Source organism: Pararhizobium sp. (assembly GCF_035497515.1).
Classification (GTDB): Bacteria; Pseudomonadota; Alphaproteobacteria; order Rhizobiales; family Rhizobiaceae; genus Pararhizobium.
In genome coordinates this window covers 1-57,088 of record NZ_DATJDJ010000213.1, presented here as the reverse complement: position 1 = coordinate 57,088, position 57,088 = coordinate 1, and the positions used below count along the sequence as shown (strand labels likewise).

The following is a 57,088-nucleotide window of genomic DNA, read 5'->3' as shown; positions in this document are numbered from 1 at the left end:
GGACCGTTCGGTGACGGCCGCGCTGAAATCGGCGAAAAACTGTTGTGCCAGCTTCTTGGCGCTGGATCCGACCAGTCGGGAGCCGAGCTGCGCCAGCTTGCCGCCGATCTCGGCCTTCGCGTCATAAGCAAGAATCGTCTCGTCGCCGTCTTCCGTCAGGACGACGTCCGCGCCGCCCTTGGCAAAGCCGGCGATGCCGCCCTTGCCCTCGCCTGAAATGGTGTAGCTCTCCGGCGCATTGATGTTGGACAGGATGACATTGCCCGAGAAGGACGCGGAAACCGGACCGATCTTGATCTTGACGCTGGCGGTGAGTTCGGTCGGCGACGTCATCTCCAGCGACTGACAGCCGGGAATGCATTGACGGAGGATATCCGGGTCGTTCAGGGCCGCCCACACGACATCACGAGGGGCCGCGATGCGTTCTTCGCCGTTCATATCCATGATGATCCTCCCTGATTACACCGTTTCCAATGTATCGCAGATCGGAAACAGCTTTGCCAAGAGAAAGAGCGGTGCTATTTGCAGCCTTCAAGCACACGAAGATGACGGACGAAACGGCGTGAAAGACAAAGATCGACGGCCCAAGGGCAAAGCCGGACCGGCCACGTCATCGCGCGGCGTGCAGGGCCGCGCCGTTCAACCGGCAAGGACGCGGCCGCCGCAGGGAACCCCGCAGGCCAGCCGTGGCGGCGAGGGTCGTGCTACGCAGAAACCCGTGCCCAAGAAGGTCTTGCTTGAAAAGGCCGTGCCGGAAAAGGCCGATGCCGTCGCACCGCGCGCCGAAGTCCGCATCCGCACCGGCGAAAAGCCGACTGAGCGCGTGCCGATCATCCTCGAGACAAAGGGCGCGCGCGACTACCATCTGATCGACAGCGGCGATGGCCTGAAGCTCGAGCAATACGGGCCTTACCGGATCGTTCGCCCGGAAGCGCAGGCGCTCTGGCCGAAGACGCTGCCTTCGCATGTCTGGGACAATGCGGACTCGATTTTCACCGGTGATACCGACGAGGACGGCATGGGCCGCTGGCGCTTTCCGCGTCAGGCGCTGGGCGAAACCTGGCCGATGCAGATCCTCGACGCGGAATTTTATGGCCGTTTCACCGCTTTCCGCCATGTCGGGGTGTTCCCCGAGCAGCTGGCGCACTGGAGCTGGATGAAGGAACGAATCGAGACGGCGGGCCGTCCGCTGAAGGTCTTGAATCTGTTCGGCTATACCGGCGTCGCCTCGCTGATCGCGGCAAAAGCCGGCGCCGAGGTCACCCATGTCGATGCCTCCAAGAAGGCGATCGGCTGGGCGCGGGAAAACCAGGCGCTTGGCCGGGCTGAGCATTTGCCGATCCGCTGGATTTGCGAGGATGCGATGAAGTTCATCCAGCGTGAGGAACGCCGCGGCAGCCGTTACGACATCATCCTCACCGACCCGCCGAAATTCGGCCGCGGACCCAATGGCGAGGTCTGGCAACTGTTCGACCATCTCGCGCTGATGCTGGACATCTGCCGCGAGATCCTGTCGCCGGATGCCAAGGGCCTGGTGCTCACGGCCTATTCGATCCGCGCCAGCTTCTACTCGATCCACGAATTGATGCGCGAAACGATGCGCGGACGCGGCGGTGCGGTCGAATCCGGCGAGCTCATCCTGCGCGAGGGCGGCCTTGACGGCAACGAGCCGGGCCGCGCGCTTTCCACTTCACTCTTCAGCCGCTGGGTGCCGAAATGAACGACGACTACAGGGATCACGGCCCCCGCCGCGTGGGCCAAGTGAAGGAAGTCACCAGCCTTTCCAATCCGATCATCAAGGACATCAAGGCGCTGTCCAGCAAGAAGGAGCGTGACGAAAGCTGCACCTTCATCGCCGAAGGCCTGAAGCTGGTCATCGATGCGCTCGAACTGGGCTGGACGATCAGGACGCTGGTCTACGCGAAGGCGGCCAAGGGCAAGGCGCAGGTCGAGCAGGTTGCGCTCAAGACCGTCGCCACCGGTGGCCTGGTGCTCGAAGTCAGCGAAAAGGTCCTGTCGTCGATCACCCGCCGCGACAATCCGCAGATGGTGATCGGTGTGTTCGAGCAACGCTACGCAAACCTGCGCGACATCAAGCCGGCCCTGGGCGAAACCTATGTGGCGCTGGACCGCGTTCGTGATCCCGGCAATCTCGGCACCATCATCCGCACGGCCGATGCGTCCGGCGCATCCGGCGTCATCCTGGTCGGCGAAACCACCGATCCCTTTTCGCTGGAAACCGTGCGCGCCACGATGGGCTCGGTCTTCGCGATGCCGGTGATCCGCGCCAGTGTCGCCGAATTCATCAAATGGCAGAAGGCGGCGGGTGTTCAGGTCGTCGCCACGCATCTGGCCGGCGCCGTCGATTATCGCACCATCGATTATAGCAAGAAGCCCGTCGTGCTCCTCATGGGCAACGAACAGGCCGGTCTGCCGGATGAGCTTGCCAGGGAAGCAACCGCACTTGCCCGCATTCCGCAGCAGGGCAGGGCCGACTCGCTCAACCTGGCGATTGCCACCGGCATCATGCTGTTTGAGGTGCGCCGCCATCTCCTGACGCTGGACGGCAAGGCATGACCGAAAAGACGGCCCTTTTCTCGCGGCCCATGCCGATCGCCATCTTCATCATCGTCGCCATCCTGCTTGATCAGGCGATCAAGGTCGCGGTCGAGCTCTGGCTGCCGTTCGAGCAGATGGTGCCGGTCGTGCCGATGCTGGCGCTGTACCGCACCTATAACTATGGCGTCGCCTTTTCCATGCTGTCGGGCATGGAGGGCTGGTTCATCGTCACAATGCGCCTCGTGGTCGTCGCCTTCGTGCTCTGGCTGTGGCGCCGCACGCCGAAGGATCGCTTCTTCGCGCATCTGGGCTATGCGATGATCATCGCCGGCGCGCTCGGCAATCTCATCGACCGGCTGATCTTCGGCTATGTCATCGACTATATCCTGTTCCACACGCCGACCTGGTCGTTCGCCGTGTTCAATCTCGCCGACAGTTTCATCACGCTTGGCGCCGGTTGCATCATCCTGGACGAACTGCTGCAGATGAAAAAGCGGGATCGCTAAAATTTTACGGACCGGTTGAAGTCATTCAAAACGCTTGCCGTGCTAGGGCTTGCGGCATGAGCGACCTGTCAAGCCTTCGAGAACGGATTGCATCTGAGTTCAACGCGCCCAAGCGCACATTGAACCATCGGTCCGTGTCCGACGCTTCCCTGGCTGACGATCCGCATTCACTGGAGTCGGAAGACGGCTTCGACGGTTCGAAGGAGCGATATCCGGCCCTGAAGCCGGCTCTGGCGGGAGCAGGGCTTCTCTGTTCTGCCGCGATCCTTGGAACCGGCATCGACGCGGGCTTACACCTCCTGTCCGGCGGACTTGCCGTGGCAGGGGTTACGGGTGCGGGCCTGCTTCTTCGGGATTGGTACCGGACAAGCGTCAAGCCTGTCGCTGGCCATGGCCGCGTTCGTGAGGAACGCTTGAACGACAGCCGCTGGGAGCGCAGCGAAACCTCGCAGCTTCTCTCGACCATCCATGACGCGCTCGGTGACATCGCCATCATTCGTGAGCCGGGCGGCAAGATCGTCCAGGCCAATGCTGTCTTCTGCCGCCTCACGGGTTGGCTGAAGCCGGAGGGCATGACCTGCGAGGCGCTCGGCATCGAGTTCGAACCGGCAAACGGCGCCAATCATTACAGGGTTCGTATCGCCACCGATGCGGGCGCTAAAATCTTCGATTGGCATGACGTGATCGCCCGCGAGCCGGCAAGCGGCGTCTTCATGCTGCACAGCATCGCCCGGGATGTTACCGAGGAAAGCCGGATTGCCCGCGAAAGCGAGGAGGCGCGCCGCCGGGCCGAGCAGGCGAGCCAGGCGAAGTCACGGCTTCTGGCGACTGTCAGCCACGAAATCCGCACGCCGCTGTCAGGCATTCTCGGCATGAGCCACCTGATCAGCCAGACCCGGCTGACCAGCGAGCAGAAGAACTATCTTGCCGGCATGCGCCAGTCGGGCCATGCACTGGTGCAACTCGTCGACGACCTCCTCGACTTCTCCTCGATCGAGGCCGGCCGGTTCCAGTTGCGCCCCTCACAGGAACCGTTGCGTGAAACGATCGAAAGCGTCGTCGAGATGCTGTCGCACCGCGCCCATGAAAAGGGCATCGAGATCGGCGCGACGGTGACGGCGGATGTTCCCGGCCTGATGGATTTCGATGCGGCCCGCCTGCGCCAGGTCCTGTTCAATGTCGTCGGCAACGCCGTCAAGTTCACCCATGCGGGCGGCGTGCTGGTCAGCGCCTGCGTCGAGCAGCAGGAAATCGTCCTGCGCATCGAGGATACCGGCCCGGGCATGAATGCGCAGGAACAGGCCCGTGTGTTCGATGAGTTCGAGCAGGCCGGCGGCAATGCCCAGCGCACCGGCGGCTCCGGCCTCGGTCTTGCGATCTCGCGGCGCATCATGGAAGAGGGCAATGGCTCGCTGACGGTTTCCAGCATTCCCGGCAAGGGCAGCACGTTCGAAATTCGTTTCCCTGCCCTTGGCTGCGATCTGGCCGCTGCATCGCGCACCCGGCGCGGCGTCCTGTCCGGTTCCCGCGTGCTGGTCATGGCGCCGGAAGGTCCTGCCTCGTGGGCGCTGTCGGCGACGATCCGCACGCTCGGCGGCGTGTGCGAATGCGCCGAAACACTGGAAGACGCCCAGACCATGGCGGTTCGCGCGCTGTCGACAGCACCGCTGACCGACATCATCGTCGATCACCGCCACGCCGCGCAGTTCCGCCGGCTGCTGGTCCAGATGCCGGCACTTGAACGCCAGAAACTGCGCAAGACCTATCTCGTCAATCCGGAAGAGCGCAACGGTCGCCAGATCAACCAGATGGACGGCTATCATGCCTGGCTGATCCGCCCGCTGCGTGAAAAGTCGCTGGTGGAAGTGCTGCGCGGCCGCATGAAGGGAATGGAAGTGCGTGACGCGATCAATGACAACCGACCGATGCTGCGCGAGGTTCCGGCCCTGCGCGACAAGCCGCAGCAGGGTGGCGTACTCTTGGCCGAAGACGATCCGATCAACGCCCTGATGGTGCGCTCCGTCCTGGAGAAAGCCGGCCATTCGGTTCGTGTCGTCGGCGATTTCGAAGCGCTTGCCGTCGCCCTTTTCGACGCGCCGACTGCCATCCGCATCGCGCCGGAACTGATCGTCAGCGATCTCAACATGCCGGGCGGCGATGGGCTTTCGATGCTGAAGCGCATCCGCGCCGACGAGCAGCAGGCGGGCGGAAAGCCTGTCCCGGTCATTGTTCTCACCTCCGACACCCAGGCCGAGACGCGTCAGCGGCTGCTGGCCGCCGGTGCAAGCGCCGTCCTGTCGAAACCTGCCGATCCGAAAGCGCTGACGGCGGAGATCGATCGCTTGCTCGAACGTTGAACTGGTGGTTTTCTTGTAGCCCCAATGTCACTATCCTGTCGCAGAAACATGGTTTAAGCCGCGAAAGGATCAAGCGACTAGGATGACGCGCGATGACAATCGAACCTTTGGATCTGGTCGTGGTGGCTGAACAGCCGCAGGCCCGCGTCCGGAGCGTCAATGCCCCGGTGCATGACATACTCGGCCGTATCGGCAATCTGGAGACGCGCCTTGCCCGGACCGCGTCCGAGATCGATGCTGCGCAGGCCGTGCGCTACAAGGTCTTCGTCGAGGAGATGAAGGCGCAGATTCCCCAGGATGCCGAGCGGCGCAAGCGGGACGCCGATGCCTGGGATCTGGTCTGTGACCATCTGCTCGTGCTCGACACGGCCATCGAAGGCGATCCGGAAGACCAGATCGTCGGCACCTACCGCCTGCTGCGCCAGGATATTGCCATGCGCACCGGCGGTTTCTACTCGGCCTCCGAGTTCTCGGTCGGTTCCCTGCTGGAGCGCCATCCGGACAAGACGTTCATGGAGCTCGGCCGCTCCTGCGTCCTGCCGCAATATCGCACCAAGCGCACGGTCGAACTGCTGTGGCAGGGCAACTGGGCCTATGCGCTGAAATACGGCATCGACGCCATGTTCGGCTGCGGGTCGTTCCCCGGCGTCATTCCGGAGGAGCATGCGCTGGCGCTTTCCTTCCTGCATCACAACATGGTCGTTCGCGACGAATGGGATGTCTCGGCCCGTCCGGAACTGTTCCGCACCATGGACCTGATGCCGTCGGAGGCGATCAACATGCGCAAGGCGCTCGCGGCCCTGCCGCCGCTGATCAAGGGTTACATGCGCCTCGGCGCCATGGTCGGCAAAGGTGCGGTCGTCGATCACGCCTTCCGCACTACCGATGTCCTGATCGTCCTGCCGATTACCAATATTTCCGGCCGTTATCTCAACTATTACGGTGCGGATGCTGGCCGGTTCGCCAGCTGACGGTTAAAATATTTTTGCACTGCAAAATTTACTGATGCATTGCAGCATTTTTCTGGTACGCTTTAGGTGTGAATGGGAATTTTCGATCAGTCTATATATTGCGTAACAAGTATTCGTTCCGAGTATTTTTGATCAAGATCGACATATCGCATGAAAAGGCCCGCTCCGGTCCCCCGGGCGGGCCTTTTTCGCTTCAGTGGCCTGTCGTTCTCACATGCCTGCATTGTGCGCGGCGAGTGCTGCCATGTTGACGATGTCCGAATCCTTGGCCGACATCGAGACGATCTGCACGGATTTATCAAGGCCGACGAGAAGCGGGCCGATCACGGTCGAGCCTCCGAGTTCCTGCAGCATCTTCGTCGAGATCGAGGCCGAATGGAACGCCGGCATGACGAGGACATTGGCGGTGCCCGACAGGCGGCAGAACGGATATTGCTCCATCACCTTGGGATTAAGGGCGACGTCGGCGGCCATTTCGCCATCATATTCAAAATCGACGCGGCGTTTGTCGAGAATGTTGACCGCCTCGCGCACCCGCTCCGACCGTTCGCCGGACGGATGGCCGAAGGTGGAATAGGCAAGCATCGCCACGCGCGGCAGGTAGCCGAGGCGGCGGGCAAGGCCGGCCGCTTCCTCGGCGATATCGGCCAGTTCTTCCGAGGTTGGCATGTCATGAACCGCGGTATCGGCCACCAGCACGGTGCGGCCGCGGCAGAGCGCCAGCGACACACCGATCACCCGATGACCCGGTTTCGCATCGATGCAGCGGCGCACATCTTCCAGTGCGGTCGAATAGTTGCGGGTAATACCCGTCACCATGCCGTCCGCGTCACCCATCGCCACCATGCAGGCGGCAAAGTGGTTGCGGTCGTTGTTGATCAGCCGCTGGGCATCGCGGAAGAGATAACCCTGCCGTTGCAGCCGCGCATAAAGGTAATCGGTATAGGCACCGGTGCGCTTGGAAATGCGGGCGTTGACCAGCTGGATGCCGGGGCGGTCGAGATCGATACCCTCGCGTTCCGCCGTCTCGCGCATCCGGTCCTCGCGGCCGAGCAAAAGCGCCGTCCCCAGTTCCTGGTTGGCGTAGGCGAGCGCCGAGCGCATCATCTGCACCTCTTCGCCCTCGGCAAAGACGATCCGCTTCGGTTGGCGGCGGACACGTTCATAGATGCGCTGCAGGGTCGAGGCGATCGGATCGCGCCGCGCCGACAACTGCCGGCCGTAGGCGGCAAGATCCGGCAATTGCTTGCGCGCGACGCCGCTCTCCATGGCTGCCTTGGCGACCGCGACCGGAATGGCCGAGATCAGACGCGGATCGAAGGGAACCGGAATGATATATTGCGGGCCGAAGCGCGGTCGGTTGCCCTGATAGGCGGCGGCGACATCGTCGGGAACATCTTCCTTGGCAAGGCTGGCAAGCGCCTGCGCTGCAGCGATCTTCATCTCTTCGTTGATCGTCGAGGCCTGCACGTCGAGCGCGCCACGGAAGATATAGGGGAAGCCGAGGACGTTGTTGACCTGGTTGGGATAGTCGGACCGCCCGGTCGCCATGATGGCGTCGTCGCGGATGCGGGAAACTTCTTCCGGGGTGATTTCCGGATCGGGATTGGCCATGGCGAAGATGATCGGCCGATCCGCCATCGAGCGGATCATCTCTTCCGAGAAAGCGCCCTTCTGCGACAACCCGAAGACCACGTCGGCACCGTCCATGGCTTCCGTCAGCGTCCTGAGCTCGGTCTTGACCGCATGCGCCGATTTCCACTGGTTCATGCCCTCGGTGCGGCCCTGGAAGATGACCCCCTTGGTGTCGCAGAGAATGATGTTGGCCGGGTTGAAGCCCATCGACTTGATCAGCTCGATACAGGCAATGGCTGCGGCACCCGCGCCGTTGCAGACAAGCCTGGTCGTCTTGAAGTCGCGGCCCGTCAGCGTCAGCGCATTGATGAGACCGGCTGCGGCGATGATGGCGGTGCCGTGCTGGTCGTCGTGAAAGACCGGAATGTCCATGATTTCGCGCAGTTTCTGCTCGATGATGAAACATTCCGGCGCCTTGATGTCCTCGAGATTGATGCCGCCGAAGGAGGGGCCGAGGAAGCGCACGCAGTTAATGAACTCGTCGACATTTTCGGTATCGACTTCCAGGTCGATGGAATCGACGTCGGCAAAGCGCTTGAACAGCACCGACTTGCCCTCCATCACCGGCTTGGAGGCCAGCGCGCCAAGATTGCCGAGGCCGAGGATGGCCGTGCCGTTGGAGATGACGGCGACCATGTTGCCGCGTGTGGTGTAGTCATAGGCCTTGGATGGATCGGCGGCGATCGCCTTGACTGGCACGGCAACGCCCGGCGAATAGGCCAGCGACAGGTCGCGCTGCGTCGCCATCGGCTTGGTAGGGGATATTTCCAGTTTTCCCGGACGCCCTTGCGAATGAAAATCCAGCGCTTCCTGATCCGTCACGCTGGTCGAGCTGCGACCGGGCTTGTCATTTTCGGGCATGGGTCCTCCAACCTTTTGTGGGCGACGGCTCTCCTCAGCCGCTTTGTTGTTGTCTTCTATAAACGCGCATGGATAGTGTGGCACCACTTTTCTGGGACCAGTATGACTTTTGTGACCGAGCCGATCATCCGCAACACCGAGGTTCTGACCGCCGTCCAGCTGGCGACGGAGGAGAGCCGCGCCACGGCCACGCCGATGATGGAGCAGTTCATCGAGATCAAGGCGAACAATCCGGATTCGCTGCTGTTCTACCGGATGGGCGACTTCTACGAGCTGTTCTTCCAGGATGCGGTCGAAGCCTCACGGGCGCTCGGCATCACGCTGACGCGGCGCGGCCAGCATCTCGGCCAGGATATTCCGATGTGCGGCGTGCCGGTTCATGCCGCCGACGACTATCTGCAGAAACTGATCGGCCTCGGCTTCCGCGTCGCCGTCTGCGAGCAGGTCGAGGATCCGGCGGAAGCCAGGAAGCGCGGTGGCAAGTCCGTCGTCAAGCGCGATGTCGTCCGGCTGGTGACGCCGGGCACGATCACCGAAGACAAACTGCTGTCGCCGTCGGAATCCAACTACCTGATGGCGCTCGCCCGCATTCGCGGCGGCAGCGAGCCGGCCATCGCGCTTGCCTGGATCGACATTTCCACCGGCGTCTTCCGGCTGGCCGAGACCACCGAGACACGGCTCTTGTCCGACATCCTGCGTATCGAGCCACGCGAACTCATCCTTGCCGATACAGTCTTCCATGACCCGGAAATGCGTCCGGTCATCGACGTGCTCGGCCGCGTCGCTGTTCCGCAACCGGCGGTGCTGTTCGATAGCGCCACGGCGGAAAACCGCGTCACGCGCTATTATGGCGTCAAGACGCTCGATGGTTTTGGAAGTTTTTCGCGGGCGGAACTCGCAGCCGCGTCTGCCGCTATTTCCTATGTCGAAAAGACCCAGCTTGCGGAGCGGCCGCCGCTGGGCGCACCCGAGCGCGAAAGTGCTGCCTCGACGCTGTTCATCGACCCGGCCACCCGCACCAATCTCGAATTGGTGAAGACCCAGTCCGGCGATCGCAACGGCACACTGCTCAAGGCGCTGGATCGCACCGTCACCGGCGGCGGGGCGCGGCTTCTTGCCGAGCGGCTGATGTCCCCGCTCACGGACCCGCAGCGCATCAATGCCCGGCTCGATTCCATCACCGCGCTTGCCGACCAGCCGTCGTTCTGCAGTGACCTGCGCTCGGCGTTGAAGCATGTACCCGACATGCCGCGCGCCTTGTCACGCCTGTCGCTCGGCCGTGGCGGCCCGCGTGATCTCGGCAGCATCCTGGCCGGATGCCAGGCGGCGATCGAGGTCGCTGGCCTGCTCGGACGTGGAAACCTGTCGGAGGAACTCGGCGAAGCGCTTCAGGCTATCCGCGCACTGCCACGCGAGATGATTGAGCAGCTTGCCAGCATCCTCGGAGACGACCTGCCGCTCCTGAAGCGCGACGGCGGTTTCCTGCGGGATGGGGCGAGTGCCGAACTTGACGAGATGCGAGCGCTGCGCGACCAGTCGCGTCGCGTCATCGCCGGCCTGCAGCTGAACTATGCCGAGGAAACCGGCATCAAGTCGCTGAAGATCAAGTACAACAACGTACTCGGCTATTTCATCGAGGTGACGCAGGGCAATGCCGGGCCGATGACGGACGGTCCGGAGGCGAAGGCCCGCTTCATCCATCGCCAGACCATGGCCAATGCCATGCGCTTCACCACGACCGAACTTTCCGATCTCGAAACCAGGATCGCCAACGCCGCCGACCGGGCGCTGACCATCGAGCTCGAAGCCTTCGATCGTCTGTCTATCGCGGTTGTCGCGGAAGCAGAGGCCATCAAGGCGGCGGCTCTGGCGCTTGCGATCGTCGATGTTTCGGCCGGCCTCGCGACGCTTGCCGAGGAACAGGCCTATTGCCGGCCGCTGGTCGACCAGTCGAAGATGTTCGCCATCGACGGTGGCCGCCATCCGGTCGTCGAGCAGGCGCTGCGCCGTCAGTCAGGCACGGCGTTCGTCGCCAATGCCTGCGATCTTTCGCCCCATGACGGCGAGGGTGATGGCGCCATCTGGCTGCTGACCGGTCCCAACATGGGCGGTAAATCGACCTTCCTGCGGCAGAACGCGCTGATCGCCATCATGGCGCAGATGGGCTCCTTCGTCCCGGCCGACACCGCCCATATCGGCATCGTTGATCGGCTGTTCTCCCGCGTCGGTGCTTCCGACGACCTGGCGCGTGGACGCTCCACCTTCATGGTCGAGATGGTCGAGACCGCCGCGATCCTCAACCAGGCAACGGACCGCTCGCTTGTCATTCTCGACGAGATCGGGCGCGGCACTGCCACTTTCGACGGCTTGTCGATCGCCTGGGCCGCCGTCGAGCACCTGCACGAGGGCAATCGCTGTCGCGGCCTGTTCGCCACCCATTTCCATGAATTGACGGTGCTGTCGGAGAAGCTGCTTCGCCTGTCTAACGCCACGATGCGGGTCAAGGAATGGGACGGCGACGTCATCTTCCTGCACGAGGTTGGTCCGGGTGCCGCCGATCGCTCCTACGGCATCCAGGTCGCCCGCCTCGCAGGCCTGCCGGCATCGGTCGTCGCCCGCGCCAAGGATGTGCTGGCCAAGCTCGAGGACGCCGACCGCAAGAACCCGGCCAGCCAGCTGATCGACGACCTGCCGCTGTTCCAGGTCGCCATCCGCCGCGAGGAGCGCGTCAAGGCCGGCCCCTCCAAGATTGAGGAGGCGTTGAAAAGCCTCAACCCGGATGACATGACACCGCGCGAAGCGATGGATGCGCTTTACGCGTTGAAAAAGCAGCTTGCGGGTTGACGTCCTAAACAGCTTCCAAGCGACGGACGAACGCCTTTGAAAAGCACCTGTCCCGGTGATAATACGCTCGCTTAAGCGCCGCTCCACGCTTTGTGCGCTGCGGCAACGACTTGGCAATTGTTGATCGCTACAGTCTTGTCCATTCTCGGGCAAAGGGTCTATAGCGCATGCACAGGAAGCGGCTCGAAGAGCACGCCGGACAGGAAGACGATCGGCATTTGATGGCCAGACACGAAACGTCATTTCCCGATATCCTCAATGTCGATGCGCTGAGAGCCAAGTGCAGTTTCATCGCCTCGGCCCATGCGGAGCAGCGCGACCTGATGCGGCAGGCGCTTCTGGTTGCCTTCAAGCAGGCCAATCTCTCAGGCCGCGCAAAAGCCCGCGAACTGCTGGTCGAGGATGGCAGCGGCCTGAAATGCGCCGAGCGGATTTCCTGGCTGCAGGACCAGTTGATTACCGTGCTGCACGATTTCGTCCTCAACGAGGTGTTCAACGCCGCCAATGCACAACCCTGGACCCGGATCGCCGTCACCGCCGTCGGCGGTTATGGTCGCGGCACGCTGGCGCCGGGATCCGATATCGACCTTCTCTATATCCTGCCGGTCAAGAAGGCGGTCTGGGCAGAGCCGGCCATCGAATTCATGCTCTATATCCTGTGGGATCTGGGCTTCAAGGTCGGCCATGCGACGCGAACGGTCGAGGAATGTATCCGCCTGTCGCGCGAGGATATGACGATCCGCACGGCAATCCTCGAAACCCGTTTCATCTGCGGCTCGCGGGAACTGGCGAACGAGCTGGAAGCGCGCTTCGACAACGAGATCGTCAAGAATACCGGCCCCGATTTCATCGCCGCCAAGCTCGCCGAACGTGACGAACGCCACCGCAAGGCCGGCGACACGCGTTATCTGGTCGAGCCCAATGTCAAGGAAGGCAAGGGCGGCCTGCGCGACATCCACACGCTGTTCTGGATCGCCAAATATTATTACCGCGTCAAGGATTCCGCCGATCTCATCAAGCTCGGGGTTCTCTCCCGGCAGGAATATACGCTGTTCCAGAAGGCCGACGATTTTCTCTGGGCGGTGCGCTGCCACATGCATTTCCTGACCGGCAAGGCGGAGGAGCGGCTGTCCTTCGACATCCAGCGCGAGATCGCCGAAGCGCTCGGCTATCATGATCACCCCGGCCTGACGGCCGTCGAGCGCTTCATGAAGCACTATTTCCTGGTGGCGAAGAATGTCGGCGATCTCACCCGCATCTTCTGCGCGGCGCTGGAGGACCAGCAGGCCAAGCGCCTGCCGGGCATCACCGCCGTCATCAGCCGTTTCACGCACCGCATCCGCAAGATCCCCGGCACGCTGGAATTTGTCGATGACGGCGGGCGCATCGCCTTGGCGAGCCCGGACATCTTCAAACGCGATCCGGTCAATCTCATTCGCATCTTCCATGTCGCCGATATCAACAAGCTGGAATTCCACCCGGCGGCGCTGAAGCAGGTGACGCGGTCGCTGAACCTGATCACGCCGGCCCTGCGCGACAACGAGGAGGCCAACCGCCTCTTCCTCTCGATCCTGACCTCGCGCCGAGATCCCGAGCTGATCCTGCGCCGGATGAACGAGGCGGGCGTTCTCGGCCGTTTCATCCCGGAATTCGGCAAGATCGTTTCGCTGATGCAGTTCAACATGTATCACCACTATACGGTGGACGAGCATCTGCTGCGGGCCGTCGATGTCCTCTCCCGCATCGACCAGGGCAAGGACGAGGAACTGCATCCGCTCGCCTTCAAGGTGATGCCGACGATCGACGATCGCACGGCCCTGTTCGTCGCCGTCTTCCTGCACGATGTCGCCAAGGGCCGCCCGGAGGATCATTCCATCGCCGGCGCCAAGGTGGCGCGCAAGCTCTGCCCACGCTTCGGCCTGACGCCGAAACAGACGGAAACGGTCGCCTGGCTGATCGAGGAACACCTGACCATGTCGATGGTCGCGCAGACGCGCGATCTCAACGACCGCAAGACGATCATCGACTTCACCGAAAAAGTGCAGTCGCTCGACCGGCTGAAGATGCTGATGATCCTGACGATCGCCGATATCCGCGCTGTCGGCCCCGGCGTGTGGAACGGCTGGAAGGGCCAGCTCTTGCGCACGCTCTACTACGAGACCGAACTGCTCCTTTCCGGCGGCTTTTCCGAAATGCCGCGCAAGGAGCGCGCAGTCCATGCGGCCGATGTCCTCTTCAACGCGCTCGACGACTGGAGCCAGAAGGACCGCAAGACCTATACCAAGCTGCACTACCAGCCCTATCTGCTCTCGGTGCCGCTCGAGGACCAGTTGCGCCATGCGCGCTTCATCCGCGAGGCCGACAAGACGGGGCGGGCGCTGGCGACGATGGTGCGCACGCACCAGTTCCACGCGATCACCGAAATCACCGTCCTGTCGCCCGACCATCCGCGTCTCCTGGCCGTCATCGCCGGAGCCTGCGCCGCGGCCGGGGCCAACATCGTCGACGCGCAGATCTTCACCACCTCGGATGGCCGCGCGCTCGATACGATCCTGATCAACCGCGAATTCTCCGTCGATGACGACGAAATGCGCCGCGCGGCCAATATCGGCAAGATGATCGAGAACGTACTCTCGGGTGCGAAGCGTCTGCCGGAGGTGATCGCCAGCCGCACCAAGCACCGCAAGCGCAACAAGGCTTTTACAGTGCCGCCGGCCGTCATCATCAACAACGGCCTGTCGAACAAGTTCACCGTCATCGAGATCGAATGCCTCGACCGGACGGGCCTGCTGTCCGAAGTCACCGCCGTCCTGTCCGATCTCTCGCTCGACATTGCCTCGGCGCATATCACCACCTTTGGCGAGAAGGTCATCGATACATTCTACGTCACCGATCTCGTCGGCCAGAAGATCACCAACGAGGCAAGGCACGGCAATATCATCGCGCGGCTGAAGGCCGTCATGTCGGACGAGGCGGACGAAATGCGTGACCGCATGCCGTCCGGCATGATCGCCCCGCAGAATACCCGATCGGTGGCCGGCGCAAGGAAGGCCAAGGCAGAATCATGAGCCTCGTCAGGAAATTCATGACCGTCGGCGGCGCCACGCTCGGCAGCCGCATCTTCGGCTTCGCCCGCGAAACGCTGATGGCGGCAGCGCTTGGCACTGGCCCGATGGCCGACGTCTTCTATGCCGCCTTCCGGTTCCCGAACCTGTTTCGGCGGCTGTTTGCCGAGGGCGCGTTCAACGCCGCTTTCGTGCCGCTGTTTTCCAAGGAAATCGAGGCAAATGGCACCGATGGCGCCAAGCGCTTTTCCGAGGAAGTGTTCGGTGTTCTCTTCACTGTCCTGCTGCTGATCACCATTGCCATGGAACTCTCCATGCCGCTTCTGGTGCGGTTCGTCATCGCGCCGGGCTTTGCCGACGATGCGGCGAAATCGAGCCTGACGGTCAGCATGGCCATGGTCATGTTCCCCTATCTCATGTGCATGTCGCTGACGGCCATGATGAGCGGCATGCTCAATTCGCTGCACCATTTCTTCGCCGCCGCCGTCGCGCCGATCTTCCTCAATATCGTGATGATCGGCGCGTTGTGCTATGCGCTGTACAATGGCGCCGATCCGCTGACGACCGCCTGGTATCTGTCCTGGGGCGTGCTGGTCGCGGGTATCCTGCAGCTTGCCGTCGTCTATTTCGGTGTGCTCCATGCCGGCATGAGCATCCGGCTCAAGTTTCCTCGCTTCACGCCGAACGTCAAACGGCTCTTGATCCTCGCCGTGCCAGCCGCCATCACCGGCGGCATCACGCAGATCAACCAGTTGATCGGCCAGGCCATCGCGTCCGCCCAGGACGGCGCTATCGCGGCCCTGCAATATGCCGATCGCATCTACCAGCTGCCGCTCGGCGTCGTCGGCATCGCCGTCGGCGTCGTGCTGTTGCCGGAGCTTTCGCGGGCGCTGAAGGGCGGTCTTCTGCGCGAGGCGGGTAACCTGCAGAACCGCTCGATCGAATTCGTTCTTTTCCTGACCATCCCTGCCGCCTTTGCGCTCTGGATCCTCTCCGACGAGATCATCCGCGTGCTCTACGAGCGCGGCGCCTTCCATGCCGAAAATACCGCCGTCGTCGGCTCGATCCTTGCCATCTATGGCATCGGCCTGCCGGCCTTCGTGCTGATCAAGGCGCTGCAGCCGGGATTCTACGCCCGCGAGGATACCAGGACGCCGATGCGCTTTTCGGCCGTTGCCGTTGCCGCCAACTGCGCGCTGGCCATCACCCTGTTTCCGCGTCTCGGTGCGCCCGGTATCGCCATTGCCGAGGCGACGGCCGGCTGGATCAGCACCATTCTTTTGTTCGTGACGCTGTTGCGCCGCGGCCATCTGGCGTGGGAATGGTCGCTGTTGCGCCGCACGGTGTTGCTGGTCGTTTCAGCGGCGGTGATGGGTGGCGTGCTCATCTATCTGCGCGGTGTCTTTGCGGTGTCGCTTGCCTCCGGTTCGCCGCTGTTGACGAAGCTTGGGGCGCTGGGCGTGCTGATCGCCGTTGCCATGGTCGTCTACTTCGCCGTCGCCTTCCTGATCGGCGGTGCCGATATCGGCATGATCCGGCGCAACATGAAGCGCAAGGCGCCGGTGGCGCCTCCCGTCGATCCTCAAGGTGGCGAATGAAACAGATCATTGCCCGCTTGCTCCTCGTTCCGGCGACGATGTCGCCATCGCCTCCCCGTCACCACGCTTCAGATATGGCGTGCGGAGCTGTAACGCTTGAATGCGCTGCGTAATCCGATCTGCCGGAAGGCATCGATCCTGGCGACGGTGACTGCCGGTCTTGCCGCGTCAGGCCCGCTTTCCCGCCCGGCGTCTGGCATTCAGGATGCCACCCCCCTTCCTTCGGCAATGGGCCCATTGACGTTTCGGGCCGGTATCGACATGGACGATGCCGTTGCAGTAGCGGCCGACGCCGCCGATGCCCGGGGCGGTCCTTGCCGCGGCGATGATGCCTCTGTCGGATAGGCCGGGAACGCGGATATCAGCTGCCTGACAAAGCCTGTGGAGCGAGCCGGTTCGGTGGGCGCGGGGGCGATGGCCGGATGTCACCAGCGGCCGCCGGCCGGTCTTGGCCGCGATATGCGCCAGGATGGCCCGCAGCCGCGGTGAGAAACAGCCGGTTTTCACGGAAGCGGTCTGGACGGCATAGGCGACCGACAGGCTGTGAACGGGCAGCCTGACCTTGCGCGGCTTGCCATCCCTGGTCTGGGCGGGCGTGGAAAAGGACAGCGTCAGAAGACAGGCAAGAGCAATCGAAAAGACAGTATGCATAGCAATCCCCCTTGGCAAATGCCTTGCGGCACGTTGATTTCGGATGTGGCATGCAAACGACGATGCGCCGCCGGGCGTCTTCAGCGTCCCGGCGGTTGAAGGAGGCCCGTCAAAAACCGGGCCGCACCGAGAGTATGGTAAATTTGTCTAAAATAAAGCATTTTCTCGAAAAGGTGTGCTGGATGATGGGCGGGAGACGTCATCCTGTGCGGGATTTTTCATTGAAGCATGATTTAATTTAGAGCAAAAAATTCTAATTGGCGTGGAGAATCGCCGCCTTGATTGCCGACTGGGTGTCGCAGGACGGCATCGTCCGGCCGCTGGGCTGCCGCCGCCAACGCCAAACTCCCTAGCCGCCTCTTGATCGCCGTCGCGCCTGTGTGCATAAGCCCGACAACAGCAACAGAGGCCGGGCCCTCCACCAGCCCGAATGAGGACACGATGTCAGACTTCAAGCCGCTCGTCTTTTCCGGCGTCCAGCCGACCGGGAATCTCCATCTGGGCAATTATCTCGGCGCGATCCGCAAATTCGTGGCGCTGCAGGAAAACAACGACTGCATCTATTGCGTCGTCGATCTGCATGCGATCACCGCGCAGCTCGTGCATGACGACATGCCCGGCCAGATCCGTTCGATCGCCGCCGCCTTCATCGCCTCGGGCATCGATCCGAAGAAGCACATCGTCTTCAACCAGTCCGCCGTGCCGCAGCATGCCGAGCTTGCCTGGATCTTCAACTGTGTCGCCCGCATCGGCTGGATGGAGCGCATGACCCAGTTCAAGGACAAGTCCGGCGGCAAGAATGCCGAGCAGATGTCGCTTGGCCTACTTGCCTATCCGAGCCTGATGGCAGCCGACATCCTCGTCTACCGTGCCACGCATGTTCCGGTCGGAGACGACCAGAAGCAGCATCTGGAACTGGCGCGCGATATCGCCCAGAAGTTCAACATCGATTTCGGTGGCCATATCCGCAAGACCGACTACGGCGTCGACATCAAGGTCGGCGAAGAACCGGTGCATGCCTTTTTCCCGATGGTCGAGCCGTTGATCGGTGGCGCTGCCCCGCGCGTCATGTCGCTGCGCGACGGCACCAAGAAGATGTCGAAGTCGGATGCCTCCGATCTCTCCCGCATCAACCTGATGGATGATGCCGAGACGATCTCGAAAAAAATCCGCAAGGCCAAGACCGATCCGGATGCGCTGCCGAGCGAAGTCGATGGACTGAAGGGGCGGCCGGAAGCCGACAACCTCGTCGGCATCTACGCGGCCCTGTCCGACAGGACCAAGCAGGACGTGCTGTCGGAATTCGGTGGCCAGCAGTTCTCGGTCTTCAAGCCGGCTCTGGTCGATCTGTCGGTCAACGTGCTCGCGCCGATTTCGGGTGAAATGCGCCGGCTGATGGACGACACGACGCATATCGACGGCATCCTGCGTGACGGCGGCGAGCGGGCTCGGGCGCGGGCGGAAGTGACGATGAAACAGGTCCGCGAGATCGTCGGCTTTCTGCAATAAATTGCCGCAAAAGAGTCCTTGCAGCCAAAAGTATCGGGTGTAAGAGTCCCGCCATGGTTTCAACACGACTCTCGAGAATGGAAGGTCACCGCCGTAAATTCATGGCGGTGATCGACGACACCCCGGAATGCGGCCGCGCCGTGCATTATGCCGGAATGCGGGCCAGGAATTCCAGCGGCGGCCTTGTCCTGCTCTATGTCATCGCCGATGCCGACTTCCAGCAATGGCTGGGCGTCGAGGGCATCATGCGCGCGGAAGCCCGCGCCGAGGCAGAGGCCACGCTCGCCAAGATCGCCCAGACGGTTCGCGAAACCATCGGCATTGAGCCGGAAATGGTGATCCGCGAGGGCAGTGCCACCGAGCAGATCTACGGGCTGATCGAGGAGGACCGGGACATCGCCATCCTGGTACTGGCCGCCGGTTCCGCCAAGGAAGGGCCGGGGCCGCTGGTCTCGTCGATCGCCGGCAAGACTGCGGCGTTCCCGATCCCGGTGACGGTCATTCCTGATCTCCTGACGGACGAGGAAATCGACGCGCTCAGCTAAGTCCGGGACTGATGGCAGGATCAACGGATTTCATCGCCGCGTGATGCAAACGGTTTCCCGGACATCTTGAAGCCGCTGTTCAAACAGCTTATATTCTTTTGAATAATTCTAAACAGGCTGGTTGAACCCGATCCCGGCCGACGCGGAGAAAGTCATGTTCATCCAGACCGAAGCCACACCGAACCCTGCAACGCTCAAATTCCTGCCCGGCAAGGTGGTCATGGAGAACGGCACGGCGGAATTCCGGGACGAGGAAGAGGCTGCTGCCGGCTCTGCTCTCGCGTCGCGCCTCTTCGCCATCCCCGGCGTGACTGGCGTCTATTTCGGCTATGACTTCATCACCGTGACCAAGGAAGCCCAGGAATGGCAGCACTTGAAGCCTGCCATCCTCGGTTCGATCATGGAGCATTTCATGTCCGGCCAGCCGGTGATGGCGGTGCACACCCGCGCCGAGGAAAGCGATCAGGACGGCGAATTCTTCGAGGCTGGTGACGAAACCATCGTCGCAACCATCAAGGAACTGCTCGAAAGCCGCGTTCGCCCGGCCGTGGCGCAGGATGGTGGCGACATCACCTTCAAGGGCTTCAGAGACGGCACCGTGTTCCTCAACATGAAGGGTGCATGCTCCGGTTGCCCGTCCTCGACGGCGACGTTGAAGCATGGCGTGCAGAACCTGCTGCACCATTTCATCCCCGAAGTGCAGGCGGTCGAGGCCGTCTGAGCGAGCGTCCGATCGTGCCTCGACTATTCCTTATCCAGATTGAAAATCCATGATCGTCCTGGCCATCGATACGGCCGGGACGGGGTGTTTCGCGGCTGTTTATGACAGCGGCGACGATCGCGTGCTGGCATCGGCGGGCGCCGATATCGGCCGTGGCCATGCCGAGCAACTGATGGCCTTCATCGATCAGGCTCTGGCCGGGAGTGGCCGCATGCTTGCCGATATCGACCGCATCGCCGTCACCATCGGCCCGGGTTCCTTCACCGGTATCCGCGTCGGCGTTGCAGCAGCGCGGGGCTTTGCGTTGGCGCTCGGCGTGCCGGCTGTCGGTGTCTCCGTGCTTGCCGCTCTTGCCGCCTCCGCCCGTCAGGTGCATCCGGCACAAGCGGTTCTTGCCGCCATGGATGCCAAGCGGGACGAACTCTATTGCCAGGTCTTCGAAGCAGACGGCACCCCGCGCACCGAAGCGCGGATCGTCGAGCTTTCCGATGCGCCGAGCCTGCTGACTGGTTTTGACGGCATCATCTGCGGCTCCGCGACGCATCATTTGACCTCGGAACCGGTGCCTGGCGTTTCGCAAGCCGATGCCTGTGACATCGCTGTCATCGCCCGCCTTGGAGCAATGGCCGATCCTGCGCTGGGCAAGCCGAGCCCGCTTTACCTGCGCGGACCGGACGTCAAGTCCCAGGCCGGTTTCGCGGTGGCGCGAGCGTAAGATGGCGCTGACCGATTATTTTGCTCGCAAGCCGGAATTCGACATCTTCCCCCTCGAAGCAGCAGATCTGCCGCAGGCCGCGGCCATTCACGAATTGCGCTTCACACCCTGCTGGAGCGATGGCGAGCTTCATGCTCTTCTTGTTCAGGACACGGTCTTCGGTTTCATCGCCCGCCAGAGCAATGCGCTGACGCGTCCGATCACCGGCGGCTTTGTCCTGGCGCGTGTCGCTGCCGGCGAAGCGGAAATCCTGACGATCGGTGTCGATCCGAAATTTGCCCGGCTTGGTCTCGGCTGGCGGTTGATGCGGGCGGCAATCCGCGAGGCGAGGGACCAGGCGGCTGAAACGGTGTTCCTGGAGGTCGACGAGACCAATATAGCCGCCGTTGGGCTCTACCGTAAACTGGGTTTCGCCAAGGTCGGAGAAAGACGCGCCTATTATCAGGGCGTTAACGGCGCGAAAACCGCCGCCCTTGTCATGCGGCTCGATCTTGGCTAGGCCGAGTGCCTGAACGAGGAATAGCCTTGCTGCGCCACGCCGACGAAACATGCACGGATATCGACAGGCGCGATGCAGCCCGGCTGCCATCGGCGTCCCATGCCGTCATGGGATGTGCCGCGTGATCAACTGGCTGCGCGTCACGCTCTGCATGATGCTTCTGGTCGCCGTGACAGCGGTTCTGGCGCCGGTACAGATCGCTCTCCTCTGGCTGGATACGCCGCAACGGCGGACATTGCCACGTCTCTGGCATCGTTTGGCCTGTCGCCTGGTCGGCATCCGGGTGCGTGTCCACGGCAAGCCTGATCCCCAACGGCCCTTGATGCTGGTGGCCAACCATGCCAGCTGGAAGGATATCCTCGTCCTCGGTTCGATCCTCGACGTGGTGTTCATCGCCAAATCTGACGTCAAGGCTTGGCCGGTTTTCGGCCTTCTGGCGCGGCTGCAGAAAACCATCTTCATCGATCGCGAGCACAAACGCACGACCGGCAATCAGGTTAACGAAATCGGCAAAAGACTGGCCGATGGCGAGATTGTCGTGCTGTTTCCCGAAGGCACGACATCGGACGGCAACCGCCTTCTGGAGATCAAGACCTCGCTGTTCGGAGCGGCCGCCGCAGCCGTGCCCCTGTCGCCGACCGGCGCCGTTCACGTCCAGCCCGTCGCCATCGCCTATACCGGCATTCACGGCATGCCGATGGGGCGTTATCACCGGCCGATCGCCGCCTGGCCCGGCGACATTCCGCTGGCGCCGCATCTGCTCGGCATCCTCCACGAAGGCGCCGTCGACGTCGACGTGATCTTCGGCGAGCAGATCACCTATACGGCTGAAAGCAACCGCAAGCATGTCAGCCGTGAGGTCGAAAAGACCATCCGCATCATGCTGTCCTTGAAGCTGCGCGGGCGCTAAAGCCTTGGGGGCTTCAATTTCGAGCCGCGATGCTCTATGGAACGCCGCATGACCCAGGAAACATCCGTTCTGTCCGCAAAGCCAGATTTGGCGCCCGACGTCTCGCCCGTCCGCAAGGTTTTCGTGAAGACCTACGGCTGTCAGATGAATGTCTATGACTCCGACCGGATGACGGACGCGCTGGCAAAGGACGGTTACGTCTCGACCGATGTCATGGAAGACGCCGATCTTGTCCTGCTCAACACCTGTCATATCCGCGAGAAGGCGGCGGAAAAGGTCTATTCGGCGCTTGGCCGCCTGCGCGACCTGAAAAAGAAGAAGGCCGGTGAAGGCCGCGAAATGATGATCGGCGTCGCCGGCTGCGTCGCCCAGGCCGAAGGCGACGAAATCCTGCGCCGCGCGCCGGCCGTCGATCTCGTTATCGGCCCGCAAACCTACCACCGGCTTCCTGAAGCCCTCAAGCGCGTCAGGCGCGGCGAACGGGTGCTGGAAACCGATTACGCTATCGAGGACAAGTTCGAGCACCTGCCGGCCCCCGACAAGGCGAAGACACGGGCGCGCGGCGTTACCGCCTTCCTCACGGTCCAGGAAGGCTGCGACAAGTTCTGCACCTTCTGCGTCGTACCCTATACGCGCGGCTCGGAAGTCTCCCGTCCGGTCGCCCAGATCGTCGCCGAGGCCCGGAAACTGGTCGAGGGCGGCGTGCGCGAAATCACCCTGCTCGGCCAGAACGTCAATGCTTGGCACGGCGTAGGTCCGGACGATGCCAGCCCGGACGGCTCGAAATGGGGGCTCGGCGAACTGCTGCACCGCCTGAGCGAAATCGAGGGGCTCGCCCGCCTGCGCTACACAACCAGCCATCCGCGCGACATGGATGACAGCCTGATCGCGGCGCATCGTGATCTGCCGCAACTGATGCCCTACCTGCATCTGCCGATCCAGTCGGGCTCCAACCGCATCCTGAAGGCGATGAACCGGCGCCACACGACGGCCGAGTACATCGCGCTGATCGCCCGCATCAAGGCGGCCCGTCCGGACCTCGCGCTTTCGGGCGATTTCATCGTCGGTTTCCCCGGCGAGGCCGACGAGGACTTCGAGGACACGCTGCGCCTCGTCGAGACCGTCGGTTATGCACAGGCATTTTCCTTCAAGTATTCGACACGGCCGGGAACGCCCGGCGCCGATCTCGACGATCAGGTGCCGGAGGACGTGAAGGCCAAGCGATTGGAAAGATTGCAGGCTTTGCTTTTGAAGCAGCAGAATGACTTTGCTCAAGCGTGTATCGGCAAGACGATCGACCTGCTTCTGGAGAAACCCGGCCGCATGCCGGGGCAGCTTATCGGCCGCTCGCCCTGGCTGCAATCTGTGAATGTTGATGCAATGTCATCGCAAATCGGTGACATTATAAGCGTACGAATCACTGGTGCGGGCCCTAACAGTCTGTTTGCCGAGGTGGTAAGCTGAGGGACCGCCAGCTCAAGGAGCCTTACCGCTTGAACGGACACGAATTGGTTTCATCCTCGCCGCGCCAGTCGAAAACATCCGCGACAGACGTCAATCACTTCGTGCTTACTTTCGAGAACAACCGGTTCGCCAGCGAGCTTTTCGGCCAGTTCGACCAGAACCTCAAACTGATCGAGCAGCGGTTGCGCATCGATGCCCGTCCGCGCGGCAATTCCGTTGCCATTTCCGGCGAGATCGTCGCCACCAACCAGGCCCGCCGGGCGCTGGACTATCTTTATGGCCGCCTGCAAAGCGGTGGCAGCGTCGAGGTCTCCGATGTCGAGGGCGCTATCCGCATGGCCATGGCCGCCGATGACCAGTTGCAACTGCCGACCATGGAAAAGAAGGCCAAGCTGAACCTCGCCCAGATTTCCACCCGCAAGAAGACCATCGCCGCGCGCACGCCGACGCAGGATGCCTATATGCGCGCGCTCGAACGGTCCGAACTCGTCTTTGGCGTCGGCCCGGCCGGCACCGGCAAGACCTATCTGGCGGTCGCGCACGCCGCCCAGTTGCTGGAGCGCGGTGCCGTCGATCGTATCGTCCTGTCACGGCCGGCCGTCGAAGCCGGCGAACGCCTCGGCTTTCTGCCCGGTGACATGAAGGACAAGGTCGATCCCTATCTGCGGCCGCTCTATGACGCGCTCTACGACATGATGCCGGGCGACAAGGTGGAGCGGGCGATCACCGCCGGCGTCATCGAAATCGCGCCGCTTGCCTTCATGCGCGGCCGGACGCTCGCCAACGCCGCCGTGATCCTGGACGAAGCCCAGAATACCACGGCGATGCAGATGAAGATGTTCCTGACGCGTCTCGGCGAAAACGGCCGCATGATCGTCACCGGCGATCCGAGCCAGGTCGACCTGCCGCGCGGCGTCAAGTCGGGCCTTGTCGAAGCTCTTCAGATATTGAAGGGCGTCGAGGGCGTTTCGGTGATCCGCTTCAAGGATGCCGATGTCGTGCGCCATCCGATGGTCGCCCGCATCGTTCGCGCCTATGAGGCGACGACCGCCGTTCACGATGAAAGCGAGCAGGGCGACCGCTGAGGCGGCCGCAAGTCCATCCCATGACCATGCTTGATATCCAGATCAGTATCGAGGAAGGCCCCTGGCCTTCCGAGGCGGACCTCCAGGCCTTGAGCGAACGCGTGCTTACGGCCGCCGCCGATTTCCTGAAGCGCGAGGAAAAGCAGCCGTTTCCGAAAGTGCCGCCGGAAGTCTCGCTGGTCTTCACCGACGATGCGTCGATCCGGTCAATCAATGCCGAATGGCGCGCGCAGGACAAGCCGACGAATGTTCTGTCCTTTCCCGCCTTTCCGCTGATGCCGGGCAAGAAGCCGGGGCCGATGCTCGGTGACATTATTCTCGCCCACGAGACGCTGGTGCGCGAGGCCGACGACCTCGGAAAGCCGTTTAACGAACATCTCACCCATCTGCTCGTGCATGGATTTCTGCATCTTTTCGGGTATGATCATCTCGAAGACAACGAAGCGGAAAGAATGGAGAGCCTCGAGACTCGTATTTTAGCCGGTCTTGGTCTATCTGATCCCTATGGGGACAGCGATCCCGTTTGATAGTTTGGAACAATGAGCGATTTTAGAGCACAGCCCGCCACGGCTGTTAGAGACGAGGCGGAAGCCTCCAGTCAGGAAGAGGGCGGCAGTAGTAGCGCCGGCCAGAAACCTGAAAGCGGCAAAACGGGCTCCTCCTTCTGGAGTCGGGCAGCGCGGATATGGCGCGCCAGCAGCGGGTCAAGCCTGCGCGAAGATCTTGCGGATGCGCTGATGACCGGAGGGGCGGAAGGCGATACCGCCTTTTCGCCGGCCGAACGCGCCATGCTCAACAATATCCTGCGCTTCCGTGAAGTCCGCGTCGAGGACGTCATGGTGCCGCGCGCCGATATCGAAGCGGTGGATCTGAGCATCACGATTGCCGAATTGATGGTGATTTTCGAGGAGTCGGGCCGCTCGCGCATGCCGGTCTACAGCGAAAGCCTCGATGATCCGCGCGGCATGGTGCATATCCGCGACCTTTTGTCCTATGTCACCAAGCAGGCGCGCAACAAACGCCGCAGTGGCAGTCGCACGCCTGCCTCGGTCGCAGCGGCGGGTGAGAGACCTGAAAAGTCGTCCCGTCAGCCGAAGGCCGTCTTCGATCTTGGTCGCATCGACCTGACCAAAACAGTGGAAGAGGCGGGGATCATCCGCCAGGTCCTGTTCGTGCCGCCGTCCATGCATGCCTCCGACCTGATGCAGCGCATGCAGGCCGCCCGCATCCAGATGGCGCTGGTCATCGACGAATATGGCGGAACCGATGGGCTGGCCTCGCTCGAGGACATCGTCGAGATGGTCGTTGGCGATATCGAGGACGAGCATGACGATGAAGAGGTGATGTTCGCCAAGACATCGGACGACGTGTTCGTCGCCGACGCGCGCGTGGAGCTGGAAGAGATCGCGGCTGCGATCGGACCGGATTTCGACATTCGCGAACAGCTCGAGGATGTCGATACGCTCGGCGGCTTGGTGTTTGCGTCGCTCGGCCGGATACCGGCCCGGGGCGAGGTCGTGCAGGCCCTGCCGGGGTTCGAATTCCAGGTTCTCGACGCCGATCCACGCCGCGTAAAGCGTGTCCGCATCGTGCGCAAGCGCCCGCCGGCTCGCCGTCGCGCCGTCAAGGGTGAAGAGGATATGCCGGTTGAGGCCTCGCAGTCCGGCCTGCCTGAGAAATCCCTGCGCGAAACCGGCTGATAGCCGCGTGCAGGCGTTTTGCGCCGTTTCAAGGCACGACAAACCGCCGCTTTTTTGGAAGACTGCCCACGCGTTGATTCGCACGGATGGTCTTTGTGCGCTGCTGCTTGCCCCGCCTTTGGCCGGGCCGTGGCCCGCGCTGATTGAGGGGAACTGAATGGAGTGGCTTGCGGGCAGGATCATGCTGTTGTCGGGAGCCCGCCGGGCACTTGTCGCCTTCGTCGCCGGATTGATCGCCGTTCTGGCCCTGCCGCCCTTCGGCATCTTCGCGGCGCCCTTCCTGTCCTTTCCCATCCTCGTATGGTTGATCGATGGCGCGTCGGGCGATCCCGATCACGGCGCAATCCGGCGCGGCTTTCCGGCCTTCGCCATCGGCTGGTTCTTCGGCTTCGGCTATTTCCTCGGCGGCCTCTGGTGGCTCGGCAATGCGCTGCTGGTCGAGGCGGATGAGTTCGCCTGGGCCTTGCCGCTCGCCGTCATCGGCTTGCCGGCCTTCCTCGCCGTCTTCCATGCTTTCGCGGTGCTGCTGGCACGCCTGCTCTGGTCGAACGGCCTGGGGCGGATCGCCGCCCTTGCCTTTGCGTTCGGCCTGTTCGAATGGCTGCGCGGCTTCGTCCTCACCGGGTTTCCCTGGAACGCCATCGGCTATGCCGCCATGCCCATGCCGCTGATGATGCAGTCGGCGGCGGTGATCGGTCTTGCCGGCGTCACCATGCTTGCCGTCTTCGTTTTCGCCGCCCCGGCGCTGATCGGGACGCGCAAGGGCATGGGGTTGGGGCTGGGCCTCGCCATGCTCCTGATCGGCGCCCATTTCGGCTATGGATTTTACCGTCTGCAGCAACCTTCGCCAGCGCCGGCCGATCCAGCCGTCACCATCCGGCTCGTACAGCCGATGATCGACCAGTCGAAGAAACTCGATGACAAGGAGCGGTCCTCCGTGTTCGAGGAGCACCTGAAACTGACGCAGGAAGTGCCGCTCGATGGTGCCAAGCGGCCGGATATCGTCGTCTGGCCGGAAACCTCGGTGCCGTTCATCATCACCGAAAATCCGGACGCGCTGCTGCGAATCGCCGACGTCCTGCAGGACGGGCAGGTGTTGATCGCCGGTGCTGTGCGGGCCGAGGATGCAGGTGCCGGCCTGCCGCCGCGCTACTACAATTCCATCTATGTCATCGATGACGAAGGCCAGATCATCAGCGCATCCGACAAGGTGCATCTCGTTCCCTTCGGTGAATATATGCCGATGGAAAGCCTGCTCTATTCGGCCGGCCTGAACGCGATCGCCGCATCCATGCCCGGTGGATTTTCAGCGGCCGCGACGCGTTCGCTGCTGACCCTGCCGGGCGGGGCAGCACTTTATCCGCTGATCTGCTATGAGGCGATCTTCCCGGACGAGATCAGTGATGACGTTCTCCGGACCAGCGCGCTGCTCAACCTGACCAATGATGCCTGGTTTGGAAACACCCCTGGCCCCTATCAGCATTTCCAGCAGGCGCGGCTGCGTGCCGTCGAAAACGGAATGCCGCTGATCCGCGCCGCCAATACCGGAATTTCGGCTGTCGTCGATGCGCGCGGCGAAATCGTCACCGGTTTTCCGTTTGGAACCCGCGGCTTTGTAGACACAATTTTGCCGGGAAAACTTGATTTGCCCATGAGCCGGGAGGAGCAGAAACGGAACGGCATGGTGATCGCCGCTTTCCTGCTGGCGCTCGCGATTATTTCCCGTGTTAGTTTTATTTTGAGAGAGAATTGACCAAAAACCCCTAAAATTGCATAGTGGCTATCACCATAGATCTTCACCTATGTTCTGAGGGTTTCCGCCCGGCTACACAACGTAGCGTGTAGTCTGCTCTCGGCAAGTGTCCAGGTTATGGAGAAACTGAAACTTTGCTTATTAGGAAACCATCATGATAGAAAACAAGAAGAAGCCGAATCCGATCGATATCCACGTCGGTAGCCGGATTCGTCTTCGCCGCACCATGCTAGGCATGAGCCAGGAAAAGCTCGGTGAGAGCCTCGGGATCACGTTCCAACAGATCCAGAAATACGAGAAGGGCACGAACCGGGTCGGCGCCAGCCGCCTTCAGAATATTTCAAGCATTCTGAATGTTCCTGTCTCGTTCTTCTTCGAAGACGCACCGGGCGATTCTGGATTGGCAGGCCCGTCGGGCATGGCGGAAGCGTCCAGCTCCAACTATGTGGTCGACTTCCTGTCCTCCTCCGAAGGCCTCCAGCTCAACCGCGCATTCGTCAAGATTGGCGATCCCAAGGTGCGCCGCAAGCTGGTCGATCTCGTCAAGGCGCTCGCTGCCGAGGCGGAAGCCGAATAAGGCTGGCGCAAGCCGAAACTGAAAAAGAAGCGGCCGGACAGTGCCGCTTTTTTTGTGCCCGGATGTGACGCTTCGGTGAATGTGTTGCCGCGTCGAAGCGGGGGCTGCTTGTCGCGAAGTGCGGCATAATGGGTCAAAAAGCAGGAAAAACGTTCCTCTGGCACGCATATAAAGATATATTTATGTCCTTGTGTGCTTGTTTTTTGATGGCAAAATCACTAACACGTTCCAAGCAGTTTTTTCTTTGAGGGGACTTCCCGCATGCGCACAAACTACCTGTTTACGAGTGAATCCGTAGCAGAAGGCCATCCCGACAAGGTCTGTGACCGGATCTCGGATGAAATCGTCGATCTTGTGTATCGTGAAGCTGCGAAAACGGGTGTCGATCCCTGGGGTGTTCGCATCGCCTGCGAAACGCTGGCGACCACAAACCGGGTCGTGATCGCAGGTGAAGTTCGTGTTCCCGATACGCTCCTGAAGAAGGACAAGGAAGGCAACGTCATCAAGGACGCAACCGGCCATCCGGTCATCAACCCCGCCAAGTTCAAGTCCGCCGCCCGCAAGGCGATCCGCGAAATCGGCTACGAGCAGGCCGGCTTCCACTGGAAGACCGCGAAGATCGATGTGCTGCTGCATCCGCAGTCCGCCGACATCGCGCAGGGCGTCGATAACGCCGCCGACAAGCAGGGTGACGAAGGCGCCGGCGACCAGGGCATCATGTTCGGCTACGCCTGCCGCGAAACCGCCGAACTCATGCCGGCCCCGATCTATTACTCGCACCGTATTCTTGCCCTGCTGGCGACGGCCCGCAAGACGGGCGAGGGCGATGCCGGACGGCTTGGTCCCGATGCCAAGAGCCAGGTGACCGTGCGTTACGTCGACGGCAAGCCGGCGGAAGTCACCTCCATCGTGCTATCGACGCAGCATCTGGACGAAAGCTGGGATTCGGCCAAGGTTCGCGCCGTAGTCGAACCCTATATCCGCGAAGCCCTGCATGACATCGAGATTGCCGATGACTGCAACTGGTACATCAACCCGACCGGCAAGTTCGTCATCGGCGGCCCGGACGGTGATGCCGGCCTGACCGGTCGCAAGATCATCGTCGATACCTATGGCGGCGCAGCGCCGCATGGCGGCGGTGCGTTTTCCGGCAAGGACACGACCAAGGTCGACCGTTCCGCGGCCTATGCCGCCCGCTACCTCGCAAAGAACGTCGTTGCCGCCGGACTGTCCGAGCGCTGCACGATCCAGATCGCCTACGCCATCGGCGTTGCCCAACCCCTGTCGATCTATGTCGATCTGCATGGCACCGGCAAGGTCACCGAGGACCAGGTCGAGGATGCGATCCGCAAGACGATGGACCTGTCGCCATCGGGCATCCGCCGTCATCTCGATCTGAACAAGCCGATCTACGCGAAGACATCCGCCTATGGACATTTCGGCCGCAAGGCTGGCCGTGACGGTTCCTTCTCCTGGGAGAAGCTGGATCTGGTCAAGCCGCTCAAGGAAGCGCTGAAGGCGGCCTGAGGCTCCGGAGGGCCAGAACCTTTGGACGGCCAGAACCTCTGGACTGATCGTCCGATAAGACTGTAAAGCGGATGTCTCCGGGCGGAGACGTCCGCTTTTATCGTGAAAGACCACTGCCATGACCGACCAGACCCGCAATCGCTCGACCGAAGCCTTCTTTGGACGCCGCAAGGGCAAGCCCCTGCGCGCGCTGCAAGCGTCCCATCTGGAGACCATGCTGCCGGTGCTGCGCCTGCCGCTCGGTTCGCCGGCGCCGAACGATATCAAGGCGCTGTTCAGTCATCCCGTTGACGGGGTCCGGCTGGAAATCGGCTTTGGCGGCGGCGAGCACCTCATCCACCGGGCTGTGGAAAGCCCCGGCACGGGCTTCATCGGCGTCGAGCCCTTCGTCAATTCGATGGCAAAGCTGGTGGGGCATATCGAGGAGAAGGGGGCTGAAAATATCCGTCTGCACGACGATGACGCGACGCAGGTGCTCGACTGGCTGCCGGACGCCTCGATCGACCAGATCGATCTGCTCTACCCGGATCCCTGGCCGAAGCGGAAGCACTGGAAGCGCCGCTTCGTTTCCGCCGTCAACCTCGATCGTTTCGCACGCGTCCTCAAGCCCGGCGGCACGTTCTGTTTCGCCTCGGACATCGACAGCTATGTGAACTGGACATTGTCGTTCTGCCGCGATCACGCCGCGTTCGAATGGACGGCGGAAAACGCGAGCGACTGGCTGACACCCTATCCCGGCTGGCCGAGCACGCGCTACGAGGCCAAGGCACGACGGGAAGGGCGCAAATCCGCCTATCTGACGTTCCGGCGGGTCTGAACCGGAACAACACCATTCTTTGCAGTCTTAATGGAGGCTGACGGTCCGCAGGTCGTCTTCGGCTGCCTTGAAGAAGGTGCTCGAACGGTTGTCTGTCAGCAGGATCGGCGTGCCATCGGCGCCGAAAAGGGCCCAGAGGTCGAGGCCCGGATCCATGTCGGGCGCTTCCGGGAAGACGCGCGACACTTCGTCGGACCGCATCTTGCGGATATAGCCAACTTCACCGGCGCCGAGATGGGCCAGATCGTTTTTCGACAGGTGCGAACTGACGTGTTTCAATCCCATGAGTGATACTCCGTGGCTTTACAGAATCACTCGCCAGAAATGACGATGGAAACTGTAACTCTTTGATTCGCTGCACGAAGTTTGAGCCTTTAGGACAAAGCCGGCGCCTGATGCAGCCGGCATTGCTTTGCCGGTTATCCTACTCTGGGACCAAAATATTAATTTTCTTTACCATGCGGACCGGTTCGGGACGGATGAGATCGACGGAGAGCAAACCGTTCTTCAATTCGGCCTTCGAGACCTGCATTCCATCAGCCAGAACGAACATGCGCTGGAACTGACGCGCCGCTATTCCACGGTGCAGATAGTCGCGCTCACCCGTCTCTGCCTGCCGGCCGCGGATGATCAACTGGTTTTCCTCGGTGGTGACGTCGAGGTCGTCCTCGCCGAAACCGGCGACAGCCAGCGTGATTCGCAGCCGCTCGGGCTCACCTGATGTCTCGTCACGACGGATGCGTTCGATATTGTAGGGAGGATAGCCATCATTGCCCTTGGCGATCCGCTCAAGGGTTTTTTCCATGGCGTCGAAACCGAGCAGGAGCGGGCTCGTAAAAGGCGTAATCCGGGTCATCCGTTAGTCCTTGGCTGTCAAGCGACCGTTGTGCGGGCCTGCGAGGCAGCATCCGCACGCCTCAATATGGTAGCTGTGCGTAGCGAGCGCAAGGCGCTTGCGCCCGGAGGGGAGGCAAATCATAGTCCGCTCGCTGATTTGCAAGGAGACCCCGCATGACCGCGCCGAGAAAGATTATCATCGACACCGATCCGGGGCAGGACGACGCCGCCGCCATCATGCTGGCACTCGGCAGCCCGGACGAACTCGACGTGCTGGGGATCACCGCCGTTGCCGGCAACGTCCCGGTCGCGCAGACATCCCGCAACATCCGCGTCGTCTGCGAGCTTTCCAATCGTCGGGACGTCAAGGTTTATGCCGGCGCTGACCGACCCCTCAAGCGCCAGTTGGTGACGGCGGAACACGTGCATGGCAAGACCGGCCTCGATGGCCCGGTGGTCGAGGAGCCGACCATGCCGCTGCAACCGCAGCACGCCGTCGATTTCATCATCGAAACATTGCTGGCAGAGGAAGCCGGCACGGTGACGCTATGCACACTCGGCGCACTGACCAACATTGCGCTGGCGCTCGACAAAGCGCCGCAGATCGCCCCCCGTGTGCGCGAACTGGTGATGATGGGTGGCGGCTTCTTCGAGGGCGGCAACATCACGCCAGCAGCCGAATTCAACATCTATGTCGATCCGGATGCGGCCGAGATTGTCTTCAAGTCCGGCATCCCGATCGTCATGATGCCGCTCGATGTCACCCACCGGGTCCTGACCACCAGGGCGCGTGTCGAAAAGATCAGGGCGATCGGTTCGCCCGCCGCTGTCGCCATGGCCGAGATGCTGGAATTCTTCGAGCGCTTCGATGTCGAGAAATACGGCACGGACGGTGGCCCGCTGCATGATCCGACCGTCATCGCCTATCTCCTGCGCCCCGAACTCTTCAAGGGCCGCGACTGCAATGTCGAGATCGAGACCCAGTCCGAGTTGACCATCGGCATGACCGTGGTCGACTGGTGGCAGGTTACCAGGCGCACGCACAATGCCAAGGTCATGCGCGAAATCGACGACCAAGGCTTCTTCGACCTGCTGGCGGAGCGCATCGGCCGTCTCTGAGACGCTGTCCGACTGGATCGGCAATACAACAACGGCGCCTCGAAAGGGCGCCGTTGTGCGTTCCATGGATCATCAGACTGAATACGATTACTGGGTCGTCGTTGCCGGTGCGGTTGCCGGCGTGTCGGTGGCCGGCTTCGTGTCGGTCGATGGGGTTTCGACGGCCGGGACGTTGACATTCACGTCGGTGTTGCCGCCGCCGCCACCGCCGATGACGCCGGTAAACATCAGCAAGCCACCGATGACGACGATTGCGATAATGACGGCAACCGCCCATCCGGCGGTGCCGCTTCTGCCTGTGTTGATAACTGTTGGTCCACGATCAGTCATCTGGAATTCCTCCGGGTTGATAACTGTCGTTAAAACGCGGAACTCCCGTTCAAGTTCCACCCGATACGAATATGTCGCTTTCGCAACTGCCGGTTCCCTCCCGGGCGGCACAATGAATGCGAAACGGCGCCCCTGTGGCGCCGTTTGCATTTTCATCACTCTAGGACATGGAGATTTCAGAACTCTTCCCAATTGTCCTCGGCCAGCGCCGTATTGCCGGAGACCTGCGGAGCGGCCTTCGGGACCGGGGCGACGGTGCGGGTCGGAGCGGCCTTTGCCGGTGCGCCGTAGCTTGCCGCCGGAGCCTTTGCAGGTGCCCGCATGCGCTCGGCGGTTCCGCGCAGCATGTCGGCGGAGGAGTTGCTTTGGCGGGTCACCTGGAAGCGCGAAACCAGCGTGCTCAGCGAGCGGGCTTCCTCGTTCAGCGTCATGCTGGCGGCCGTGGTCTCTTCCACCATCGCGGCGTTCTGCTGGGTCACCTGGTCCATCTGGTTGACGGCCGTGTTGATCTCCTTCAGGCCGACGGCCTGCTCGGAAGCCGAGCCGGAAATCTGGCGGATCAGGCCGTTGATCTGCACGACCTGGTCGGCGATCTTCTGCAGCGCGCCACCGGCGCGGCCGACGAGATCGACACCATCGCGAACCTGGCCGGCCGAGGTGTTGATCAGGGTCTTGATCTCCTTGGCGGCGTTGGCGGAGCGCTGGGCGAGTTCGCGGACTTCCTGTGCGACGACGGCGAAGCCCTTGCCGGCATCACCGGCACGCGCCGCCTCGACGCCTGCGTTCAGCGCCAGCAGGTTGGTCTGGAAGGCGATTTCGTCGATGACGCCGATGATGCGGCTGACCTCGCCGGACGACTGTTCGATGCCTTTCATCGCGGCGATCGCCTTCTGGACGACTTCGCCGGACTGCTCGGCATCGGTGCTGGCCGTTTCGACGGATTTCGCGGCAACCTTGGCATTGTCGGCGCTGGCATTGACCTGGGAGGTCAACTGGTCAAGCGCCGCCGCCGTTTCTTCGAGGCTCGCAGCCTGCTGTTCGGTGCGGTGCGACAGATCGTTGGCGGCATTGCTGATTTCACTTGTGCCGGTGCCGATGTTGACGACGGAGGTGTTGACCGTCTGGATCGTCTCTTCGAGGCTTTCCATGGCCGAATTGAAGTCGCTTTTCAGCTGTGCGTATTCACCCGGGAAATCATCGGAGATGCGATAGGCGAGATCGCCGGAGGAGAGATGCGACAGGCCCTTGGCGAGCTTGGCGACGATCTCGCGCTGGGTGGCGTTCGACTGGGCGCGTTCCGATTCCGACTGGCTGCGCTGTTGTTCGGATTGCTGACGCTCATGGCGTGCCTCGGTTTCCAGGCGCTTGGTATCGGCGAGCCGGTGGCGGAAGCCTTCCAGGGCCCTGGCGACCGAACCGGTTTCGTCGGAACGGTCCTGGCCGGTGATCGCCGCCGTGTAGATGCCGGTGCTGAGATTAGCGACATCGCTGACGAGGCCGGCAAGCGGCTTCTGGACGAAGCTGCGAACAGCGAGATACAGACCGAGCAGCACGGCGCCGAGAACGATCAGTCCGCCGATCACCATCATGTAAGTCTGGTCGAGCACCGGAGCGTTGATGGCGCTCTGCGGCACGTCGACGAGGACGACCCAGGTCGTGTTCACGTCAGGCAAGGCGAACGGATAGACGACACGGTCGAAAGTTTCGTTGCCGTCATAGGTCAGATCGTCGATCATTCCGGGCTGCGACGTGGCCAGCGCGTTCTTGACGACATCGGCGCCGATCCCGTCATATTCCTTCATCAGAAGATCCGGGATCGGGGCAACGAGCCACTTGCCCGTCTGGGACAGGAGCGTCACGCGACCGGTGCCAAAGGGACGAATATCCTTCATCTTGTTGGCGAGCGAGGTCAGCGATACATCGACGCCGCTGACGCCGATCAGCTTGCCCTCGGAGATGACCGGATAGGCGATCGAGGACATCGAATTGTTGTCGCCGGTGGTCGTTTCGGTGTATGGCGGCGACATCGCGCCCTTCAGGCTCTTGGCGGCCAGCGCATACCAGTCCGCCTTGTAGTCGGAATTGAAAGTCGAGAAATCGATACCGGTCTTGCCCTTGGTCCAGTAGGGGTTGAGCGTTCCGTCCTTGCTCGCGCCGAAATCATTCTTGCCGGCATAATCGGCGGACTTGCCGTCGAAGGCGTTGGGTTCTTCCGCGAACCAGCTGCCGAACGCGAAGGCATTCTTCTCGACATTGGCCTTCAGCATATCGACGATGCCCTTGCGATCGAGATAGCCGCCTTCATGGCCGCGTCCGATAATGCCGGCGGTGGAACGCGCAGCCCCCGCCAGTTCGGCAACGTTGCTGGCGATGTCGGAGGCAATCGATTTTGCTTCCGTGCGTGCCTGATCCAGAACCAGCGTCTGGACACGGTCCTGGGTCTGCGAGATCAATACGAAGTTGGACGCGAGCAGGACAAGCGCGATGATGCCGCCCGTCACTGCGATAAGCTTGGTCGCCAGGGATTTGGCTTGGAACTTGAACATGGATGTCCCCGCATGTGAAAGCCGCGGGTTTCGATGCCGCGGAATGACGCGATCTGTTGGTGGGAATGCTCTGTCATGGAGCGTCAGATGCCAACCGGCATCACGAGGCCGCCTCTGATCCTGGGAAAGCGAACCTGTGTAGCTGTTTGATACAGCAGCATTTATTAAAATTAGACCAACGTCAGGAACCCAAATCCAGCCATTTTTCGGAAGGACTTACACGGAATATGACATTGACGACGCTTCCTGTTCCGATCACGCAATGCGGGGCGGGAAGCGCCTGCCGGTCAGATCCTGGCATCGACCTCGGCTGCGAGCGGAATGGCCGGCTGGGCGCCGGGTTTCAGGCAGGCAAGCGAGCCCGCGACGGCTGCACGGCGCAGCGCCGTGTCGAAATCGAGGCCTGTATCGAGGCTGGCGGCAAGATAGCCGCAGAACGTGTCGCCCGCGCCGACGGTATCGACCGGCTCGATCTTCAGGCCCTTTGCCTTGTGGAAGGCGCCGCCGCGAATGGCGATCACGCCTTCCGCGCCGAGCGTGACGATGATCGTCTGCCTGGTTTCGCCGTGTAGCCGCGTCATTGCATCCTGACGTTCGTCGGCGGACAGCCCGTCGCGACCGGCAAGCAGTTCGAATTCCGTTTCATTGGCGACGACGATATCGGCCATGCGCCCGAGGCGAGCGGCGTCGGGTGTCAGCGGTGCGATATTCATGATCGAGGTGACGCCCTTCCGACGGGCGGAAATGAGTGCCTTTTCCACCGCGGGCGCCGGGATTTCCAACTGCAGCATCAGCGTATCGCCCGCCGCCATCTCATCCACGGTGGCAGCCGCGTCCTGCGCATTCACGGTGCCATTGGCGCTCGCCACGACGACGATGACGTTCTCGCCGTCACCGCCAACGAGGATATGGGCCGTGCCGGTGGGCTCGTCGGCGATCTTGGTTTGTGAAAGATCGGTGCCGGCCTGTTTCATCAGCGTCAGCGCGCCCTCGGCGAAACCATCCGAGCCGACTGCGCCGGCCATGCGCACGGAGGCGCCGGCCCGGGTTGCGGCGAGCGCCTGGTTCGCGCCCTTGCCGCCGGCGGCCGTCGAAAATCCGCTACCAGCAACGGTCTCGCCGGGCTTCGGCAGACGCTCCGTGGTGGCGATCAGATCCATGTTGATGGAGCCAAAAACTGTAATCATCGACGCGTCTCCCCCGGCAGGCGATTTTTGCCGGACAGTGCCCGAGACCGTCAGTCTTCGTCAACCACCCGAAGCTTCAATTGCCCCATGCGATTGTCGAAAGCCTTCGGCTCCTGCGCCGATGGAGCGGCACTGGCAGTTTCCAGATCAAGCGCCTCGATCCTGGTGCCGCGCTTCTTCAGCTTGTCCGACGAGATGAGGATGTCATCGACATCCTTCTGCGTCGTCAGGAAATGGCCATGCAGCTTGCGCACACGATCATCGAGACGGGTGAGATCCTCCATCAGCCGGATGACCTCGCCCTGGATCAGGTGGGCCTGTTCACGCATCCGGGCATCGCGCAGGATTGCCTGGATCACTTGGATCGACAGCATCAACAGCGACGGGGAGACGATGACGATGCGCGCCTTGTGCGCCCGTTGGACGATGCCTTCGAAATTCTCGTGAATCTCGGCGAAGATCGACTCGGACGGAACGAAGAGGAAGGCCGTCTCCTGCGTCTCGCCGGGGATCAGGTATTTCCCGGCAATATCGCGGATATGAACCTCCATGTCGCGCCGGAATTGCTGGGCGGCCAAACGGCCTGCCTCGGGGTTTTCCGCGCCTCGGATCGCGTTCCAGCCCTCGAGCGGGAATTTTGCATCGATGACCAGAACCGGCTGGCCGTTCGGCATGCGCAGCGTGCAGTCCGGGCGTGAGCCGTTCGACAGCGTTGACTGGAATGCATAGGCACCCATCGGCAGGCCATCGGAGATGATCGTTTCCATGCGCGACTGGCCGAAGGCGCCGCGCGTCTGCTTGTTGGACAGGATGCTCTGCAGTCCGGCCATGTCCTTGGCCAGCGACTGGATGTTGGTCTGGGCGGTATCGATGACAGCCAGCCGCTCCTGCAGCCGGCGCAGGTTCTCGTGCGTCACCTTCGTCTGCTCGCTGATCGATGCGCCGATCCGGTGGGTCATGCCGTCGATGCGCTGGCTGATCGACTGGTTCAACTCCGATTGGCGTGCGCCAAAGACATCCGCCATGGCCGCGATGCGCCCCTGCATTTCCGTTTGGGCGGCGAGAAGCGCGTTCATCCGCTGCTCGGCATCATCAGCCGATTGCCGCGCGCGACGGCGACCGAGCACCGCGGGAATCCCGGCGAGCAGCAGGATGCCGATGGCGATGAAGAGGCCCATGCCGAGTGTCACCGGATGGTTGCCAAGAATGAAGAGGGGCTGGTCGAGTGTCAGAATTGTCGGCTCCATGGCTGCAGAATAGGTGGATTCCTCGGCATTGACCAGATCAAACCGGGAACATTCTCGAATCTGATCGCGCGAATGGCTGCTTTTGTTGCAAAAATCTTGAGGTGGAGAATTCCATCGACGCGAAAGATCGGTTAAGGGAGCCAGATGACCATCAAGCCGCTCATCATCCTTCCTGATCCCGTGCTGCGCCAGCTGTCCAAGCCGGTCGAGACGGTCGATTCCGATGTCCGCCGCCTCGCCGACGACATGCTCGAAACCATGTATGACGCGCCCGGTATCGGCCTCGCGGCCATCCAGATCGGCATTCCGCGCCAGATGCTTGTCATCGACATCGCCAAGGAGGGCGAGGACAAGCAGCCGATGATCTTCATCAACCCGAAGATCCTGACATCTTCCGACGAACGTTCGGTCTATGAAGAGGGTTGCCTGTCGATCCCGGATTATTACGCCGAGGTCGAGCGGCCGGCGACGATCACCGTCGAATATGTCGATCTCGACGGCAAGCAACTGACGGCGCAGGCCGACGGCCTGCTCGCCACCTGCCTGCAGCACGAGATCGATCACCTCAACGGTGTCCTGTTCATCGATCATATCTCCAAGCTCAAGCGCGAAATGGTGATCCGCAAATTCACCAAGGCCGCCAAGACCCGCGGCGCCAAGGCGATCTGACGCATCCGTTGAAAATGCGCAGGCTTGAAACGATGATATCGATGATATCATAGTGGAGGCTTGGCGATGGGTGATCTGCTGATCCGGAATATTTCAGACGCATTGAAACGCGACATCGCAGCTGTTGCAAAGCGCACTGAGCGTAGCCTGTCAGATGAAGCCAAGGAGCTTTTGCGCAAGGGTTTGATTGCCGAGAGCGATATCAAGCCGGTGGAAGAGCAGTCTGCATATGATGTGCTGCGTGCAGCGGTCGCAGATTGCCTGATGACCGATGAAGAACATCAGGAATTCATGGCGTTAATTGAAGAGAGCCGCAAGAATGACTACGAACGGCCGGGTTTCGGGTTCGAATGATTGTGCTGGATATCAATACCGTTTCCGAAATTGCAAAGGTCACCATCCATCCCATGGTGGTCAAATGGCTGCGGCGACGAAGCATGTCGGAGCTCTTCGTCTGTGTCGCAACGGCCATTTCGGTTCCGGACACCATGATCGCCGCGATCTGCCTGTCGCACGGCGCGATGTTGGCGACGCGGAATGTAAAAGACTTCGAGGGGCTTGATTTGAAGCTCGTAAACCCTTTTGAAGAGGCCTGATCAGGAACGGGAGTCCGCGTACCGTGTCGCTTCGTATCATTTTCATGGGAACGCCCGAGTTTTCGGTGCCGACGCTGGCAGCGCTGGTGCAGGCCGGCCACAAGATCGCCGCCGTCTACACCCAACCGCCGCGGCCCGGCGGGCGCCGTGGGCTCGACCTGCAGAAATCGCCGGTGCACCAGGCGGCCGAATTGCTCGGTATTCCCGTTCTGACACCCGTCAATTTCAAGGATGCCGCTGACCGCCAGACATTTCGTGATTTCGATGCGGACGTGGCCGTGGTCGTCGCTTATGGCCTGCTTCTGCCGGAAGAGATTCTCAATGGAACGCGGCTCGGCTGCTACAACGGCCATGCCTCCCTCCTGCCGCGCTGGCGTGGCGCTGCCCCGATCCAGCGGGCGATCATGGCCGGCGATCATGAGACCGGCATGATGGTGATGAAGATGGACAAGGGCCTCGACACCGGCGATGTCGCGCTGACCAAGGTCGTCGCCATCGGCAGCGAGATGACATCAGCCGAGTTGCACGATCGCCTGATGCTGGTCGGCGCGGGGCTGATGAGGGAGGCGATGGACAAGCTCGATGGCGGCGACCTGCCGTTGACGCCGCAGGCCGAGCACGGCGTCATCTATGCCGCCAAGATCAGCAAGGCCGAGACGCGGATTGATTTTTCGAAAACCGCAGCCGAGGTCCACAATCACATTCGCGGCCTGTCGCCCTTTCCCGGCGCCTGGTTCGAGCTGGAGATTGCCGGCAAGCCTGAGCGGGTCAAGGTCCTGTCCTCGGTGATCGAGACCGCCGGCGGAGAAACCGGAACGGCGCTGTTCGACGACCTGACGATCGCCTGTGGCGATGGTTCGGTCCGCCTGACGCGGCTGCAAAAGGCCGGCGGCAAGGTGCTGGCTGGCGACGAGTTTCGTCGCGGCACGCCCATTCCGGCCGGCACAGGGCTCGCCTGATGCCGCGCTTCCGCATGACCATCGAATATGACGGTTCGAACTATGTCGGTTGGCAGCGGCAGGACAATGGTCCTTCCGTGCAGGGCGCGGTCGAGAAGGCCATCCTGGCGCTGACCAGGGAACCCGTTCTGATCCGCGGCGCGGGGCGGACCGATTCCGGCGTGCATGCGCGCGGACAGGTGGCACATGCCGATCTTTCGCGGCAGTGGAAGCCGGAAACGCTGCGCAACGCCCTCAACGCCTATCTCGGTCGGGCGCGCGAGCAGGTGGTAATCCTCGAGGCGGCGGAGGTGCCGGACGAATTCGACGCGCGGTTCTCGGCGCTTCGGCGGCATTATCTCTATCGCATCATATCGCGGCCTTCACCGCTGGCGCTCGAGGCGAAGCGCGCCTGGTGGGTGTCGAAGCCCATCGACCATGAGGCCATGCACGCGGCAGCGCAGGTGCTGGTCGGGCGGCACGATTTCACGACCTTTCGCTCGACCCATTGCCAGGCCAACAGCCCGGTGCGCACGCTGGACCGGCTGGACGTGACGCGCGATGGCGACGTGATCGAGATGCGGGCGACGGCGCAGAGTTTCCTGCACAACCAGATCCGCTCCTTTGCCGGTACGCTGAAATTGGTCGGCGACGGACGCTGGACGCCGGATGACGTGCGCTCGGCGCTGGAGGCGCGGGACCGCAAGGCTTGCGGTCCGGTGGCGCCAGCGGAGGGGCTCTATTTCATGCAGGTCGATTACTGAATCGTTGCAGCGTAGATCGGCATCAGTCCGAGGAGCGGCGGCAGGCCCTCGCTCAGCATCAGCGACGGCAGTATCAGCAGCGCCGATATCGTCGAGGCGAGCAGCAACTGGTTGTCGGTGATGGTTTTTATCAGCCGGAAGATTGCCGTGAAATTGGCGATCAGCAGGATGAGGGATAGCAGATAGGCAAGGCCCTCGCCGCCGGGGATGACCAGCCGAATCGTCAGCGGCACGGCCATGGCGTAGACGGTCGGCACCGACAGCCAGTTGGCTGTGACGATGATCGGGGCCAGCAGGTTCGTGTAACCGAGCGGCTTCGCCAGCATCACCAGCAGCACCAGCGGCACGATCCACATGGTGAGATCGACCAGAAGGAGCTTGATGATGAAGAGCAGGCCCGTTTCAGTGCCCTGCGGCATCTGCTCGAGATAGAACAGCCGCCATGCCGCCCAGCCGACGGCCATGGCCGGCAGGCACCACAGGATCGCGGCGAAGGAGCGCCAGACGCCGGGCGCGGAGATGTCGAGCCAATCGAAACCGCTCTTGTCGCCGAGGATCAGCAGCCACAGGCCTTTCAGGTAAAACCCGATTTCTTCAATCTGCGGCATGACCGAACCAGCGGCTGACGAAGGTCTCGTAGATGTTGGTCAGTGTTTCGAGGTCGGCAACGGCGACGCGCTCATCAACCATGTGCATCGTCTGGCCGACAAGGCCGAACTCGACGACCGGGCAGTAATCCTTGATGAAACGCGCATCCGACGTGCCGCCCGTGGTGGAAAGCTTCGGTTCGCGACCGGTGACGGCCTCGATGGCGCCCGACAGCGAGGCGATCAGTGCGTTGTTGCGGGTGAGAAACACGTGGCTCGGGCGCTCGCTCCAGACGATGTCGTATCCGACCGGCGCGCGGCCGGGACGCAGCACGCCGTCGATGGCGGCGCGATCGAGCCTTGCGATGATCTCGGCTTTCAGCCGGTCGGCGTCCCAGGTGTCGTTGAAGCGGATGTTGAAGCTCGCCGACGCCTTCGCCGGAATGACGTTGACGGCCTTGTTGCCGACGTCGATCGTCGTCACTTCGAGATTGGACGGCTGGAAATTGTCGGTGCCGCCATCAAACGGCGGGTCCATCAGTGCCTGGGTCAGGGCCAGGATGCCCCGCACGGGGCTGTCGGCCAGGTGCGGATAGGCCGCATGACCCTGAACGCCGCGAACGGTGACGGTGCCCGAAAGCGAGCCGCGGCGGCCGATCTTGATCATGTCGCCGAGCGTGTCTGGATTGGTCGGTTCGCCGACCAGGCAAGCGTCCCAGCGTTCGCCTTTTTCGGCCGCCCATTCCAGAAGCTTGATGGTGCCGTTGATGGCCGGGCCTTCCTCGTCGCCGGTGATAAGGAACGAGATCGAACCTTTCGGCGGGCCGTTTTTCTCGATCTGGCGGGCAACGGCGGCGGCAAAGCAGGCAATTCCGCCCTTCATGTCGACGGCGCCGCGTCCATACATCTGACCATCGGCGATATCGGCCGAAAACGGCCCATGCGTCCAGGCGGCCTCGTCTCCGACCGGCACGACATCGGTGTGGCCGGCAAACATCAGATGCGGCCCATCCGTGCCGATCCGGGCATAGAGGTTGTCGATATCCGGCGTGCCCTCCTCGGTCGCCGTCACCCGGTGCGTGGCAAAGCCCAACGGCTTCAGCATCGCCTCCAGCGCCGTCAGCGCGCCGCCCTCGGCGGGCGTGACGGACGGGCAGCGAATGAGGGTGGAGAGATTGGCGACGGGATCGGTAGCGGTCATCAAACAAGGCCTGTTGTTGTGCGGCTTGGTTTAGCCGATCCATGCAGGGCTGTCACGGGGTGGGTCGGGAGGTTTGCTGTGTCTTTGGCCTGCTGTTGAGGGCAGGGCTATCGCATATGGAAAAAGACCCCCTCTGGCCTGTCGGCCACCTTCCCCACAAGGGGGGAGAGATTCTGCCGCAGCCACTTGTTTTCAATGACGGAGGGGACGGCAGTTTAAGCCCCTCCCCCTTGTGGGGAAGGGACATTTCCATTTTCTGACCATCCACCGGACAAGGGCTTACGTCTATCCTCTATCCGGCACCGCCTCACTGCCACGCCTGGCAGCGTATCCATTGGTGGAACGGGATGCTGGCACGGGTTTTGAGGGCGGGGATGGACGGGGATGAAGTTTTTCGAAGTCACCGCCGGTGCGGTTAGACTTCACCCCCCTACCAGCCGCGCCAGCCGGTCGATGCGACCAGTTCGTTGCGGATGAAGGCGACATCGCCGGTGCCAGGGAGAGCGCGGCTGCAAGACAATCTGGCGCGGTGATGCAGCAGGCCGGAAAGATGCCGTGCGGACCGTCCGGGGCGCTCGTCATCGGAGAGGTCCAGTGTGTCGAAGCTTGCCGGATCGATCGACACGACGCGGATGCCGCGCGAGGCGAAATCGCTCGCAAGGCCGAGCGTCAGCATGTCGATCGCGCCCTTGATGGTTGACTGCGTGTCATCGTCCGGCATGGCGCCGCTGTTTTCCGCCGAACTCATGTTGATGATGATGCCGCCGCGTCCGTCGAACTGCCGGGCGGCTTCCTGGCACATCAGGAACGTGCCGAAGACGTTGACCGCGAAGGCGCGGTCGGCATCGTCAGGCACTTCGATCGGCTCGACCCGGAAAATGCCGGCATTGTTGACGACGATATCGGGTCGGCCGAAAATTTCCACGGCCGCGCGGAAAACGCGCCGGACATCCTGCGCCTTCGACACGTCGCCCTGAACGGCGATGGCGCGGCCCCCGCGCCGGACGATGCCGGCGGCGACACGGACAGCACCTTCGCTGTCGGCGGCATCGTTGAGCACGACGGCAGCACCTTCGGCGGCAAGCCGGGCAGCGATGCGCGCCGTCGGTCCATTGGCAGCGCCGCTGACGACGGCGATCTTTCCGGTCAATCTTGTCATGGGATTATCCTTGATTCTTCGGACTTCGTTTGTCCGATATCCCAAGCATGCGGCAGACAAGGGCTCATGCGTTACAGCGATCCTGCGAGATTTATATGTGATCCTGCAAATGTGGGGATAGGGGGTTTTCACCCTGCGGCGTTCGGTACTAGCTTGTGTTCAATCGCACACACAGCGACCCTGGACGGAAACATGCAGACACAAACCGACAATCTTGCGAAAATCGCCGACATCATTTCGCGCCACGTCGTGGGCGAAGGATCGCAGCAGACGATCATCGACAACCTGTTCATCGGACGCCAGACCGCGCCGACAGTCATGACCCATTCGGCCTATCGCCCGGTTTTCGCGTTGGTCGTCGGCGGTGAGAAAAGCCTCAAACTCGGGCAGGAAATCTACAATTACGGCGCTGGAGACTGCCTTGTCGTTTCCGTCGACCTTCCCGTCAGCTCCAAGACGATCACCGCCAGCCCCGAAAAGCCGCATCTCGGCGTGGCCATGGTGATCGACCCCGACAGGGTCCGCGAAGTGCTGCAGCGGATCGCCGTGCCGGCGGTTGCTGCGACGGCCGGCGGGACCCGCGGACTGGCCGTGACCAAGGCGCCGCCGTCGCTTGTCGACGCGACGCTGCGATATATCCAGCTCCTTGATACTCCAGACGACATTCCGGGTGTTGCGCCGCTGATCGAACAGGAAATTCTCTACCGATTGCTGACCGGTGTCCATGCGTCGCGCCTGATCCAGATCGCTACGGCCGACAGTCCCGGCAACCGCATCGCAAAGGCGATCGCGTGGCTGCGCGACAATTATACAAGGCCGCTTCGCATCGAAGACCTCGCGGACCATATCGGCATGAGTGTTTCGTCCCTGCACCACCATTTCAAGGCCGTCACGGCGATGACGCCGATGCAATATCAGAAACAGCTCAGGCTCAACGAAGCCCGCCGGCTGATGCTGGTGGAAAACATGGATGCGGGCAACGCCGGACACACGGTCGGCTACCAGAGTCCGTCGCAATTCGGGCTGGAATATACAAGGCTCTATGGCCTGTCCCCGCTGCGCGACATCGCGGCGCTGCGCATGCAGGTCGCGGCCGAATAACGCGACCCGTCACGTTTCAGATTACTTCCGGGCGCTGGCGAGACAGTGTTTGCGCCCTATGTCACGAAGCAACCATCCCAGCCCGCATCGGGCTTTCCCACCATGGATAAATGGAGCACACCATGCGTTACAATCAGCTTGGCAAGACCGGCCTGTTCGTTTCCGAAATCTGCCTCGGGACCATGACCTTCGGGCCGGCAAACGAGGGAATGTGGGGTTCGATCGCCGACGTCGACCAGGACGCCGCCGACCGGATCGTCAAGCGTTCGCTCGATGCCGGCGTCAATTTCATCGATACGGCGGATGTCTATTCCAACGGCATTTCCGAGGAATTGCTCGGCCAGTCGCTGGTCAATCTCGGCGTCGACCGCAAGGATGTCGTGATCGCCACCAAGGTTTACGGCCAGATGGGCGATGGTCCGAACGACCGCGGCGCCTCGCGCGGGCACATCATGGATTCCGTCGAGGCCAGTCTCGACCGCCTGCAGATGGATCATATCGATCTCTATCAGATCCACGCGACCGATCCCGTCACGCCGATCGACGAGACCTTGCGGGCGCTGGACGATCTCGTCTCCGGCGGGCTGGTGCGCTATATCGGCGTGTCCAACTGGCAGGCTTGGCGGATCGCCAAGGCGCTGGGTATTTCCGAGCGCAAGGGTTTTGCCCAGTTCGACAGCCTGCAGGCTTACTACTCGATCGCCGGCCGTGACCTCGAGCGCGAGATCGTGCCGCTTCTGACCGAGGAGAAGATGGGCCTGATGGTCTGGTCGCCGCTTGCCGGCGGTCTCTTGTCGGGCAAGTACGGTCCCGGCGCTCCGGGCAATGGCGCAGGTCGCCGGGCAAATTTCGACTTCCCGCCGGTCAATACCGATCGGGCCTGGGATTGCGTCGCCGCCATGCGTGAGGTCGCCGCCAAACACGACGCCAGTGTCGCCGAGGTGGCGCTTGCCTTCATCCTCGCCAAGCCGTTCGTCACCAGCGTCATCGTCGGCGCGAAGAGGGTCGAACAGTTGGAGGAGAACCTGAGGGCGGTCCATCTGAAGCTGGATGCGGAGGATCTGGAGAAGCTTGACGCCGTCAGCGCCCTGCCGCCGGAATATCCCGGCTGGATGCTCGAGCGTCAGGGGGCAGCGCGCCGACCGAAGCCGTTCGAACCCAAGGCATAGTGCCGCAATCGGTGTTCTTTCCACGTCGATGAAGGGAGCAGGCTTGCATGTTGGCCGCATTGGACCGACAAGGGATGGTCTGCTCCCGTATTCTTCAACTGAAAGTAAAGTATTGAACGACAACCCTCTTGCCGCCGTTGACGTGATTGCACGGATCAGTGCCGTACCGACGATCCTCGATGTCGTCTGCAAGGTGACGGGCATGCGCTTTGCCGCCGTTGCGCGTGTGACGGTGGACCAGTGGATCGCCTGTGGCGTTCAGGACAATCTCGCCTTCGACCTGGCGCCCGGCGGCGAGTTGAAGGTCGAAACAACGATCTGCAACGAGATCCGCGATCATCGGCAACCCGTCATCATCGACAATGTCGCCGAGGATCCGCGATACGCCGCACATCACACGCCCCAAATCTATGGACTGCAGAGCTATATCTCCGTGCCGATCCTGCTCGACGACGGCTCCTTCTTCGGCACGCTCTGCGCCATCGACACCGTGCCGCGCACGCTGAACACGCCGGAGATCGCCGGCATGTTCACGTTGTTCGCCAAGCTCATCGCCTTTCATCTCGATGCCCATGAGCGGATCGAGCATGAGCGACAGGGCAGCGAATTGCGCGAGCAGTTCATTGCCGTGCTTGGCCATGACCTGCGCAACCCGCTGGCCTCGCTCGATGCGGGAACACGGATGCTGCTGCGGACGATGACCGACGAGCGCGGCAAGTCTGTGCTGGGCCTGATGCAGAACAGCATATCGCGCATGTCCGGCCTGATCGACAACGTGCTGGATTTCGCCCGCGGACGGCTGGGCGGCGGGATTCCGATCGAGCAGGCGGATGCTGTACCGCTGCGACCGGTGCTCGAGCAGGTGATCGCCGAATTGCGGATCGCCAACCCCGATCGGGTAATCGAGACCCATCTGACGGATACGCCCGTGCGCTGCGACCAGGAGCGTATCGGACAGCTTTTGTCCAACCTGCTGGCGAATGCGCTGACGCATGGCAATTCCGGAAGCCCGATCAAGGTTCGGTCCGCCGCCGTCAGGGACCGGTTCGAATTGTCCGTCTCCAATGGCGGCGAGCCGATCGACGATGCTGTCGTGAAGGACCTGTTCAAGCCTTTCGTGCGCGCATCCGATACGGCCAATGCGCCGGGACTGGGGCTCGGGCTTTATATCGCCTCGGAAATCGCGCGGTCGCACAAGGGCAAATTGCGGGTAACGTCGTCGCCCGACGAAACATGCTTTACCTTTTCGATGCCGCTGCAGTGACGGTCACGGCCTGCGGCCGATGGGCGTCTCGTCGGCAATACCGGGCCACACGCAAAGCACGACGAACATCACGAGACTGAGCACAGGGATGAACAGGCAGATGGCGTATATGCCGGGATAGCCGACGTCACGGAGACGCTTGATGGTCAGCATGACGAACGACACCGTGGAGACGAGACCGGTGACGACCAGGGCAAGTGTCCAGAGCGCCAGGAGAATATCCTGGTCCTGCGTCGCCATCATGCGGGCGAGAATGAAACCGCCGATGGCGATCCAGAACAGCCAGCCGAGGAAATAGGGCAGGCGGGTAATGCGGCCGGAGGGGCTGAAGAACAGCCAGGTCATGGTCTGCCGCCCCTCCGTCACCATGATCAGTCTCGCAGCAGTTCGTTGATGCCGGTCTTGGAGCGGGTCTTTTCATCGACGCGCTTGACGATGACGGCGCAGTAGAGGTTCGGGGCGACGACGCCGTTCGGCATGACCGCGCCCGAGCCCATCGAGCCGGCGACGACGACCGAATAGGGCGGAACTTCGCCATAGGTGACTTCGCCGGTGGCGCGATCGACGATCTTGGTCGACTTGCCGATGAACACGCCCATGCCCAGTACCGAGCCTTCGCGCACGATGCAGCCCTCGACCACCTCCGAACGGGCGCCGATGAAGCAATTGTCCTCGATGATCGTCGGGCCGGCCTGCATCGGTTCCAGCACGCCGCCGATGCCGACGCCGCCGGACAGGTGAACATGCTTGCCGATCTGGGCGCAGGAGCCGACCGTGGCCCAGGTGTCGACCATCGTGCCTTCGCCGACATAGGCGCCGAGATTGACGAAGGACGGCATCAGGATGGCATTCGGTGCGATATAGGCGGAGCGGCGCACGACGGCGTTCGGCACGGCGCGGAAGCCGGCGTCGCGGAACTGGCTTTCACCCCAGCCTTCGAACTTCGACGGCACCTTGTCCCACCAGGTCGACTGGCCCGGACCACCCTTGACGACTTCCATGTCGTTCAGGCGGAACGACAGGAGCACGGCCTTCTTCAGCCACTGGTTGACCGTCCAGTTGCCGTCGGCTCCCTTTTCGGCAACGCGCACCTTACCGGCGTCGAGCAGGTTCAGCGCAGCTTCCACCGCATCGCGAATCTCGCCTTTGGTCGAAAGGGTCACGGTGTCGCGATTGTCGAAAGCGGCGTCGATGGTCTTCGACAGGGCGGCGAGATCATGGGTCATCGGAATTCCTTAAACTTCGGCGGATATCGTAACCTGCTCTAGAGCATGATCCCGAAAAATTGAAGTGGTTTTCGGTTGCGGTCGGCGGCGGATGAAGGTCTATGGCACGGAATGGCTGCGGGCTGATTTGATCCGTAGCGCCCGATGCATTCGAAGGAGCATCCGGCAGCGATGAATTGCTGCCGGTTTGCGGCAGGAAAGTGTGACATGGCAAGAATGAAGAAACGCAATCTGCGGCGCAAGGACGGGGTCTGGGACCCGCTGGTCGATAGCGAGCAGGCAAAACACCGGGCAGCCGGCGTGCCGCAGACGCCGCAATCGATGTCTCCCGCCTACCGGCTTGCCTATGCCGACGACGACTTCCTGGCCCGCGAGGAACTGCGCCCGGTGCGGCTGCAGCTTGAACTGCTGAAGACGGAAATGATGCTGGCCGAACGCGGCATCCAGTCGACGGTGGTGATGTTCGGCGGCGCGCGCATTCCCGAGCCGGGCGGTGACGCCTGGGCGGCGAAGAACGACATCCAGCGCAAGAACCTGACGGCGGCCTCGATCTATTATGAAGAGGCCCGCAAGTTCGCCAAGCTCTGCTCGCTGCATTCGGCCCAGTCCGGATACAAGGAATATGTGGTCACCACAGGCGGCGGGCCGGGTGTGATGGAAGCGGGAAACCGCGGCGCGGACGACGTTGGCGCGCCGTCGATCGGGCTCAACATCGTTTTGCCGCACGAGCAGGCGCCGAACCGCTTCGTGACGCCGGAGCTGTCCTTCAATTTCCACTATTTCGCCATCCGCAAGATGCATTTCCTCGTCCGCGCCAAGGCCGTGACGGTCTTTCCGGGCGGGTTCGGCACGCTCGACGAACTGTTCGAGACGATCACGCTGATGCAGACCGGCCGCATGGCGCTGGTGCCGCTGATCCTGTTCGGCGAGAAATTCTGGCGCACGGTGGTGAATTTCGATGCGCTTGCCGAGTTCGGCACGATCGCGCCCAATGATGTCGACCTGATCCAGTTCGTCGAAACGGCCGAGGAGGCCTGGGAGATCATCTCGAAATTCTACGAGACTGTCGACCCGGCGTCGGTGCCGATGGCATCGGGCCAAAGGTAAGAACAGGTTGCCGCTCGATTGCTGAACCGCGCCCGAACCAAACGGCTTCGGGCGCGTTCTCCTGTTCATTCGAGAACAAGGGAGAACATCATGCCGCAGAAGAGCCTTTCTGAAGTCGCCAAAAAGATGCGCGATATCGACATCGCCATGCTGTCGACCCATACCGATGGCGGCGCGATCGCGGCGCGGCCCATGAGCAACAATGGCGAAGTCGAGTATGACGGCGATTCCTATTATTTCACCTGGGAAAAGTCGCGCATGGTCGATGACATCAGGAAGAATTCCAAGGTGGGCCTATCCTTCCAGGGCAAGAAGGCCTTTTCGGTCGTCGTCGAAGGTGAGGCCGATGTGATCAAGGACAAGGCGGCCTTCAAGGAGCACTGGACGCCGGATCTCGACGACTGGTTCAAGGACGGCATCGACACCAAGGGCATGGTGATGATCAAGGTCAGCGCCGTGCGGGCGCATTACTGGGATGGCGAGGACGAAGGCGAGGTCAAGCTGCCGTCCGGCAAGCGTCATTGACCGGGTAAGGGCCGCAACCACCCTTTCCGAAAAAGCCATTGGCTTTGTGTCGCAGTGACAGGCGGCCTGTCCTGTGCCAATGAGCCGGAATGAAAACCCTGCGACTTATTCTCAGAGACAGAGTTTCCGCTGGCGCCCTCGCGGCGCTGGTAGGCTTCCTGTTGCTGGCGCAGGGACTGGTCGGCGGTGTTGCGCAGGGAACGATGGCGAGCGCCGCCGTCGATCCGTTCAATATCCTCTGCATCGCCCATGAGACCGATGGCGCGCAAAAGCAGGCGCCCGGCGATCCGGTTCAGACTGCACACGATCTCTGCGCGACGCTTTGCCAGTTGGCGACCGGCTCGACACCCTTCCTGCCAGGCCAGGTCGTCGGCATCGTTTCTGCCGCCCGCGAGGCCGACAGGCCGTACCTGACACCGCAGATCCTGCCCGGCGCCATTGCGCGCGACATCTTTACCGAGGCAAGAGCCCCTCCATCCCTCTCCGCATGACGCCCTGAAACCCGGCCGCCGCTTGTGCGGCGGCCGTCTCTTTCGCTCATCCGGAGAATCCCATGTCCGATTTCACGATCGGCCGCGCGAACGCCGACGTCCCAGTGCGTTCCTCGTCCGACCTCTACCGCGCCGTCTGGCGCTGGCATTTCTATGCAGGCCTGCTCGTCCTGCCCTTCCTCATCTCGCTGGCGCTGACCGGCGCGCTCTATCTGTTTCGCGACGAGATCGACGCGGTCGTCCATGCCGACCTGAAACGTGTCGAAATGCGGGACGACACCGCGCGCGTAGCCCCGTCGGCGATGGTTTCTGCCGCACTCGCCGCCTATCCCGGCACCGCCGCCAAATATACCGATCCGCCGACACCCCGGACATCCGCCGAGATCACCGTCAGCACGCCAACGTCCGGCAAACTGGCCGTCTATGTGAACCCCTATGATGGCAAGGTTCTGGGCTCGTTGCCGGATCGCGGCACGATCATGTGGACGATCCGCACCCTTCACAGCCTGAAATATTTCGGCTCGTTCGCGCGGGCCTTGATCGAGATCGCCGCCGGTTGGTCGATCCTGCTGGTCGCCACCGGCATCTATCTGTGGTGGCCGCGCAATCACACCGGCGGCGTGATGAGCATCCGGGGCACGCCGAAGCGCCGGGTGTTCTGGCGTGATACGCATGCGGTGAGCGGCATCTTCGTCAGCTTCTTCATCGTCTTCCTCGCCGTGACCGGCATGCCCTGGTCCGGTGTCTGGGGCGAAAAGGTCAACGAATGGGCGAACGGCAACAATTTCGGCTATCCGGCCGGCGTCTATGTCGGCGTGCCGATGTCGAGCGAACATCTCAACCACTTCGCCAAGACCTCCTGGTCGCTGGAACAGGCGCAGGTGCCGCAATCACCGGCCAAGGATGGCACGGAGGCGATCGGCCTCGACGCGGCGGTCGCAATCATCGAACGGCTGGGTCTCTTGCGGGGTTATTCGGTGACGATCCCGGCGACGGCCGATGGTGTCTATACGGGCTCGGTCTATCCCGACGACGTCTCGCAGCAGCGGGTGGTGCATCTCGACCAATATACCGGCAAGCCGCTGATCGACATGAGCTATGCGGATTACGGTCCGCTTGGCAAGGCGCTGGAATGGGGCATCAATGTCCATATGGGCCAGGAATTCGGACTGGCGAACCAACTGGTGCTGCTGGCGGTCTGCCTGGCCATCGTCCTGCTGGCGGTCTCCGCCGGCATCATGTGGTGGAAGAGGCGGCCGAAGGGTTCGCTCGGCGTGCCGCCGATGCCGTCGGACCGGCGGGTGTTTCGCGGCCTGATCGGAATGCTGGCGCTCGGCGGCATCGCCTTTCCGCTCGTCGGCATCTCGCTTGTCGTGATGCTGGCGCTGGACTGGCTTTATCCGCTCTTCCGCCGCGCCATCCGCTTCGCGCCACCGGCAGCGGATGCGTGAGGCGGTTTTGTTAGCGGTAGGCTATCGCATTTGAAAAGGCCCCTCTGGCCTGCCGGTCTCTCCCCCACAAGGGGGAGAGACCCAGCCACCGGCCCTTCGTTTCAGATGACGATCCGGGCGGCGGGTGAAGCCCCCCCTTGTGGGGAGGGGACTTTTCATCCCTGCCGCCTGCGGGGAAATTATTGTCTTTCCTCGCCGGCCGCTCCGGACAGAGATCAAATCTTCTTCGTAAAATCCGATGCGTCGATGAAGCCGTCGCCGTTTTTGTCGCGGCGCTTGAACATCTTGCCGGCCTGCTCGGTGACTTCGGCAAGGCTGAGCGTGCCGTTGCTGTCGGTGTCGGCGCGCTTGAACATCTTGTGGCGCATGCCGGGCATCATGGCCGGGCGCATGTCCTTCAGCTTTTCCATGGCGGCGGTCTTTTCCGCGCCGGTCTTGTCCTTGGCGGCGCGCATTTCCTTGCGGGCTTCACGGAACGCCTGGCGCTTCGCCTTGATCTCGTCGCGCGAAACCTGGCCATCGCCATTGGTATCGAACGTCTTGAAGGCTTCGGAGGCGCGGGCCTGGGCTTCTTCGAGCGAGACCTTCTTGTCGCCGTTGGTATCGAGGCGCTTGATCATGAACTCGGCGCGTTGTTCCGGTGTCGGCTTCTGCCGGGCAGCAAATGTCGGGGCGACGAAGCCGGTAAGCGCGAGGCTGGCGGCGACGAGGCCGAGCATGAGAGTGTTCTTACGCATGTCTGATCCTTTCGGTGATCGGTGTCCCTGAACGAAAGGATAGACGCGTTTGTTCCCCGCGCCAGTTACATTTTTGTAATGCAACTATTTGATACAAAAGGGATTTCTATGCGTCCGAATTGTGTCTGAACGTAGCCGTCGCCTTACGCGACCAGCCTGCTGAGGAAGCCTGTCAGATCCTCGGTCACGAAATCGACCTCGGCATCGCCCTCGCTGGTCTTTTCCCAGGCTTCGGCGAACTCATATTCGAAATTCTGCGGCACCAGCAGCACGGTCTTCATGCCCAACGCTTTCGGCACGACCAGGTTGCGCGGCAGGTCCTCGAACATCGCGGCGTGTTTCGTATCGACGCGGTGCAGGCTCATGAACTTGTCATAGGTATCGCCGGCGGGCTTGGGCACGTAATCGGCGGCGACGATGTCGAAAATATCGTCGAAATGCTCGAGGATACCCAAAGCGCGCGCGGTCATCTCGGCATGCGGAACGCTGCCATTGGTGAAGATGAACTTGCGGCCGGGCAGCGCCTTGATCATCTCGCCGAGCGCCGGATTGGCCGGCACGACGGTGTAGTCGATGGCATGCGCCTTTTCGAGGAAATCGTTGGGGTCGATGCCGTGATGGATCATCAGGCCCTGCAGCGTGGTGCCGTGATCGCGGTAATATTCCTTCTGCAGCGCCTTGGCCGAAACCGGATCCAGCGTCAAAAGTGCCGCGACATACGCCGTCATGTTGCGGTCGATCTGCGAGAACAGATTGACGTGATGGGGATAGAGCGTGTTGTCGAGATCGAACACCCAGTCGGTGACATCTGCGAAATCGGCTTTGGTCGGCAGGCGGTCGAGCTTTGTCATGGGCGGGTTATGCCACGGGTCGCGGCGGACGCAAATGGGAAATATGCGCGCATGAGCAGGCCGGGCTCGCGGCAAAAGGTGATTTCCTCTGAAACGGCTATTTTGACAGCCCGCCCCTGGCGGCTGCCGGTGTTGTTGCGCAAGGGCGACAATGGAAGGTTTACGATGGACGGTGATGGATTCTGCTCTGTGGGCATGTTAGCTCCCGAGGATGCAAACCTGGATCGTCATCACCATCGCGGCTGCCTTCCTGCAGAACATCCGCTCCGCCATGCAAAAACACCTGAAGGGCGTGATGGGCACGACTGGGGCGACCTTCGTGCGCTTCGGTTACGGCGTGCCGTTCGCGCTGCTCTATCTGGCGATCCTCTGGCGCGGGTTCGACCGGCCGCTGCCGGTTCCGGACGCGCACTTCTTTCTCTGGGCCGTGATCGGCGGTCTGTCGCAGATCGCCGCGACCTTCCTGCTCGTGCATCTGTTTTCCTTCCGCAATTTTGCGGTTGGAACCGCCTACTCCCGCACCGAGCCGGCGCAGGCGGCGCTGTTTGCGCTGGTCTTTCTTGGGGAAGCGGCAAGCCGGGGGACGCTGGTTGCCATCGCGATTTCCGTCGTCGGCGTGATGATCATTTCGGTGGCGCGCACGCCGCTCAGCGTCAAGTCGCTGGTGACGTCGGTTTTTACCCGCACAGCTGGAATCGGCCTTCTGTCCGGCACATTCTTCGGCCTGTCGGCGGTCTCCTACCGGTCCGCCTCGCTGGCGCTGGCCCCGAGCCTGCCTGAGCCCGATTTCGTCATGCAGGCGAGCTTTACGCTCGGTTTCGTCATTTTGCTGCAGACCGTGACGATGCTGGCCTGGATCCTGATCCGCGAGCCGGAAGAGTTGAAACGGGTGGTCAAGGCGTGGCGGCCGGGCCTGCTGGTCGGGTTCGCCGGCGCGTCTGCCTCGTTCGGCTGGTTCATGGCGATGACGCTGCAGCAGGCGGCGATCGTCAAGGTAGTGGCGCAGGTGGAAATGCTGTTCACCTTTGCCTCGGCTGTGTTCATCTTCCGCGAATGGATCAACAAGCTGGAAGTTCTCGGCTGCCTGCTGATCGTGCTTGGCGTGGTGATGCTGCTGGTGCTTTAAAAAAATACACGCCCGATTTTCGGCGGCGTATGAAATGCTCCGGTGGTAGAAGGGATCATGCTGTTTGATCTGCCCCCTGAAGACACCCTCTATGACGCGCTTCTGGCGCGCAGCACCGATTATGAAGGCTCGGCCTTCGTCTGTGTGAAGACCACCGGCATTTTCTGCCGCCTGTCCTGCCCGGCGCGAAAGCCTCGGCGCGAAAACACCATCTTCGTCGATTCGATCGGCACCTGCATGGAGGCGGGGTTCCGGCCCTGCCTGCGCTGCCGTCCGTTGGAAACCGCAGGCGGTAAGGATGCGATCGTCGATAGCCTGATGCAGGCCCTCGACGCCGATCCGGAGCGGCGCTGGAGCGAGACCGATCTGATCCGGCGCGGCCATGATCCGTCCACCGTGCGGCGGGCCTTCAAGCGTCATCTCGGTATCACCTTCCTCGATCTCGCCCGGCATCGAAGGTTGGGTGCGGCAGCACGGCATCTGGCCGATGGCGGCCGCGTCATCGATGCCCAGATCGAGGCCGGTTATGAATCGCCAAGCGGCTTTCGCGCCGCCTTCGCGCGGCTGATCGGCGGCGCGCCGGCGATGTCGCAGGGGCGGACACTGCTCTATGCCGACTGGATGGAGACGCCGCTCGGGCCGATGGTTGCGGTGGGCGACGAGACACGCCTGCATCTTTTGGAGTTTCACGACCGCAAGGGGCTGCCGGCCGAGATGGAGAAGCTGAAGCGGAACACGCGCTCGTCCGTGGCGCCCGGAAAGACGCCACCGATCGCGCAGATCGAGACGGAGCTTTCGGATTATTTCGCCGGCAAGCCGGGCGCCTTCAAGACGCCGCTGGCCCTGAACGGAACGGCGTTTGAGCGGCAGGTCTGGGCGAAACTGCAGGATATTCCGCCGGGCGAGACACGATCCTATGGCGATATCGCCCGCGACGTGGATACGATGAAGGCGGTCCGGGCGGTTGCCAAGGCCAATGGCGCCAACCAGATTTCGATTGTCATTCCCTGTCATCGCTGCATTGGTACGGATGGCTCGCTGACCGGATATGGCGGCGGCATCTGGCGCAAGCAGTGGCTTTTGCGGCATGAAGGCAGGATGAGGCCAACGGGATTGTTTTCGGAGGAAAGACGATGAACCAGATCGACAAGGCAAAGGCGTTTACGGCACTGCATCGCAAGGGCGATCCGGTGGTGCTCTACAATATCTGGGATGCCGGTACGGCGAAGGCGGTCGCGGAATCGGGCGCCAGGGCGCTGGCGACGGGCAGTTGGTCGGTGGCGGCCGCCAATGGTCACGGCGACGGCCAGAAAATTCCGCTTGAGCAACTGGTGGATATTTCCCGCGCCATCGTGGCGGCCACAGACCTGCCGGTGTCGATCGATTTCGAGGGCGGCTATTCCGACGAGGCCCAGGAAACGGCGCTGAACGTTGCGCGGATCGTCGATATCGGCGCCGTCGGTATCAATTTCGAAGACCAGGTGGTCGGCGGCAGCGGGTTGCACACGATCGAGGCGCAGGCGGCACGCATCAAGGCTATTCGGGCCATGGCGGACGAGAAGGGCATCCCCTTCTTCATCAATGCCCGCACGGATCTGTTCCTGAAGGTCTCCGACGATGCGCGCCATCCGTCCTTGATCGAAGAGGCGATCGAGCGCGCCGCCGCCTATGCTGAAGCGGGCGCCGACGGCTTCTTCGTTCCCTGGCTGTCGAACCCCGATCTGATCAAACAGGTCTGCGACGCGGTGGCGCTGCCGGTCAACGTGATGATGCGGGCGGGCATGGACGCGAAGGTGTTGGCCGGACTTGGCGTCGCGCGCATCAGTTACGGACCGGGGCCGTACCGGGCGATGATTGACTGGCTGAAGGGACAGGCGGACGCTGTTTACCGATGAAGTTCTTGGGGAAAATCGCCCAAAGCTTCAGGCAAACCTATAAGTTTGTGTTGAAGGACAAGGTCGTTCAAGAACTCGCCCTGAATTCGAAATTCG

Annotated in this window: 53 protein-coding genes and 1 pseudogene (1 of these 54 cut by a window edge); 38 read left to right on the top strand and 16 right to left on the bottom strand. The window is 62.1% G+C overall.

Going from position 1 to position 57,088, the window contains the following annotated elements; translation table 11 throughout:
* Window positions 1-444: the 5' portion of a carbon monoxide dehydrogenase subunit G gene (locus tag VL202_RS22560; protein ID WP_325466299.1), read on the bottom strand. The gene continues 12 nt to the left of window position 1, outside the view; 444 of the gene's 456 nt are visible here — the first part of the coding sequence; it begins with the start codon at window positions 442-444; its stop codon lies off the left edge, out of view.
* A gap of 304 nt (window positions 445-748) precedes the next feature.
* On the opposite strand from VL202_RS22560, the gene VL202_RS22555 reads away from it, so the two are divergent.
* From VL202_RS22555 to VL202_RS22535, 5 genes are all read left to right on the top strand, one after another.
* Window positions 749-1,720, top strand: coding sequence for a class I SAM-dependent rRNA methyltransferase (locus VL202_RS22555; protein ID WP_325466310.1), 972 nt, complete (start codon window positions 749-751; stop codon window positions 1,718-1,720).
* Window positions 1,717-2,577 (top strand): RNA methyltransferase, encoded by an 861-nt coding sequence (locus VL202_RS22550; protein ID WP_325466298.1) that lies wholly within the window; start codon window positions 1,717-1,719, stop codon window positions 2,575-2,577. Before VL202_RS22555 ends, VL202_RS22550 begins: the two co-directional genes overlap by 4 nt.
* Window positions 2,574-3,065: a signal peptidase II gene (gene lspA / locus VL202_RS22545; RefSeq protein WP_325466297.1), complete on the top strand. Its 492-nt coding sequence runs from the start codon at window positions 2,574-2,576 to the stop codon at window positions 3,063-3,065. Before VL202_RS22550 ends, lspA begins: the two co-directional genes overlap by 4 nt.
* A gap of 56 nt (window positions 3,066-3,121) precedes the next feature.
* Window positions 3,122-5,422 carry a PAS domain-containing hybrid sensor histidine kinase/response regulator gene (locus tag VL202_RS22540; RefSeq protein WP_325466296.1) on the top strand — a complete coding sequence of 767 codons (2,301 nt, stop codon included), beginning with the start codon at window positions 3,122-3,124 and terminating at the stop codon, window positions 5,420-5,422.
* A gap of 92 nt (window positions 5,423-5,514) precedes the next feature.
* Window positions 5,515-6,393: a GNAT family N-acetyltransferase gene (locus tag VL202_RS22535; protein WP_325466295.1), complete on the top strand. Its 879-nt coding sequence runs from the start codon at window positions 5,515-5,517 to the stop codon at window positions 6,391-6,393.
* Between the two features lie 210 nt (window positions 6,394-6,603).
* Here the strand turns inward: VL202_RS22535 and VL202_RS22530 are convergent, their stop codons facing one another.
* A complete protein-coding gene (locus tag VL202_RS22530) occupies window positions 6,604-8,889 on the bottom strand; it encodes an NADP-dependent malic enzyme (RefSeq protein ID WP_325466294.1) in 2,286 nt (761 codons plus the stop codon).
* A gap of 102 nt (window positions 8,890-8,991) precedes the next feature.
* Between VL202_RS22530 and mutS the strand changes: the two genes are divergently transcribed.
* The 3 genes from mutS to murJ all read left to right on the top strand — a co-directional run bounded on the left by mutS (window position 8,992) and on the right by murJ (window position 16,396).
* Window positions 8,992-11,733, top strand: a complete 2,742-nt coding sequence (gene mutS, locus VL202_RS22525) for a DNA mismatch repair protein MutS (protein WP_325466293.1) — start codon at window positions 8,992-8,994, stop codon at window positions 11,731-11,733.
* A 221-nt stretch (window positions 11,734-11,954) separates the two neighbouring features.
* Entirely contained in the window at window positions 11,955-14,801 is a 2,847-nt protein-coding gene (locus VL202_RS22520; protein WP_325466292.1) for a [protein-PII] uridylyltransferase, read from the top strand.
* On the top strand, window positions 14,798-16,396 hold the full coding sequence (gene murJ / locus VL202_RS22515; RefSeq protein WP_325466291.1) for a murein biosynthesis integral membrane protein MurJ: 1,599 nt from the start codon (window positions 14,798-14,800) through the stop codon (window positions 16,394-16,396). The genes VL202_RS22520 and murJ overlap by 4 nt, the downstream gene beginning before the upstream one ends.
* 168 nt (window positions 16,397-16,564) lie before the next feature.
* Here the strand turns inward: murJ and VL202_RS22510 are convergent, their stop codons facing one another.
* Complete coding sequence (locus tag VL202_RS22510; RefSeq protein ID WP_325466290.1) at window positions 16,565-17,047, bottom strand: YcbK family protein; 483 nt, start codon at window positions 17,045-17,047, stop codon at window positions 16,565-16,567.
* 441 nt (window positions 17,048-17,488) lie between these two features.
* On the opposite strand from VL202_RS22510, the gene trpS reads away from it, so the two are divergent.
* From trpS to VL202_RS22440, 14 genes are all read left to right on the top strand, one after another.
* Window positions 17,489-18,556, top strand: a complete 1,068-nt coding sequence (trpS, locus tag VL202_RS22505) for a tryptophan--tRNA ligase (protein WP_325466289.1) — start codon at window positions 17,489-17,491, stop codon at window positions 18,554-18,556.
* Between the two features lie 53 nt (window positions 18,557-18,609).
* Complete coding sequence (locus tag VL202_RS22500) at window positions 18,610-19,101, top strand: universal stress protein (RefSeq protein ID WP_325466288.1); 492 nt, start codon at window positions 18,610-18,612, stop codon at window positions 19,099-19,101.
* 154 nt (window positions 19,102-19,255) lie between these two features.
* Window positions 19,256-19,822: a NifU family protein gene (locus VL202_RS22495; RefSeq protein WP_325466287.1), complete on the top strand. Its 567-nt coding sequence runs from the start codon at window positions 19,256-19,258 to the stop codon at window positions 19,820-19,822.
* Between the two features lie 49 nt (window positions 19,823-19,871).
* On the top strand, window positions 19,872-20,537 hold the full coding sequence (gene tsaB / locus VL202_RS22490) for a tRNA (adenosine(37)-N6)-threonylcarbamoyltransferase complex dimerization subunit type 1 TsaB (RefSeq protein ID WP_325466286.1): 666 nt from the start codon (window positions 19,872-19,874) through the stop codon (window positions 20,535-20,537).
* Window position 20,538: 1 nt separating this feature from the next.
* Window positions 20,539-21,036, top strand: a complete 498-nt coding sequence (locus VL202_RS22485; protein WP_325466285.1) for an N-acetyltransferase — start codon at window positions 20,539-20,541, stop codon at window positions 21,034-21,036.
* Between the two features lie 121 nt (window positions 21,037-21,157).
* The gene (locus tag VL202_RS22480) at window positions 21,158-21,946 is read left to right on the top strand and encodes a lysophospholipid acyltransferase family protein (protein WP_325466284.1); all 789 of its coding nucleotides are present in this window, start codon (window positions 21,158-21,160) and stop codon (window positions 21,944-21,946) included.
* Between the two features lie 48 nt (window positions 21,947-21,994).
* Window positions 21,995-23,410: a tRNA (N6-isopentenyl adenosine(37)-C2)-methylthiotransferase MiaB gene (gene miaB / locus VL202_RS22475; RefSeq protein ID WP_325466283.1), complete on the top strand. Its 1,416-nt coding sequence runs from the start codon at window positions 21,995-21,997 to the stop codon at window positions 23,408-23,410.
* 29 nt (window positions 23,411-23,439) lie between these two features.
* Window positions 23,440-24,495 carry a PhoH family protein gene (locus tag VL202_RS22470; protein ID WP_325466282.1) on the top strand — a complete coding sequence of 352 codons (1,056 nt, stop codon included), beginning with the start codon at window positions 23,440-23,442 and terminating at the stop codon, window positions 24,493-24,495.
* 20 nt (window positions 24,496-24,515) lie between these two features.
* Window positions 24,516-25,022, top strand: a complete 507-nt coding sequence (ybeY, locus tag VL202_RS22465; protein ID WP_325466281.1) for an rRNA maturation RNase YbeY — start codon at window positions 24,516-24,518, stop codon at window positions 25,020-25,022.
* Window positions 25,023-25,034: 12 nt separating this feature from the next.
* Window positions 25,035-26,195, top strand: coding sequence for a hemolysin family protein (locus VL202_RS22460; RefSeq protein ID WP_325466280.1), 1,161 nt, complete (start codon window positions 25,035-25,037; stop codon window positions 26,193-26,195).
* A gap of 157 nt (window positions 26,196-26,352) precedes the next feature.
* Window positions 26,353-27,948: an apolipoprotein N-acyltransferase gene (gene lnt, locus VL202_RS22455; protein ID WP_325466279.1), complete on the top strand. Its 1,596-nt coding sequence runs from the start codon at window positions 26,353-26,355 to the stop codon at window positions 27,946-27,948.
* 154 nt (window positions 27,949-28,102) lie between these two features.
* On the top strand, window positions 28,103-28,525 hold the full coding sequence (locus VL202_RS22450) for a helix-turn-helix domain-containing protein (RefSeq protein WP_325466278.1): 423 nt from the start codon (window positions 28,103-28,105) through the stop codon (window positions 28,523-28,525).
* A 261-nt stretch (window positions 28,526-28,786) separates the two neighbouring features.
* Window positions 28,787-30,052, top strand: coding sequence for a methionine adenosyltransferase (gene metK, locus VL202_RS22445; protein ID WP_325466277.1), 1,266 nt, complete (start codon window positions 28,787-28,789; stop codon window positions 30,050-30,052).
* Window positions 30,053-30,170: 118 nt separating this feature from the next.
* A complete protein-coding gene (locus VL202_RS22440) occupies window positions 30,171-30,869 on the top strand; it encodes a tRNA (guanosine(46)-N(7))-methyltransferase TrmB (protein ID WP_325466276.1) in 699 nt (232 codons plus the stop codon).
* A gap of 27 nt (window positions 30,870-30,896) precedes the next feature.
* Here VL202_RS22440 and VL202_RS22435 read toward each other — a convergent pair whose 3' ends face one another.
* The gene (locus tag VL202_RS22435; RefSeq protein ID WP_062582878.1) at window positions 30,897-31,154 is read right to left on the bottom strand and encodes a DUF1150 family protein; all 258 of its coding nucleotides are present in this window, start codon (window positions 31,152-31,154) and stop codon (window positions 30,897-30,899) included.
* Between the two features lie 139 nt (window positions 31,155-31,293).
* Window positions 31,294-31,725 (bottom strand): Hsp20 family protein, encoded by a 432-nt coding sequence (locus VL202_RS22430; protein WP_325466275.1) that lies wholly within the window; start codon window positions 31,723-31,725, stop codon window positions 31,294-31,296.
* Window positions 31,726-31,880: 155 nt separating this feature from the next.
* On the opposite strand from VL202_RS22430, the gene VL202_RS22425 reads away from it, so the two are divergent.
* Window positions 31,881-32,825, top strand: coding sequence for a nucleoside hydrolase (locus tag VL202_RS22425; protein ID WP_325466274.1), 945 nt, complete (start codon window positions 31,881-31,883; stop codon window positions 32,823-32,825).
* A gap of 87 nt (window positions 32,826-32,912) precedes the next feature.
* On the opposite strand, the gene VL202_RS22420 is transcribed toward VL202_RS22425, so the two are convergent.
* The 4 genes from VL202_RS22420 to VL202_RS22405 all read right to left on the bottom strand — a co-directional run bounded on the left by VL202_RS22420 (window position 32,913) and on the right by VL202_RS22405 (window position 38,135).
* Window positions 32,913-33,155, bottom strand: coding sequence for a hypothetical protein (locus VL202_RS22420; RefSeq protein WP_325466273.1), 243 nt, complete (start codon window positions 33,153-33,155; stop codon window positions 32,913-32,915).
* 176 nt (window positions 33,156-33,331) lie between these two features.
* The gene (locus tag VL202_RS22415) at window positions 33,332-35,701 is read right to left on the bottom strand and encodes a methyl-accepting chemotaxis protein (RefSeq protein ID WP_325466272.1); all 2,370 of its coding nucleotides are present in this window, start codon (window positions 35,699-35,701) and stop codon (window positions 33,332-33,334) included.
* Window positions 35,702-35,988: 287 nt separating this feature from the next.
* Window positions 35,989-36,888, bottom strand: a complete 900-nt coding sequence (locus VL202_RS22410) for a ribokinase (protein ID WP_325466271.1) — start codon at window positions 36,886-36,888, stop codon at window positions 35,989-35,991.
* Between the two features lie 50 nt (window positions 36,889-36,938).
* Window positions 36,939-38,135 carry a DNA recombination protein RmuC gene (locus VL202_RS22405; RefSeq protein ID WP_325466270.1) on the bottom strand — a complete coding sequence of 399 codons (1,197 nt, stop codon included), beginning with the start codon at window positions 38,133-38,135 and terminating at the stop codon, window positions 36,939-36,941.
* 144 nt (window positions 38,136-38,279) lie between these two features.
* Here VL202_RS22405 and def point away from each other — a divergent pair, with 144 nt between their 5' ends.
* The 5 genes and pseudogenes from def to truA all read left to right on the top strand — a co-directional run bounded on the left by def (window position 38,280) and on the right by truA (window position 41,102).
* Window positions 38,280-38,804 carry a peptide deformylase gene (def, locus tag VL202_RS22400; RefSeq protein WP_325466269.1) on the top strand — a complete coding sequence of 175 codons (525 nt, stop codon included), beginning with the start codon at window positions 38,280-38,282 and terminating at the stop codon, window positions 38,802-38,804.
* Window positions 38,805-38,870: 66 nt separating this feature from the next.
* Entirely contained in the window at window positions 38,871-39,158 is a 288-nt protein-coding gene (locus VL202_RS22395; RefSeq protein WP_325466268.1) for a plasmid stabilization protein, read from the top strand.
* A 128-nt stretch (window positions 39,159-39,286) separates the two neighbouring features.
* Window positions 39,287-39,400: pseudogene (locus tag VL202_RS22390) on the top strand (type II toxin-antitoxin system VapC family toxin); the annotation flags it as partial.
* Window positions 39,401-39,423: 23 nt separating this feature from the next.
* On the top strand, window positions 39,424-40,359 hold the full coding sequence (gene fmt, locus VL202_RS22385; RefSeq protein ID WP_325466267.1) for a methionyl-tRNA formyltransferase: 936 nt from the start codon (window positions 39,424-39,426) through the stop codon (window positions 40,357-40,359).
* Window positions 40,359-41,102 carry a tRNA pseudouridine(38-40) synthase TruA gene (truA, locus tag VL202_RS22380; RefSeq protein WP_325466266.1) on the top strand — a complete coding sequence of 248 codons (744 nt, stop codon included), beginning with the start codon at window positions 40,359-40,361 and terminating at the stop codon, window positions 41,100-41,102. Before fmt ends, truA begins: the two co-directional genes overlap by 1 nt.
* Here the strand turns inward: truA and VL202_RS22375 are convergent.
* The 3 genes from VL202_RS22375 to VL202_RS22365 all read right to left on the bottom strand — a co-directional run bounded on the left by VL202_RS22375 (window position 41,096) and on the right by VL202_RS22365 (window position 44,049).
* Window positions 41,096-41,710 carry a hypothetical protein gene (locus tag VL202_RS22375; RefSeq protein ID WP_325466265.1) on the bottom strand — a complete coding sequence of 205 codons (615 nt, stop codon included), beginning with the start codon at window positions 41,708-41,710 and terminating at the stop codon, window positions 41,096-41,098. The genes truA and VL202_RS22375 overlap by 7 nt on opposite strands.
* Window positions 41,697-42,890, bottom strand: coding sequence for a succinyl-diaminopimelate desuccinylase (gene dapE / locus VL202_RS22370; RefSeq protein WP_325466264.1), 1,194 nt, complete (start codon window positions 42,888-42,890; stop codon window positions 41,697-41,699). Before dapE ends, VL202_RS22375 begins: the two co-directional genes overlap by 14 nt.
* 430 nt (window positions 42,891-43,320) lie before the next feature.
* Window positions 43,321-44,049, bottom strand: coding sequence for an SDR family NAD(P)-dependent oxidoreductase (locus VL202_RS22365; protein ID WP_325466263.1), 729 nt, complete (start codon window positions 44,047-44,049; stop codon window positions 43,321-43,323).
* Window positions 44,050-44,241: 192 nt separating this feature from the next.
* Here VL202_RS22365 and VL202_RS22360 point away from each other — a divergent pair, with 192 nt between their 5' ends.
* The 3 genes from VL202_RS22360 (at window position 44,242) to VL202_RS22350 (ending at window position 47,583) form a co-directional block, all read left to right on the top strand.
* Window positions 44,242-45,150 carry an AraC family transcriptional regulator gene (locus tag VL202_RS22360; protein ID WP_325466262.1) on the top strand — a complete coding sequence of 303 codons (909 nt, stop codon included), beginning with the start codon at window positions 44,242-44,244 and terminating at the stop codon, window positions 45,148-45,150.
* 122 nt (window positions 45,151-45,272) lie between these two features.
* The gene (locus VL202_RS22355) at window positions 45,273-46,319 is read left to right on the top strand and encodes an aldo/keto reductase (protein WP_325466261.1); all 1,047 of its coding nucleotides are present in this window, start codon (window positions 45,273-45,275) and stop codon (window positions 46,317-46,319) included.
* A gap of 112 nt (window positions 46,320-46,431) precedes the next feature.
* On the top strand, window positions 46,432-47,583 hold the full coding sequence (locus tag VL202_RS22350; RefSeq protein ID WP_325466260.1) for a GAF domain-containing sensor histidine kinase: 1,152 nt from the start codon (window positions 46,432-46,434) through the stop codon (window positions 47,581-47,583).
* Between the two features lie 3 nt (window positions 47,584-47,586).
* Here the strand turns inward: VL202_RS22350 and VL202_RS22345 are convergent, their stop codons facing one another.
* Window positions 47,587-47,952 (bottom strand): DUF805 domain-containing protein, encoded by a 366-nt coding sequence (locus VL202_RS22345; RefSeq protein WP_325466259.1) that lies wholly within the window; start codon window positions 47,950-47,952, stop codon window positions 47,587-47,589.
* A gap of 2 nt (window positions 47,953-47,954) precedes the next feature.
* Window positions 47,955-48,809 (bottom strand): 2,3,4,5-tetrahydropyridine-2,6-dicarboxylate N-succinyltransferase, encoded by an 855-nt coding sequence (gene dapD / locus VL202_RS22340; protein WP_325466258.1) that lies wholly within the window; start codon window positions 48,807-48,809, stop codon window positions 47,955-47,957.
* Between the two features lie 207 nt (window positions 48,810-49,016).
* On the opposite strand from dapD, the gene VL202_RS22335 reads away from it, so the two are divergent.
* The 4 genes from VL202_RS22335 to VL202_RS22320 all read left to right on the top strand — a co-directional run bounded on the left by VL202_RS22335 (window position 49,017) and on the right by VL202_RS22320 (window position 52,383).
* Window positions 49,017-49,916, top strand: a complete 900-nt coding sequence (locus VL202_RS22335; protein WP_325466257.1) for an LOG family protein — start codon at window positions 49,017-49,019, stop codon at window positions 49,914-49,916.
* Window positions 49,917-50,006: 90 nt separating this feature from the next.
* A complete protein-coding gene (locus tag VL202_RS22330; protein WP_325466256.1) occupies window positions 50,007-50,441 on the top strand; it encodes a pyridoxamine 5'-phosphate oxidase family protein in 435 nt (144 codons plus the stop codon).
* A gap of 89 nt (window positions 50,442-50,530) precedes the next feature.
* Window positions 50,531-50,932: a hypothetical protein gene (locus VL202_RS22325; protein ID WP_325466255.1), complete on the top strand. Its 402-nt coding sequence runs from the start codon at window positions 50,531-50,533 to the stop codon at window positions 50,930-50,932.
* 62 nt (window positions 50,933-50,994) lie between these two features.
* The gene (locus tag VL202_RS22320; protein ID WP_325466254.1) at window positions 50,995-52,383 is read left to right on the top strand and encodes a PepSY domain-containing protein; all 1,389 of its coding nucleotides are present in this window, start codon (window positions 50,995-50,997) and stop codon (window positions 52,381-52,383) included.
* 215 nt (window positions 52,384-52,598) lie between these two features.
* On the opposite strand, the gene VL202_RS22315 is transcribed toward VL202_RS22320, so the two are convergent.
* Window positions 52,599-53,120 (bottom strand): EF-hand domain-containing protein, encoded by a 522-nt coding sequence (locus VL202_RS22315; protein WP_325466253.1) that lies wholly within the window; start codon window positions 53,118-53,120, stop codon window positions 52,599-52,601.
* 143 nt (window positions 53,121-53,263) lie between these two features.
* The gene (locus VL202_RS22310; protein ID WP_325466252.1) at window positions 53,264-53,971 is read right to left on the bottom strand and encodes a pyrimidine 5'-nucleotidase; all 708 of its coding nucleotides are present in this window, start codon (window positions 53,969-53,971) and stop codon (window positions 53,264-53,266) included.
* A gap of 211 nt (window positions 53,972-54,182) precedes the next feature.
* Between VL202_RS22310 and VL202_RS22305 the strand changes: the two genes are divergently transcribed.
* Genes VL202_RS22305 through VL202_RS22295 form a run of 3 tightly spaced genes read left to right on the top strand, consistent with a single transcriptional unit; the run spans window position 54,183 to window position 56,992 of the window.
* On the top strand, window positions 54,183-55,097 hold the full coding sequence (locus VL202_RS22305) for an EamA family transporter (RefSeq protein ID WP_325466251.1): 915 nt from the start codon (window positions 54,183-54,185) through the stop codon (window positions 55,095-55,097).
* Window positions 55,098-55,154: 57 nt separating this feature from the next.
* Window positions 55,155-56,234: a trifunctional transcriptional activator/DNA repair protein Ada/methylated-DNA--[protein]-cysteine S-methyltransferase gene (locus VL202_RS22300; protein ID WP_325466250.1), complete on the top strand. Its 1,080-nt coding sequence runs from the start codon at window positions 55,155-55,157 to the stop codon at window positions 56,232-56,234.
* On the top strand, window positions 56,231-56,992 hold the full coding sequence (locus VL202_RS22295) for an isocitrate lyase/phosphoenolpyruvate mutase family protein (protein WP_325466249.1): 762 nt from the start codon (window positions 56,231-56,233) through the stop codon (window positions 56,990-56,992). Before VL202_RS22300 ends, VL202_RS22295 begins: the two co-directional genes overlap by 4 nt.
* Window positions 56,993-57,088 lie beyond the last annotated feature (96 nt).

Coding starts and splice junctions, on each gene's coding strand:
- VL202_RS22345 (WP_325466259.1), bottom strand. CDS start 47,952: ATGGTGACGGAGGGGCGGCAGACCATGACCTGGCTGTTCTTCAGCCCC.
- VL202_RS22305 (WP_325466251.1), top strand. CDS start 54,183: ATGCAAACCTGGATCGTCATCACCATCGCGGCTGCCTTCCTGCAGAAC.
- VL202_RS22520 (WP_325466292.1), top strand. CDS start 11,955: ATGGCCAGACACGAAACGTCATTTCCCGATATCCTCAATGTCGATGCG.
- lnt (WP_325466279.1), top strand. CDS start 26,353: ATGGAGTGGCTTGCGGGCAGGATCATGCTGTTGTCGGGAGCCCGCCGG.
- tsaB (WP_325466286.1), top strand. CDS start 19,872: ATGATCGTCCTGGCCATCGATACGGCCGGGACGGGGTGTTTCGCGGCT.
- ybeY (WP_325466281.1), top strand. CDS start 24,516: ATGACCATGCTTGATATCCAGATCAGTATCGAGGAAGGCCCCTGGCCT.
- VL202_RS22535 (WP_325466295.1), top strand. CDS start 5,515: ATGACAATCGAACCTTTGGATCTGGTCGTGGTGGCTGAACAGCCGCAG.
- VL202_RS22315 (WP_325466253.1), bottom strand. CDS start 53,120: ATGCGTAAGAACACTCTCATGCTCGGCCTCGTCGCCGCCAGCCTCGCG.
- VL202_RS22450 (WP_325466278.1), top strand. CDS start 28,103: ATGATAGAAAACAAGAAGAAGCCGAATCCGATCGATATCCACGTCGGT.
- VL202_RS22295 (WP_325466249.1), top strand. CDS start 56,231: ATGAACCAGATCGACAAGGCAAAGGCGTTTACGGCACTGCATCGCAAG.
- def (WP_325466269.1), top strand. CDS start 38,280: ATGACCATCAAGCCGCTCATCATCCTTCCTGATCCCGTGCTGCGCCAG.
- VL202_RS22330 (WP_325466256.1), top strand. CDS start 50,007: ATGCCGCAGAAGAGCCTTTCTGAAGTCGCCAAAAAGATGCGCGATATC.
- mutS (WP_325466293.1), top strand. CDS start 8,992: ATGACTTTTGTGACCGAGCCGATCATCCGCAACACCGAGGTTCTGACC.
- VL202_RS22540 (WP_325466296.1), top strand. CDS start 3,122: ATGAGCGACCTGTCAAGCCTTCGAGAACGGATTGCATCTGAGTTCAAC.
- VL202_RS22375 (WP_325466265.1), bottom strand. CDS start 41,710: ATGCCGCAGATTGAAGAAATCGGGTTTTACCTGAAAGGCCTGTGGCTG.
- dapD (WP_325466258.1), bottom strand. CDS start 48,809: ATGACCCATGATCTCGCCGCCCTGTCGAAGACCATCGACGCCGCTTTC.
- VL202_RS22440 (WP_325466276.1), top strand. CDS start 30,171: ATGACCGACCAGACCCGCAATCGCTCGACCGAAGCCTTCTTTGGACGC.
- VL202_RS22420 (WP_325466273.1), bottom strand. CDS start 33,155: ATGACTGATCGTGGACCAACAGTTATCAACACAGGCAGAAGCGGCACC.
- VL202_RS22430 (WP_325466275.1), bottom strand. CDS start 31,725: ATGACCCGGATTACGCCTTTTACGAGCCCGCTCCTGCTCGGTTTCGAC.
- VL202_RS22335 (WP_325466257.1), top strand. CDS start 49,017: ATGGCAAGAATGAAGAAACGCAATCTGCGGCGCAAGGACGGGGTCTGG.
- lspA (WP_325466297.1), top strand. CDS start 2,574: ATGACCGAAAAGACGGCCCTTTTCTCGCGGCCCATGCCGATCGCCATC.
- VL202_RS22460 (WP_325466280.1), top strand. CDS start 25,035: ATGAGCGATTTTAGAGCACAGCCCGCCACGGCTGTTAGAGACGAGGCG.
- trpS (WP_325466289.1), top strand. CDS start 17,489: ATGTCAGACTTCAAGCCGCTCGTCTTTTCCGGCGTCCAGCCGACCGGG.
- metK (WP_325466277.1), top strand. CDS start 28,787: ATGCGCACAAACTACCTGTTTACGAGTGAATCCGTAGCAGAAGGCCAT.
- VL202_RS22485 (WP_325466285.1), top strand. CDS start 20,539: ATGGCGCTGACCGATTATTTTGCTCGCAAGCCGGAATTCGACATCTTC.
- VL202_RS22510 (WP_325466290.1), bottom strand. CDS start 17,047: ATGCATACTGTCTTTTCGATTGCTCTTGCCTGTCTTCTGACGCTGTCC.
- murJ (WP_325466291.1), top strand. CDS start 14,798: ATGAGCCTCGTCAGGAAATTCATGACCGTCGGCGGCGCCACGCTCGGC.
- VL202_RS22495 (WP_325466287.1), top strand. CDS start 19,256: ATGTTCATCCAGACCGAAGCCACACCGAACCCTGCAACGCTCAAATTC.
- VL202_RS22395 (WP_325466268.1), top strand. CDS start 38,871: ATGGGTGATCTGCTGATCCGGAATATTTCAGACGCATTGAAACGCGAC.
- VL202_RS22405 (WP_325466270.1), bottom strand. CDS start 38,135: ATGGAGCCGACAATTCTGACACTCGACCAGCCCCTCTTCATTCTTGGC.
- VL202_RS22550 (WP_325466298.1), top strand. CDS start 1,717: ATGAACGACGACTACAGGGATCACGGCCCCCGCCGCGTGGGCCAAGTG.
- truA (WP_325466266.1), top strand. CDS start 40,359: ATGCCGCGCTTCCGCATGACCATCGAATATGACGGTTCGAACTATGTC.
- VL202_RS22360 (WP_325466262.1), top strand. CDS start 44,242: ATGCAGACACAAACCGACAATCTTGCGAAAATCGCCGACATCATTTCG.
- VL202_RS22530 (WP_325466294.1), bottom strand. CDS start 8,889: ATGCCCGAAAATGACAAGCCCGGTCGCAGCTCGACCAGCGTGACGGAT.
- VL202_RS22325 (WP_325466255.1), top strand. CDS start 50,531: ATGAAAACCCTGCGACTTATTCTCAGAGACAGAGTTTCCGCTGGCGCC.
- dapE (WP_325466264.1), bottom strand. CDS start 42,890: ATGACCGCTACCGATCCCGTCGCCAATCTCTCCACCCTCATTCGCTGC.
- VL202_RS22300 (WP_325466250.1), top strand. CDS start 55,155: ATGCTGTTTGATCTGCCCCCTGAAGACACCCTCTATGACGCGCTTCTG.
- VL202_RS22500 (WP_325466288.1), top strand. CDS start 18,610: ATGGTTTCAACACGACTCTCGAGAATGGAAGGTCACCGCCGTAAATTC.
- VL202_RS22320 (WP_325466254.1), top strand. CDS start 50,995: ATGTCCGATTTCACGATCGGCCGCGCGAACGCCGACGTCCCAGTGCGT.
- VL202_RS22310 (WP_325466252.1), bottom strand. CDS start 53,971: ATGACAAAGCTCGACCGCCTGCCGACCAAAGCCGATTTCGCAGATGTC.
- VL202_RS22410 (WP_325466271.1), bottom strand. CDS start 36,888: ATGATTACAGTTTTTGGCTCCATCAACATGGATCTGATCGCCACCACG.
- VL202_RS22425 (WP_325466274.1), top strand. CDS start 31,881: ATGACCGCGCCGAGAAAGATTATCATCGACACCGATCCGGGGCAGGAC.
- miaB (WP_325466283.1), top strand. CDS start 21,995: ATGACCCAGGAAACATCCGTTCTGTCCGCAAAGCCAGATTTGGCGCCC.
- VL202_RS22365 (WP_325466263.1), bottom strand. CDS start 44,049: ATGACAAGATTGACCGGAAAGATCGCCGTCGTCAGCGGCGCTGCCAAT.
- VL202_RS22435 (WP_062582878.1), bottom strand. CDS start 31,154: ATGGGATTGAAACACGTCAGTTCGCACCTGTCGAAAAACGATCTGGCC.
- VL202_RS22355 (WP_325466261.1), top strand. CDS start 45,273: ATGCGTTACAATCAGCTTGGCAAGACCGGCCTGTTCGTTTCCGAAATC.
- VL202_RS22415 (WP_325466272.1), bottom strand. CDS start 35,701: ATGTTCAAGTTCCAAGCCAAATCCCTGGCGACCAAGCTTATCGCAGTG.